This is a genomic window from Streptomyces botrytidirepellens (assembly GCF_003721215.1).
Classification (GTDB): Bacteria; Actinomycetota; Actinomycetes; order Streptomycetales; family Streptomycetaceae; genus Streptomyces; species Streptomyces himastatinicus.
On record NZ_RIBZ01000239.1, the window covers coordinates 1 to 57545 of the forward strand.

The window sequence follows — 57545 nt, forward strand, 5'->3', positions numbered from 1 at the left end:
ACGCGGCTACGTCTTCCTCGGCACTGCCACCACAGCCGCCCTGGTCATTTGGCTTCGCACATGATCGGCCGGACAAGTCCTAGGCGGATGACGGTGCCCTCGATGATCGGTAGCGGCCCGTCGTGGTCGATCCAGGCCGCCCGTCGGGTCAGCCGCGGATGCAACCGATCCCACGCTTGCGCGGTCGCCTTGCCGTAGAGGCGGGTGTCGGTGACCGTCATGGCCTGCTCGGCGCCCCAGGTGTCCGGCCACCCGAAGACGAACTCGCCGCCGTGCTTGGGCGGTCGGCCGCCCTTGGGGTCGTAGACGCGTGGTGGCGTGGGCCGGCGCATCACCCGGTCAGAGCGGAGACGGCTGAGGATCTCGACGGGAAGCCCAGACAACAGGTAGGCGATGCGCGGGGCGTCGTATCCGGAGTCCAGCACCACCAGGATCTCCGGGTCGCCCTCGTGCCACTGGCCTGCGACGATGAGACGTTCGACGACCTCGCGCAGCTGGGCGGTCGTGACAGCCGCGAGGTCAGCGCCGGGCTCCAGGCGGATCGCGTCGAGCACCGCGGTCCAGGAGGTGCGGCCAGTCTCCAGCGCGGCCACGACCGAGTACGGCCAGCCCGGGATCATCTGGTGCTTGGCATCGCCACGGCCGTAGGTGTGGCAGAAGGAGCGGTCCGGGCACGTCGCGGCGTCCGGCCGTAGCCACGGTGAGACGTCGACCGCCAGTACCAGGCGGCCGTCCGCCGCTTTCGGCAGCGGCAGCCCGGCGATCGTCCGCCGAAGTCGGGCTATGTCCATGCACCCCTTGTTCAAGCCGCCGTACAAGGCACCGTGGCCACGGCGGTGTTCCGGTGCGAGCGCCAGGTCGACCAGCGTCTTGACCGGCCCATCCGTACACAGCAGAGCATCGGCGAGCTCGAACAGGGCATCCCCACGCCCGTTCAGGCAGTCGTAGAAGTTGCCGCGGAAGCGTGACAGCGTCGCGAACGCCTCTTGCTGGTCTCCCTGTTGCAGCACACTCTTCTCCACGGCCTCGGTTTGATCAGGTGTGTCCTTGGTCGGAGCACATGATCAGGCCGAGGCCACCCGTGCGTCCGGCGAATGCCCAGGTGAGCGACCCAGTTCGAGGAACGTTTCGACCTCGTCAGATAAACGACAAGCTCACTACGTGTCGTGGATGCGGTGTCCGTGGAGGCGGTAGCCCATCTCGTCCGGATGGCGCATGACCCGGGCAAGGCGCCAGGCGGCGTCATGGGACAGACGGCCACGCTCTCGTAAACGCAGCCACAGAGCCAACGCGCTGGTGACAGGGTCAAGCACCCAGCGCAGCACAGCGCTCTTCGAGCCTCGTCCTCTCGGCCGGGACCCTGGCCGGAGCCCCCGGCGGATACGGGGCCCGGGTCGCCACCAGGGTTCGCCCCTGGGGCGACGGGTCGGCAGCCCCGGGATCGTTGTCAGCGGGTGCCGATCGACATCTGCTGCGGCGAAGGAGCTGGCAATGGTGGATTTCAAGATTGAGGCCGTGGTCGTCCCGGTCTCGGACGTGGACCGGGCAAAGGACTTCTATACGCGGATCGGCTTCCGCGAGGACGTCGACTTCTCCGGCCCGGGCGGCTTCCGGGCCGTGCACCTGACCCGCCCGGGCAGCGGCGTGACCGACGCCGCACCGGGGTCCGAGCGCGGCGTGCACCTCATCGTGGACGACGTCGTCACAGCCCGCGCCGAGCTGGCGGCCTGCGGCGTCGACGTCAGCGAGGTGTTCCACGACGCCGGCGGCGTCTTCCACCACGTCGGCAGCACCGGCCGGGTCCCCGGCCTGCACTCGGCCCGGCAGTCCTACGGATCGTTCGCGTCGTCCGCTGACCCGGACGGCAACAGCTTCGTCCTGCAGGAGGTCACGACACGGCGGCCCGGCCAGATCAGCCACGTGGTCCACCGCTCGGCCGCCGAGCTCGAGCAGGCGCCTCGCGACGCGGCGCTCGCCCATGGCGGGTACGAAGGGAAGCTCGGCCACAACGATCCGGACTGGCCGTCGTGGTACGCCGTCCACATGGCCCGCGCCGCCAGCCTTGGCAGCTGACACCCGGTGACGGAGCCTGATCATGAACGTCGAAGAGATATGACGAGTCACCCGTCATCGTCATCGCTGCGTGGGCGCGCTCGAGAGCAGAAGATGCTCGATCGGCTGCTGCTTGATGTGCGGGACGGGCACAGCCGCGCGCTGGTCCTGCACGGGGAGTCCGGTGTCGGCAAGACCGCCCTGCTGACCTACCTGGCCGGTCGCGCTCCGGCGGGCCGCGTCGTCCGCACCGTCGCGGTGGAAACGGGATCCGAGATCGCGTATTCGGCCCTTCAGCAGGTGTGCGCACCACTGCTGAGTCATCTGAATCCGCTGCCGGCAGCACAACGGTCCGCCCTGTCGACGGCGTTGGGGCTCAGCGGCGGCGAGTCGCCCGGACATCTGCTGATCGGGCTGGCCGTGCTGGGCCTTCTCGCCCAGGCCGCCGCTGCCGAGCCGCTGGTCTGCATCGTGGACGACGTGCAATGGCTCGACAGCGTGTCCGTGGCCATCCTCGCGTTCGTCGCCCGCCGACTGGACGCCGAGTCGGTGGCCCTGGTCTTCGCTGTGTCGACCTCCGCCCCCGGACTCGCGCCGGCCAACGTCCGGCTCCTCGTAGGTCTGCCGGAACTGCGCGTGGAGAGGCTCGGCGACCAGGACGCCCGGGCGTTGCTGGACGCGGCGCTTCCCGGGCCGGTGGATCCTTCCCTGCGGGACCTGATCGTCGCAGAGTCGCGCGGTAACCCGCTGGCGCTGCTGGAACTGGCACGAGAGATCTGATCGGTATCGGAAAAGAAGTGGGACGGGCATGGAATCCATTAACACGCCGATGGTGGGGCGGGAAGGCGAGCAGGCCGAGCTTGCGGCGTTCGTGACAACCGCCGCAGGCCAGGCCCTCGTGCTACGAGGGGAGACGGGAGTCGGCAAGACGTCTCTGTTAGGCCACGCCGTCGCTCTGGCGGAGCAGGAAGGCCATACCATCATCCGCGCCGCCGGTGTCGAGGCGGAGTCCGAGCTGCCCTACGCCGGGCTGCATCAGTTCCTTCATCCGCTGCTCAGCGAGGTCGCGCAGTTGGATGGTGGGACCCGGGCAGTGTTCGACGCCGTCTTCGGCTGGGCCGAGGGGGACCCGCCGTCGGTCATGAGGCTCGGCATCGCGGTTCTCAGCCTGCTGTCACTGGCGGCGGCGCAGCAGCCGCTGCTGGTGGTCCTGGACGACGGGCAGTGGCTGGACGACTCCAGCGCCGACGTGTGCGGCTTCGTGGGTCGGCGCCTGGCCGGCAGCCCGGTGAAGCTGCTGATCGCGGTCCGCACCGACATGGCGTCGCGCTTCGACACCGCTGCACTTCCTGAGCGGTCCGTCGCCGCCCTCGCCGACGAGGACGCGGCACTTCTGCTGGACCGGCGGTACCCACGGTTGGGCAAGCAGATCCGCCGGACGGTGCTGGAGCAGGCCCGGGGAAACCCGCTGGCGTTGCTGGAACTGCCCGCCCACCTCGGTGGCCGGGCGGGCGACCAGGCGGTGGACGATCTCATCGATCAGCACGGCGTGTCGCTGCCCCGGCGTCTGCAACAGCTGTACGGCGCTCGGATCGCAGCCCTCAGCGACGGTGTGCGTGCCGAGCTGCTGATGGGCGCTCTCGACGGTGTCGGAACCGAGCCCGGCGGCGGCCCACCCGGGGTGCGTTACCGCATGCACGACGCCGACGAGGCCGTGGCCGCCGGGCTGCTCGACATCAAGCCGACCACCGGCGACCTCACCTTCCGGCATCCGCTCGTGCGCTCCGCCGTCGTGCAGATGGCCACCCCCAACCAGCGCCGCGCCGCTCACCAGGCGCTGTCGCAGGTCCATCGGGAGAACCTCGAACGCCGGGCGACGCACCTGGCCGCGGCCACCCTCGACCCCGACGAGGATGTGGCCGACATCCTGGAGGCAGCGGCCGAGTCGGCGACCCGGCGTGGCGGCGCGCTGACGGCCGTGACCTGGCTGACCCGCGCCGCGGAGCTGAGCGAGAACCACACCGACCGGTCCCGGCGCCTGGCAGACGCGGCGTTCGTCGCGGGCCACGCCGCCCGCCTCGGCCAGGCGCACCGGCTCGTCGTGTCCGGCCTCACCCCCGGCCAAGCGTCGTCGCCGACTTCGGTCCTGGCCTCCGCCTACCAGGCGCTCTACCAGGACGGAGACGTCCGTTCCACCCAGCGGCAGGTCATGGCCGCGATCGAGCAGCTGCGGGACGGCAGGAGCACGGAGCCCGAGGAGGTCCTCACCCGGCTGGTGATCCTCTTGCTGGCGATCAGTCAGTACGCCGGGGAACACCCGACGTGGCAGCGCACCCACGAGCTCCTTGTCTCCCTGGGCGATGTCGTCACCGGACGCACGCGGATCTACAGCGCTGCCTGGAGCGACGTGATCCGGTACGGCGCCGAATGTGCCGGGGTGGTGGAACAGGCCACCGCGAACCTGCCGGCCCTGGAACCGTGGGAGGTATCGCGCCTGGCCGTGTCCGCGTACCATCTCGACATTCTGAGCCAGTACCGCCCCTATCTGCAGCGCGTCGTGGACCGCGAGCTGGAGACCGGGGCCGCGGCCAGCGGCGTGGTCATGCTGCACCTGATCATGCTCGACCAGATGGCGGTCGGCGAGTGGGACGAGGCCGAGGGCACCGGTCAGCGGTCCTTGGACCTGGCGGCTGAGTACGGACACGCATTGTTCGCAGTTCAAAGCCGCGCATACCTGGCCCAGCTCGCGGCGATGCGCGGGCAGGTCGGTCGAGCGCGGGACCTGCAAGCCGAAGTGGACGCCTGGGCACGGCCGCGCGGAGTGGGGTTCCTCACCCAGCTCGCCGACTCCGCCGGCGCGACCGCCGCATTGAGCGCCGGTGACTACGAGGCCGCGTACCTGTACGCCATCGGCATCACGCCGCCGGGCACCTTCCTGCCTTACACGTATCAGGCTTCGCGTACCCTGCTCGACCTTGTCGAGGCCGCCCGGCACACCGGCCGAGTCGAGCAGGCCAGGGTTCACGCCCTCGCCGCGCGCGACGCCGGACTGCCGGAGCTGTCACCCCGCCTGGCGCTGATCACCCATGGCGCGCTGGCGATGACCGCCGACAGCGAGCCGGAGGCCGCCGAGATGTTCGCGCGGGCCGAATCGCACCCGGACGTCGCCCGCTTCCCGTTCGAGCTGGCCCGGATCCGATTGGCGCACGGCATACGGGTGCGTCACGTTCAAGGCCGGGTGACGGCACGGCAGTACCTCGTCCCGGCGGCCGAGGCGTTCGAGCGGCTTGGCGCTGTCGGCTGGGCCGAGCGGGCCCGGGCCGAATTGCGGGCCGCCGGGACCCCGCCTCGCGCTTCGACCCTGGATCTCGCCTCGCTGACCTGGCAGGAGCGCCGGATCGCGGACTTGGCGGCCGGCGGGCTGACCAACAAGGAGATCGGCGAGCGGATGCACCTGTCGCCGCGCACCGTCGGCTCGCACCTGTACCGCGTCTTCCCGAAGCTGGGCATCACCACCCGGGCGGCGTTGCGCGACGCCCTGAGCCGGACCGAAGAGGTCTCGCAGGTATGACGCCCTCGCCCTCAGCCCTCCGCGTCCTGTGCGGCCAAGGGCTCGACGCCGTTGGCGGCCAGCCAGGCGAGCACGTGAGCGGCGACCGTGGGCCAGCCGCTGTCGACCACGAGCGAGTGGCCCCGGTCTGCGTACTGCTTGAGGCCGGTCACGGCCGTGGAGTCGCCATAGAGCTTGTAGACGGAGCGAGTGCTGACGTCGGCGACCATGCGATCCTCCTGGCCGGATACGAGCAGGAGAGGCCCGCGCGTGGCCTTGTCCGTGTCGACGGTGACGGCGACGGCGCGGCGATCGGGGTGGGGACCGCGGTCGAGTCCGAGGTCTGCGAGGAGTCGACGCGGGGCCGGAACGACGTGTCGCTCGAAGAGCTTCGCGGCTTCCTCGTCCCCGACCGTGTTGGCGACCGTGTGCCGGAACTGGGACGGAGGCAGCGATACGAAGCCCTGATGCCTGTCCGATCCAGCCGGGACGGGCGACCACGGCCGGGTTCGGACCTCGGCCGGTACCACCCCGTTGACCGGCACAGGCGCGAGGGCCACCGCCGCCCGGCCGAGGCCGGCGCCGATGAGCTGCTGGACGACGAGGCCGCCGGCCGAGTGGCCGATGAGGACCGGAGGAGTGCCGAGGGAGCGCACGATCTCCGCGTAGTGGGCGGTGAGCGCGTCGAGCCCAAGGTCCCGCAGCGGTCCGGGGTCTCGTCGCACCTGCGCCACAGTGGGCGCCTCTCCGGGCCAGCCCGGGACACACACCGCGAAGCCGTGCGCCGCGAACCGTTCCGCCCAACCCTCCCAGCACGACATGTGAAACCACGCACCGTGGATGAAGACTGCGGGGGTTCGGTTCACGGCCATGCCTTCCGATCGCGTACGACGATGCGCCGCGGGTCCTGGCGCAGCCCTTCCAGGGTCGTCGACGGTCGGCGCGGCGGAAACAGTCGGATGACTGAATGCGACGGCCCGGCTGACGTGCGGCGTGTCTCGGCGTCATGTGACTGATGTGCTCCGGCCCGGGCCGGAACGACAGTGGAGCGTCAGCGGGCTTCCAGGAAGGATCAGACATGATCAACAGGCGTACGTTCACCGAGGCGGTCGGTCTGGGATTGGGTGCCACGGCCGTGTCGGTCGGGGCCGCGGCCGACGCGCTCGCGGCCTTCGGCGCCGCCCCCGGCCGGCCCGGCCGCCCTGCCCCGGTCATCCCGGCCATCGCCTCGGGGACGCACACGGCGTTCGCCGAGCTGAAGCAGGTCCGGGCCGGCGTGCTCGACATCGGCTACGCCGAAGCCGGCCCCGGGCACGGCCCCGTGGTCATCTGCCTGCACGGCTGGCCCTACGACATCCACAGCTTCGTCGACGTGGCCCCGCTGCTGGCCGACGTCGGCTACCGGGTGATCGTGCCGTACCTGCGCGGCCACGGCGCCACCACCTTCCTGTCGCCGACGACGGTCCGCAACGCGCAGCAGTCCGCGATCGCGCTCGACATCGTCACCCTCATGGACGCCCTGAAGATCCACAAGGCGGTCCTGGCGGGCTTCGACTGGGGCTCGCGCACCGCCGACATCATCGCGGCACTGTGGCCGGAGCGGGTCAAGGCCCTGGTGTCGGTGAGCGGATACCTCATCACCAACGTCCAGGCGCAGCAGAACCCGCTGCCGCCGAAGGCCGAGCACACGTGGTGGTACCAGTACTACTTCGCCACCGAGCGCGGCCGCAGGACCATGGAGAACCAGCGGTACCGGCACGACCTGTGCCGGCTGGTCTGGGACGAGGTCTCCCCGACGTGGAATGTCGACGACGCCACGTTCGAGCGCACGGCCGCGGCCTTCGAGAACCCCGACCACGCCGCGATCGTGATCCACAACTACCGCTGGCGCCTCGGCCTGGCCGACGGCGAACGCCGTTACGACCGCTACGAGCGGCTGCTCGCGGGCCGGCCGACCATCGGTGTCCCGACCATCACCCTGGACCCCGCCCTCGATCCCTTCCTGGCCTCGACCAACGGCCTGGAGTACCGGAAGTTCTTCACCGGCAAGTACGAGCACCGGGTGCTCACCGGTATCGGGCATGACGCACCCCAGGAGGCCCCGACGGCGTTCGCCCAGGCCGTGGTGGACGCCGATCACCTGTGACAGGCCGGCATGTTCGGCCAGAAGGAGGCCCGAGAATGAGCAGTCCCCGTACGGACGAGAACGCGGCGGTCGTGCGCAAGGCCCGGTTCGGTGCCCTTCCGGAACGCGTCGCCTACGAGGACCTCGTCGAAGAGAGACCCGCGCTGCCCGGGAAGTCGGTGGACGTCCACGACACCGACAGCCTGGCGGTCCGGTTCTCCTGCCTGGCGGCGGACCTGGGCGTCTGACCGCTTTGCGGTTTCCCGTGACTCGGCGTCGACCACGAGGCCCCGCCGCCGGTGGGTGGACGAGGTGCTCAGGTGATCGGTACTCAGGTCCGGCCGGGTCGGCTGGGACCGGCCGGCACGCAGCCGAAGCCGCTCGCGGCCGGCGGGTCGCCGCGGCCGACGCAGCGCGAGATCATCGAGTGGCGGCATACGTCACGGGCGGCCGTCTGGCCGTTGGCGGCGGTCGGCACGGCCGGCGCCCGGCGGTTCCCGACCCGGGCGGTCAGCGCCGCGAGGTCGTCGACCTTCCTGGCGCCGCCAATCAGGGCGGCCACGCGCCGGCGGCAGCCGACCGTGCCCCCGGTGGGGATCAGCCGGTCGGCGTCGCCCTGCCGGGGGATCAGCTTGCCGCCGGCGGCGTGGAACGCCGACAGGTCCGGGTCGGAGGTGCCGGTGCGTGGCCACCAGCGTTCCGCGGATTCTCCGGCGTCCGCGGTCATCGGCCGGGCAGAGCGCCGTCGAGCTCGCGACGGGATGTGATCCCCAGCCTGGCGAAGACCTTGCGCAGGTGCCACTCGACCGTACGAGGGCTGAGGAACAGCTGTGCGCCGATCTCCGCATTCGAGTGTCCGGCGACCGCGAGCCGGGCGATCTGCGTCTCCTGCGGCGTCAGGACCGGTGCGCCGACGGTTCGCCTGCGGACGGTCTCGCCGGTGGCAAGCAGTTCCCGCCGGGCCCGCTCCGCGAACGCCTCCGTACCCATCGTCACGAACGCCTCGTGCGCCGTCCGCAGCTCGGTGCGTGCTTGGGTCCGCCGGTTCCGGCGGCGCAGCCATTCTCCGTACAGCAGCCGAGCACGAGCCTCGAACACGCCGAGTCCGCCCCGGCTGAAGTGGCCGATCGCGTCGTGGTAGCGGTCTTCGGCCTGCTCGTGTGCTCCGGCCAGGGCGTCAGCGACCGCCTGCGCACCCAGCGCCCAGGGCGTGCCGGCCTGGCTCCAGTCGGCCAGCCGCTTGCGCGCCTGTGCCGCCACGGCCGGGTCGCCGACCCGGGTCGCCGCCTCGACCAGCTCGTTGCACGTCCAGTGATGCACAACGAGGTCCTGGTATTCCAAACCCCGGAGCGCCGCTTCCATCGCGAGCGGATAGTTGCCCAGGCCGTTGTGGAGCACCGCCCGCGCACACGCCGCCATGCCGATCAACCGCCCCAGACCGCGCTGCTCGCCATCCCGCTCCGCGGCCTCGACCAGTTCCAGGGCCGACCGCTCCCGCCCCCGGTACGCGCTCAGCAGGGCCGTCGTGGCCATGCGCGTCGCCGTGCCTGTGGCTTCCTCGGCGTTCGCGGCCTCGGCCAGCAGATCCCAGGCCTCGGAGAAACGCCCCGTATAGCCCAGCGAGGCCGCCCGGTAGGGCAGCGCTGTCGAGAGGATCGACAGGGCGCCTGTCGTCCGGGCGAACCGGACCGCCCGGTCCGTGATGTCCAGCCACGCCGCCAGGTCACCCAGCTCCACGGCCGCGTTCGCGGCCGGCCACAGAACAGCCAGGTTCTCGTCGTTGGTGACGGAGTGCAGCGCCCGCGCCAGCAGCGGGAAAGCCGCGACGGGCCCGTCGACGGTCCATGCGACCAGAGCGCGCAGGAAGACTCCAGCCGTCGCGTCGCCAGCCGGCAGGTCGCGGGCGGCCTCGGCAGCTCGCCGCAGCCCGCCTTCGTCGAGTCGGCCGGCCCATATCGCCGCGCCGAAAGCCGAGAGGTAGGTCTCTCGCGCGGCGGCCGGGTCGAGTTCCCTGAGCTTGCTCGCCGCCGCGAGCAGGGGCTGTATCGCGCCGAGCCCGGGGTTGGTCATGGACGACGCCTTGGCCCGCAGCCTGCTGGCGTTGGCCTGCTGCAACTGGTCCAACGGCCCCAGTTCGGCGGCGGCGAGCAGGTCGGGCACCCGGGCCGGTGCGCCCGCGTCGAGATGGGCCCCCGCCGCAGCCAGCGCTCGCCGTGCCCGCTCCCTGGGGCCGGGACTGAGAGCTGCGGCACGTTCCAGGAAGGAGGCGGCCGCCGCACGGCCACCGCGTGCCAGGGCCCGGTCGGCCGAACGCTCCAGCGCGGCGGCGACCTGCTCGTTCGGTCCGACCGTGGCGTGTGCCAGATGCCAGGCGCGCCGGTCGGGATCGCGCTCGGCGTCGGTGGCGTCGGCGAGCGCGCTGTGCACCGCCCGCAGGACGTCGGCGTCGGCGCCGCGCCAGGCCGCCGAGCGCACCAGCGGGTGCCGGAACCGCACGGGGGCGCCCAGCTTGAGCAGTCCGGCGGTCTCGGCCGGCGCCGCCGCGTCGGGCCCGATGCTCAGCAGGCGGAGGGCTCGCCACAGCAGCAGTTCGTCGCCGACCGGCTCGACGGCCGCGAGCAGCAACAGGGCGCGGGTGTCGTCGGGCAGCACGTCGATGCGCCGGCGGAAGCCCTCCTCGACCCGGGTCGCCAGCGGGGCAACGCCGTGTCCGCCGAAGCCGAAGGCCAGCTCCGCCGACGACAGACCCTGGGGCAGTTCGAGCAGAGCGAGTGGGTTCCCGCCGGTCTCGGCGACGATCCGGTCCCGCACGCGCGGGTCGACCGGCCCGGGCAGCGCCGAGTCGAGCAGGACCCGGGCATCCGCGTCGGCCAGCCCCCGGAGAGGAAGGTCCGGCAGACCGGAGAGGCCCTCCTCGTCGGTGACCCGCTCGGCGAAGACCAACGCCACCGATTCGGCATCCAGCCGACGGCCGACGAACCCCAGGATCCGAAGGGACATCAGGTCCAGCCACTGCGCGTCGTCGATCAGGCACACCAGCGGGGTCTCGGCCGCCGCCTCGGCGAACAAGCCGAGGACCGCCATCCCGACCAGCAGCAGCTCGGGCGCGGCCCCGGTGCTCAGGCCGAAAGCGACCCGCAGCGCGCCCTGCTGCACCTGCGGCAACCGGTCGAGATGCGACAGCAGCGGGGCGCACAGGCGTTGCAGGCCCGAGTACGCGAAGTCGGACTCGGCTTCGATGCCGTCTGTGCGAACGGTCTGCATCTGCGCCGCCTGCGCGGCCACGTAGTCGAGCAACGCGGATTTTCCGATGCCCGCTTCGCCGCGCAGCACCAGCACCCGGCTCCGGCCATCGCGAACCTCACGCAGCAAACGGTCCAGGGCCTCCAACTCGCGGTATCGCCCGAGGAGTTGGTGTTTCGCGTCCTGCCGCATGTGCTTCCTCCCGCGCGTAACCCCTGACAGGGTCCCCCTTCACGGGGGGAGCTCGCCTCCATCCTACGAACATCGCGCGAGGACCAAGATCCATCCGGTGCCGACACGCTTTCCTCGACTCAGCGTCAGATGACCGATGTGGGACGGGCCCGGCACGCACGACAGTGGCAATCGAGAGAACTCGGAGCGAAGCGAAAAGGACTTGGCATGACTCGCACATGGTTGATCACCGGCGCGTCCCGGGGCTTCGGTCGGCGCTTGGCGGAGGCGGTTCTGGAGAGCGGGGACCAACTGGTGGCCACGGCGCGCCGGCCGGAGCAGCTCGATGACCTGGTGCCCCGCTATGGGCAGCGGGTCCGGGTCGCGGCCCTCGACGTGACCGACGCGGACGCGGCCCGGGCCGCGGTGCGTACCGCGGTCGACGGCTTCGGGCGCCTGGACGTGGTGGTCAACAACGCCGGATACGCCAACAGCGGCCCGATCGAGGAGATGCCGGAGCAGGACTTCCGCGACCAGTTCGAAACGAACTTCTTCGGGGTCGTCAACGTCACCCGGGCCGCTCTGCCGGTGCTACGTGAGCGGCGGTCGGGCGTGTTCGTGCAGTTCTCGTCCCTGGGCGGCCGGGTCGGCGGCACCCCAGGGATGGGCGCCTACCAAAGCGCGAAGTTCGCCGTCGAGGGGTTCTCCGAGGTACTGGCCGGCGAAGTCGCGCCCTTCGGGGTGAAGGTCGTCATCGTCGAGCCCGGCGCCTTCCGGACGGACTGGCAGGGCACCTCCATGGAACTGCACCCAGTCGGGGCCTACTACGAGCAGACCGTCGGCGCCATGAACCGGTACCGGCAGGAGAACAACGGTATGCAGCCCGGTGATCCGGCCCGTGCTGCCGAGGTCATCATCGACGCCGTCGACCACGACGATCCTCCCCGCCGGCTGCTGCTCGGCGCCCAGGCCGTGACCGCGGCTTTGGAGGCGGGTGAGGCGCGCGCGGAGGAGACGCGAATGTGGGCCGCGGCGAGCCGTTCCGCCGACTTCCCGCCAGAGCAGTGACCGACCAGACCGACTCTGAGCGCGATCTCCAGCTTCTCGTCGAGGGGAACACCTGCCGCTGTCGAGCAAGTGGGCTGGAGCAACCCGCGGGCGGTCTGCATCGCGGCGGACTGCACCCGGTACGACCTGGTGGCGGCATGTCCCACCACCGCATCGACATGATGGTCCACCGGCACTACGGGGACGATCTGGTGACGCTAGGGTTGGCGGCGCCGGTTGCCGGCGGGTGCGGCTCCTCGGTGGTTCGACGTTGGGAGAGCCCCCGCCTGCTCGACCTGGGCGAGGGCCACTCGGTGGAGGTGTAGTGCCCAGGTCGTCGTCCGGGCCGATCCCGATGGCCCACGGCTCGGCGGGTGACGGGGCGGAGGTGGCGATGACGTCCTCGCCGATCGATTCGGTGCCGGCCGCTTCGGGGCCCGGCCCCAGGGTGAGGACGGTTGGCACGTCGACGAGCGGAAGCAACGTGGCGGCCGTCGCGTACCGTTCGGCGTCCACGAGCAGGATGGCGGTGTCGACGCTCGTCGTGATCGAGGCGAGGGGCGGCGCGCTCATGCCGTACAGGCTCACCACCCGCGCCCCCGGGAGCCCCGCAGCGTTACGGGCGCCCCGCGCCTCGGCGGTGTTGCCCGTCAGCAGGGTCACGGTGGTGCCGCGGGCCGCGCCCCGGGCGACGAGTTCGTGGCGAGGCGGTAGGTGGCGGCGGTGAAGTCGCCGGCGATGATCACCGCGCCGTCGGCGGTGGTGATGGCCCGTCGGTCGGGGTCGGAGGCGAGGGATCGGAGGAGCAGGGCCGGGGCGCCGAAGAACGCAGCCGTGGCTGCGGTGGATCTCCACGGTGGTGGGGGTGCCGTCGAGGCGGAACGCGCCGGTCGTTGTGGCGGTGTCGACCCGGCGTCGGTCAACCCGTCACCCAGCTGCGCGGGTGGCTGAGGCGCTGGACTCAGGTTCCAGTGCCCGAAAGGGCGTGCCGGAGCTGCTCGGTGGTGATGAGCCCGGACAGCACGGTCTGCACGCGACCGGCCGCCGGGCTCACCGAGCCGGGTCGGTCACCGGGTGGCCGGTCGGAAGAGCCAGTGGAGCCTGGTGGAGCCGGTTCCGGGGCGGGTGACGGTGACCACGTCGACCGTCGTGCTCCGGCTGAGGTCGAGGTGGTCGTCGGGGTTGGTGTAGTTGGTCAGGAGCGTCCCGTTCGAACCGTCGGGGGTCTTGCACCACAGGTACCCGTCGTCGTTGGAGCGGAAATCGCCCATGGTGACGTAGTCGCCGTTCTGCGGATCCCGTGGGTGGGCCGCCGTCGAGTTGACGTACTGTCGGTCGTAGACCAGATAGAAGCAGTTGTCACTGCCGCTCGGCCCCGCGGAGATCGTGCTGAACTGCTGGCTGTTCCCATGGGAGTCCGGGGCCAGGTACACCGGGTAGGGCGCCGTTTCCAGGTCGTCGACCGAGAGCGCCTGCGAGGAGCCGGCGTCCGTCGTGACGATCTCGGTGAGGTTCGTGCCCTCACGGACGTCCTGGAAGAACCAGCGCTGGGCGGCCGAGCCGTCGTAGTCACGACCCACCACACCCAGGCCCGGGCCGAGGTCCGTGAGGAACTGCCTGGTGTGGTAGTTCCTCAGGGTGTAGGTGCCGTCGCGCTGGTAGGCCGGCACCCAGAGCTGGTCCACCGCCGCGTTCGGCCACAGCACCGTCCGCGCGTCGCGGGATCCGCCCTCCTGGCCCAGGTATCGGCCGGCGAAGGGCGCGTGCGGGTGGAACAGGCGGTAGTAGCCCTGGTGCTCCGGGTCGGCCGTCAGGCTGAACACCTGTGACGAGGGGTCGGTCCGGTTGATCGGCTGGTCGATGACCGCGTGGTCGGTCCTGCTGGTGGGGCCGACCACGTTGGTGGTGGCGGCGTTGCGCAGCAGGAACTGGTTCGGCCTGGCCGGCTCCGCCGTGTCCACGGCCGTCGGCCGGTTCGGCAGGTTGCTCACGGTGTACACGACGGGATAGTGGTCCGACGCGTCGAGGTTGCGCCGTTGGATCCCGGTGACGGCGGGCTGCACCTGGGCGCTGGGAACGACCGCGTAGTCGAGGACCCTCCGCTCGTCGGCTGCGATCCGGTCCACCGGGTGCGTGGGCAGGGTCTGGGCCTGAACGGTGAACGATGCGCCGACCGCGGTCTGCAGGTTGCCCGGGTCACGGTTGTAGTCGCCCAGCGCGATCCAGGGCAGGCCGGTGGGGGCCATCTGCTCCTGGATGTTGAGCAGGAGCTGCGGGTCGTCGCTGCCGTGGCTCCCCGAGCCTCCGTGCACCGAGTAGTAGACGACACCGTCGACGTTGATCCCGAGCGCGGGCCGGGAATCGCTCCGGTCACCGATCCGGCCCTCCCGGGTGGTGTACACGCTGTCCGCGGCGACCCGGGTACGGCTGAAGACGGCCATGTTGACCCGGCCCCACTGGCCGTCGCTGGTGTCCGTGCGCAGCCAGTACAGGTAGCCGGTCGTTCGGGTGGCGCTCCCGAGCCGGTACTCCCGGACCGGAATGGTGAAGCCGAGGTTGTCGACGTACCGGGTGTTGGCGGTGTGGATCTCCTGGATGAACGTGGCGCCGCCGGGCGGGGCGCCGGCCTCTTGCAGGGCGATGATGTCGGCCTGGCCGTCCAGCGCGCTGCGCCCGTACAGCCGGGGCAGGTCGTTGGTGTACCGGCTGCCGTTCGCCTCGGGGGTCAGCGCGCCCTGCATGTTCCAGGTGGCCACCTTGCGCTGGTAGTTGGTGCGCGGATCGAGCCCGCCGGTGTCCTGGAGGAACAGCGATGGCCGCTTGCCGGCGTCCAGGGGCACCACGCCCTCGCCGGTGTAGTCGAGGGTCTCCCGGCCGCCCCAGTCGGGGATGGCCTGGCCGTCCTGGCCCAGCGGCTGGAACCGGCTGGGCGCGCCGTTGGCGGAGCCGAACTGGTAGGCGGTGCCGCTCTGCGTGCCGTACGGCGCGTACGGCTCGTACGCGCCGCCGGGGGTGGTCTGCTTGACCATCGTGTTGTCGTAGAAGACGTTCTGCGGGCCTGAGGAACCCGACCACTTGACCGCCTTGGGGCCGGCCGCCCACCAGATCGGGTACCACGTCCCGTCGTCGACCTCGCCGCCCTCGCCGCCGCAGTTGGTCTGGCAGCTGCCCGATCGGTGGTCGTACGGGACCCGCAGCGTGTTCTGCTCGAACAGGTTGTTGTGCTCCCAGCCGCCGTGCAGGTTGAGGTCCGAGTCCAGGTCATTGCGGAAGGCGACGTTGCCGCTGGCCGACCACTGGAAGGTGAAGTGGCGCAGGTTGCGGCTGAGGTTGTAGGCGTACAGCGAATCCCAGACGCGGCTGCCGCGCAGGTAGCCGTTGCCGCCCTTGCCCTTGTTCCAGGCGCCGTCGAAACTGTTGCGCTCGATCTGGAGGTTGCGGGCGTCCTCGGTGACGATCGGGTGCGAGCCGGTCATCTCGGCCTTCAGCCCGCGCGCCCAGTCGTTGGCGGCCCACTTGAAGACGATGCCGTGCATCGCGTACTCGGGCGCCATGTTGCCGTAGTTGTGCACGGCCTGGGCGGGGGTCAGCTGGTAGGTGCCGCCGCCGAGCTTGGGCAGACCGTTCATGTCCTGGGTGAAGGCGAAGTGCTCGAAGCCGACGCCCTGGACCACCTTCAGCGGGGTGACCTTGCTCGCGTACGGCTTGTCACCGAGCCCGGGGGAGCCGTCCGAGGTGGAGTCGACCGGCAGGTCCCACTCCAGCGGGCGGTCCAGGATGACCGTCTTCGCCGCGGCGTCGATCGCGTTGACTCGGAACATCTGCTGCCGCATGTGGAGGTCGTCCATCTGGCTGCGGTCGGAGACGCCCTGCTGCTCGTAGAACTTGACGCTGTTGGCCGCGCCGACCCAGACGTAGCCGCCCAGGGAGAACTTCTTCATGTCGGCCTTGGCGTCCAACTGCACGACGCTCTGCCCCTGCCGGGCCGCCCAGCCGGGGTCGGCGGCCCGGGCGGCCACCTTGATGCCCGAGGCCCAGTGCTGGTTGACGCTGCCCTCGAAGATGTCCTTGCGGTTCGCCGGAGCGGCCGCCCAGTCGTCCTGGTAGCGCTCGGCGATGTCCCGGGTCTGGACGCGGAACAGCCCGCGGCCCGGCCACATCCAGCCGCCCGTGCCGACGTCGCTGCCGCTGCCCGCCTTCATGCTGTCCTGGTCCCAGCGGCCGTTGACCAGCGTGTCGTAGCGGGTGTTGACGTCGGGGCGGAACACCAGGCGGGTGCCACCGTCACCGGAGCCCTGTCCGCGCAGGACGAGGAAGTCGGCGTCCACGTAGATCTGCCGGGAGACATCGATCGAGCCGGCCGGCAGGGAGATGAGCGAGAGCCGGTCGAAGTTGGCGCCCGGCGAGCAGTTGGCTTTGATGTCGTCGATCGCGCGCTGCAGGCCGGTGGTGTCGTCGGCGCCGTCGTTCGCCCGTACGGAGTACTGGGAGGCGAGCCGGTCCGGGGTGATGCGGCAGGCGGCGTCGTTGGTCAGGTTGCCGTCGTCGGGCAGCGGCAGGCCGCCGCGGTAGCCCACGCGGGACCAGTCCGGCATGCCGGCGGGCGGGCCCGTCCGGTTGGCGTAGCTCAGGTCTGGCCCTTCCGCTCCGGGGCCGGCCGTCACCGCCGCGGGTGCCGCGGCCGAGGCGGGCGCCGCTGAGGCGAGCGCCGGCAAGGAGCTGGCGAGCAGCAGGCCGGACAGGAGCGCGGCCGCTGGCCGAAGACGTTTCATGTGACCTCTTTCCAGGTCATCGTGTGGGTTCCTGGTCTCGGGGCGAGGCGTCGGGAGACCGCACAGGAGCGCCCCCGGATCCTTGACGGGCGCCGGGGGCGGTGTGGTGAACGGGACGGATTCACCGAAGAGCCGCACCCTCGAACCGGACTCGGCTGCTACGGGCAGTAGAAGCGGAGGGAGGAGATCCTGTCGTTGAGGTAGTAGTGATCGGTTCCGGCGGCGTAGTCAGCCGTCCGACCCCAGTTCCACGACGGTGCGAAATCCAGGTCGGAAGGGTGGAGTTCCCCGGAGGGGTCGTCCCAGAACTCGATCTGGCACTGCGAGTTGTTCAGCCAGGACGACACCTGGTTGTCGGCCGGGTCCCCGTTCAGGAACTGGACGTTCGGGAGCCGCACGATTGCCCCATTGCCGCCGGCCGGGGGCGGAGTGACGATCGCCTTCGAGCCGGTGCCGCCACCGTTCTGGTAGAGGCAGAGCGCCCACCCCGGGCAGCCGTCGTACGGAGGGTTCGCTGCGGACGCCGGTGTTGCTGTGACGAGCAGCGTCGCCCCGGCGACCGCACTCGCGACAGCGGCAGTTGCCAGCTTGAACGATTTGAAGGCCACGGTGAAACCCGCTTTCAATGTCGGCCTGTGTCTCCGCTACAGGCTGGGTGACAGTGCTTACGCGCGCCGAGCCCCCGGGGGGCGGTCCGTCGCACAAGGAGACTGCGCCAAAGGGCGATGCGGAGACATCAGTCATATGACTGCGAACTTCCGTCGTGCGGGTCGTTCATGGCGGTCGCGTACGTTGACCGGGCGGTAGGCGGCCGGCACGAACGACAGCCGTGAGGGAAGCGGGGCGGGCCCGGGAAGGCGCTGGTTCCAGATCAATGTCTTGTCCAGGAGTTCGCGGCGACAGGTCTGTATCCACCTTTCCGTGATCGAGTTCATCCTTGGCGTCTGGATGCCTGAAGAGTGTCTTTATTGCCGTACGGTGGTTGACCTGGATCTTTTCGATCGCCCGAGTATGGGCATGATCTCTGATCGTGGGTCTGCGACTGCTCTACCTGATCTTCTGCCGACTCCTGGGCTGCCTCCTTGTGCTGGGTCGATCGACCGCTGCGAACAACGCTGAGATCCTTGCTCTCCGCCGTGAGGTCGCGGTGCTTCGCCGGTAGGTGGAGCGGCCGCGGCTCTCGTGGGCTGACCGTGCCGTGCTCTCTGCTCTCGCCCGGTACCTGCCACCCGTCTTACGTCGCAATCGGCTGGTCCCCCCGGGGCACCCTGCTGACCTGGCACCGTCGTCTGGTGAGCTGGAAATGGCGACAGAGACCAGCGAGGCCCGGTCGACCACCGTTACCGGAAGAGATAGTCATGCTCATCCAGCGCCTGGCGAGAGAGAACCCGACCTGGGCGTACGTCAGGGTCCAGGGCGAACTGCGACGGCTCGGTCATCGGGTCGCCGCCTCGACGGTGTGGGAGATCCTCAACACGGCCGGCGTCGACCCCGCGCCACGTCGCTCAGGCCCCACCTGGCGCGAGTTCCTTACCGCGCAAACCGAGGGCATCATCGCGGCAGACTTCTTTCACATCGACACCGCATTCGGCAGGCGTACGCGCTGGTGTTCCTTGAGCACGGCACCCGGCGGCTGGACATCACTTGGGTTACCGCCCACCCGACCCGGGACTGGGCGGTGCAGCAGGCGCGGAATCTCACCGCCGACCTGGGCATACGCATCGAGACCCTGCGCTTCTTGTTACGCGACCGCGATGGCAAGTACGGGGAGGCCTTCGACGCTGTCTTCCAGGCCGAGGAGATGGAGATCCTCGAAAGTGCGCCACAGGCTCCCTGTATGAACGCGCACTGCGAACGCATCATCGGCAGCATCCGACGCGAAGCCCTCGACCACGTCCTCATCATGAACGAGACCCACGCCCGCCACGTCCTCGCGGCCTACGAGCGGCACTACAACGAACACCGACCCCACCAGGCCCGCAACCAGCTATCACCCGACGCTGACGAACAACCCGCCGCAGCGCATGGCCTCAGCACCGGCAAAGCCCTGCGCACCCGGTCCTCGGCGGCCTCATCAATGAGTACAGCTATGCAGTATGACATGCAGCGATGACGTTTCGAGCGGCACAGGGTCTCCCTCGGGGAGACGTGCTGACTCCCGTGGTGCCTGCGTGGGTGTGAGCGGTCAGTCCGAGAGGAAGGCGCTCACCTGAGCGGCGAACTCCTTGGCGTGCTGGAAGAGGAAGGCGTGCCCGGCGTCGCTGTAGGCGACCAGGATGGCGTCGGTGACGTGCTGGACGGCGGTGTAGGAGGCCAGGGCGGGGATCATCGCGTCCTGCATGCCGGTGGCGTACAGAACGGGCTGCCGGATGGTCGCCAGGTCCGCGCGCACCTGCTCGAAGGGGATCGCCGCGTCCTTCTGGATCGCGGCGATCTGGCCCATGGCCGCCGCCTCGGACACGTCGGGGCGTCCGGTGGCCAGCCGGGTGGCCACCCTGGCGAGGTGCTCGTACCCGGCGGCGCGGCCGGTGTCCGTCTCGGGGAAGAACAGGAACACCAGGTCGTCCCCGGTGACCTCAGGCTTAGTCATGGTGGCCCCGACCGTCGGGTTCGGGTCGGGCGCGCCGGGCACCGTGCCGCCCGGATTGGCGGCAGCCACGATCAGCTTGCGCACCAGGTCGGGCCGTCGGCGGGTGATGTGCTGCGCGACGGTGCCGCCCAGCGTCCAGCCCAGCAGGTCCACCTCCGGCAGGCCGAGGGCCTCGATGAACTCGACGGTGCCGTCGGCCAGTCCCTCGACCGAGTCGCGCGGGGTGCCGGTGGTGTAGCCGGTGCCGACGTTGTCGAAGACGATCACGTCGTGGCCGGCGGCGAGGTGGTCCAGGAACTCGGGGTCCCACCAGTCGAGGGTCCCGCGGACCCGGTTCAGCAGGACCAGCGGGATGCCGCCCCGCGGGCCGATGCGCCGGTAGGTGAACGTCGCGGAGGGGCCGGTCACGGTGAGGTCCTCGGCCGCGTCTGCCAGACAGGTGCTCATGGCGGGCTTCGTTTTCCTGTCGCTGTGTCTCATGGGGGTCTGGTGGGATCGGGTCAGGCGGGCAGGTGGTTGAGCTTGCGCAGCTGCTGGTCGAAGATGCGGGAGGGGACGACGCGGCGCATGGTGCGGACACGTCCGGTCATGGCGCCGGCGGTGTAGTGCAGCTTCGGCTTGGAGTCGGTGGCCGCCGCGACGATCTCCTTGGCGACGACGGCGGGGTCGTCGCCGTCCTTGACCGCTTGGGCCATGTACTCCTCGAAGACGTCCCGCTGCTTGGCGTAGACGTCCAGGGGCCGGTCGGGCCGCACGCTGGCCGCGTCGAACGCGGTGTTGGTCCAGGCGGGTTCGACGAGCAGGGACCGCACGCCGTACTCGCGGACCTCGTGGTCGACGGACTCCGAGTAGCCCTCGACGGCGTGCTTGGATGCGGCGTAGACCGCCATGTAGGGCTGCGGCATGAAGCCGACGATGGACGAGATGTTGATGATCCGTCCGCTGCGCCGGGCACGCATGTGCGGCAGGACAGCGTTCGTCATCCGGATGACGCCGAAGACGTTGATGTCGAAGAGGCCCTGCGTCTGCGCGGCGGAGCTCTCCTCGGCGGCGCCCGCCGAGCCGATGCCGGCGTTGTTGACCAGGACGTCGACCTGCCCGAACCGGTCGATCACTTCGCCGACCGCTGCGGTCACCGACGCGTCGCTGGTCACGTCGAGGTCGAGGAAGGTCACGCCCTTCAGGGGGGGTGACATGCGTGGTGTTGCGGCTGGTGCCGACCACGTCGTAGCCCGCCGCGGCCAGCGCGAGCGCGGCTGCCTTTCCGATGCCGGAGGACGCACCCGTGATGAGGGCTACCGGTCGTGTTGTCGTCGCCATTTTGGACTCCTGACTCATGGGATCGCGTTTGCCTGTGGAGGGGATCGCTTCAGGCGTTCCCTCAATCGGTATCATTAATGTATCGGATTCGCCTGTAATGGCAACAGTAGAGCATCAATTAATCGTCTATCCGTAGCGTCAACGTATCCTCTACGGAGGATCAAGGGGCAGACTGACGCTGCCGGTACGGAGGATCAAGGGGCAGACTGACGCTGCCGGGCAGGGGTCATTCCAAGGTGCGGCCGACTCCATGGGGCAGACCCGCGGACGGCGGGCTGAGCTGCAACGACGTGTTGGGTCGAGCGGACACGCAGGCCGTCGCCGTGGCGGCCAGGACGACGCGCTGGATCTCAACAGCCGGCACACGCGCCGCCTGCCGTGGGGGTACCTCAACCGCCCACTGGACCCATGGCCTCGACGGCGGCGCAGTCGCAGTGATCGCAGGACGCGGCATCTGACATGCGGCGCGAGCCGTCGGTCCGAGTCGTCCGGGGCGCATCCGAAGGTGCGGAGCCGTTCGAAGCGGGCTGCGGCGGAGTTGCCGTGCATGCCGAGCCGAGCGGGAGCGTCGGACGGGGCCGTATCGATGTCCAACAGCGGTGCGAGCGGTATTCCGGCCGGCACGTGCGGAGCTTTTTCCGACAGGACGGCGAGGAGTCGTGCGGCGCCCGTCCGGTCGGCGCGTACCGCTGTGCCGTGGGCCGTCACCCGCGTGGCGGCGCAGATGTGAGCGAGTGGTCTGGGGTGCGCAGTCGTGACGCGGAGGGCTGCGATGCTGAGGGGAACCTCTCCGCGTGGCTCTGCCCCGCCGGGCTGGGCCCCGGCGGGGCAGTCTTGCTGATCGGCCGTCACCATGTTGTGGTGTCGGTGACCGTTTCGTGGTTGATGGGTTGTCAGTCGTCGAGGAAGGCGTTCACTTCGGCGCCGAACTTGGCGGCGTACTGGAAGAGGAACTCGTGGCCGGCGTGCGGGTAGATGCTGAGCTGGGCGTTGGGGAGGTACTTGGCCAGCAGGTGGGAGTTCTTGGGGGCATCAGGATGTCGCTGTCTCCGTCGGCGACCAGGGTGGGCTGGAAGAGGGCGTTTGAGTCGCACCAGCTTGGACTTGTCGGGGATGCCCCACTCGGACATGGCGGTGAGCTGCGCGTCGCGGGTTTGGAGGTTGGCGGGGGCGTCGTGGTCGGTGGTGCGTTGGCTGAGGCGCTGCAGGAACTCGGTTCCCGCGGCCTGGCTGGGTGCGGTGCTCTTGAAGAACGGGAAGAGGAAGTCAGGGCCAGGGTTGTCCGCCAGCGCGCTCGCCAGCACCTTGGGGTCGGACGCCCTCTGGTTGACCCCGCCCTGCGGGCCGGTGCCGGCCAGGACGACGCGACGGACCTGCCAGGGGCGGCGCAGGGCGACCTCCTGAGCCACCTGGCCGCCGAGGGAGAAGTCGAACAGGTCGTAGCGGGGCGGCTTGAGGGCGTCGATGAAGTCGATGGCGTCCAGGCTCACCTGCTGGATGGCGCTGGGTGTACTACCGGTGGAGCCGCCGACGCCGACGTTGTCCACGAGGATGACCTCGCGCTTGGCGGCGATGGTGTCGAGGTCGGAGGTCTTCTCCGGCGGAGGAGGCGGGATGCCGGTCGTAAGCGACGGTCGCGCAGATGTCCGCTCCGTCGGTGCGGCGCGATCCCTCACCCGTATCACTAACGTATCAACTATCTCTAGAATTGCAACGCTGGAGAATCAATTAACGAGATACCCGTAGCGTTCACGTATCCTCTACAAGGGACCGGGCAGCGAACCAGACAGGAGATAGACATGGGCCGAGCACTGCGGGCAGATGCCGAGCGCAGTGTGCGCGCGATTCTGGAGGCGGCCGAGCGGGTCTTCGCCCAGGACGCCGGCGCCTCCATGGAGCAGGTCGCCGAGGCGGCGGGGCTGACCAGGATCACCGTTCACCGCCGGTTCGCGAACCGGCAGGCGCTGCTGGAGGCGCTCGCCGTCTCCGCGAAGCAGCAGCTCGTCGACGCCATCGAGGAAGCCCGGCCGGACGCCGCTCCCGCACTCGTCGCGCTGCATCGTGTGACGGCGAACGTCCTGCGGGTCAAGAACACCTGGCGCTTCACACTCGGTCACGCCACGGCTCACACCCCCGCCGCAGCCGCCCTCTGGGACGAGATCAACACCCACACCGTCGATCTCATGAACCGGGCGCAGCGCGAGGGACTGCTCGCCCCGGACGCTGACATGGAGTGGACGCGGCAGGTGTACTACGCCCTCCTCAGCGAAGCCATCAACAGGCCCGGCGCGGAGCAGGAGCCTGCCGCACAGGACCCGGACGCACTGGCGACGCTCGTCATCGACACCCTCCTGCACGGCGCGGGGTCACGCGGCTGAGTCGCAACGACGTAATGCGGAATCCATCGATCGGCTGTCGGCGCCTCCGAAGCGTGTCAGCGGCGCTCATGCCGGTCCCCGGGTGGAAGACCTCGTGTGCCACGTAGCGTTTGAGGCACCGGGGACGATTTCACGTCGGTTCTTGCTTCCGCTGCGCGCCGTTCGCAGTAGTCCCGGGTACCAGAAGCTCCGGGGCCGCCCTGAGAACACATTCCGCGAAGTGGCAGTGACCTGGGCCTGAGAGTCCTTGCCTGTTCCGGTGAACATGGGCCCCATGGGCCGTCCGCTGCACCTTGACCGCACGCTCGACGAGTTGGACCCACCCCGGTGGGTGCCTCGTGCCGCTGACGCGACCCACTTGGTGCGCACAGTGCATGAGTTGCGGCGGGTGCCCCTGGGCGAACTCATTGAACGCGTGATCGGCAGCATCCGGCGCGAGGCCCTCGACCACATCCTGATCACGAACGAGGTCCACGCCCGACATGGCCTGGCCGCCTACCAGCGGCACTACAACACGCACCGCCCACATCGAAGCCGAAATCAGCTGTCTCCTGACGCCCACCAGCAGCCCACCACCCTGCGCGACCTTGATGCACGCAGACTCCTGCGCACACGCGTCCTCGGCGGCGTCATCAACGAGTACCGCTATGCCGCCTGCTCGGCAGCGATGACCTTTCGAGCCCGACAGGTGACACCGCCGCCGACGATGCGGTTGACGAGCTTGGCGACGATCAGCGGCGTGATGCAGTTGATACCGATGTTGCCCAGAAGTCGGCAGCATCCTGCGACGGCCACCTCGGCGTCCAAGCGCTTTCCAGCCGGTGAGGCGACCTCAATTGCCCGTGAGTGCACGGGGATTGACGTAGAAATCGCTTACCACCTACGGTCCTTCCGGAATTGCGGACATCTTTCGGTATTTCGAACGTCTGGCGTCGGTGCGCGCTACGAGAAGAAGGAGTCGAGGCAGGATGGGCACACAGCGAAGACTCAGCTGGAGGTCGCTTGCCGCGGCAACCACCATGGCACTCGCGGTCGGAGTGATCATCGCCCCCGCCGCCCACACCGCGGACGATCCCGTGGAGGTCGTGGTCGACGGGGGTGACGTTCGCGCCGACAACGTGAACGGTTTGACCTACAAGGGCCTCGGCGTGCTCAGCTGCAACAGCACGAGCAACCTGTTGATCGACTACAAGGCGGAGCATCCCGGCCGGTACTGGCAGCTCATCCGAGTGCTGTTCGGTGGAAGGGCCCCCCTGATCAACCATGTCAAGATCGAGATGGGTTCGGACACGAACACGTCGACCGGTTCCGATCCGGCGACCATGCGCACAGCGGACGAACTCGCCGACGCGTCGCGTTCCCCGGGCTTCCAACTGGCAGCGGACGCCAAGAAGGTCAACCCGAAGCTCAAGGTCTCGATTCTCCGCTGGGTCATGCCCCAATGGGTTCAGAACGAATGGAACAAGGGCACCGGCGCCGACGAGATGTACAAGTGGTACAAGGAGACGATCCTTGACGCCTACGAGAAATACGGGTACATGGTCGACTATGTCGACCCGGACACGAACGAGACGCGGGATCCGGACGAGGCCTTCATCAAGTGGTACAAGAACGCGATTCTGACCGACACGGACTTCGCTGATCCCCGCTACGGCATCCCGGCGGCGAAGCGGGAGAAGGCCGAGAAGGCCTATCACAACATCAAGATCATCGCCGCCGACGAGAACAACACGCTCAATATCGGGCCGTCCATGCTCAGCGATGCGGAACTCTTCGGCATCGTCGACGCGGTCGGCTACCACTACACCACCGAGGACCGGCACGACGGGCCGGTCGGCAGCGACACCAATCTGCCGTACACCAGGCTGGCGACCGGTGAGAACAAGTACGACGAGGACAAGGAAGTCTGGTACAGCGAGGGAACCGCCTCCTTCGGCTACACCGACTACCGCGTCAACAACACCGAGGGCGCGAACGGAGCGAGCACCGGCATCGGCGGCGTCCAAAGCGCCCTCGATCTCGCGAACCGCTCTGTCAAGAGCTACGCCAACTCGAAGCGGACGCACTACATCTTCCAGCCGGCGATCGGCTCCTTCTACGAAGGCGCGCAGTACAGCCACAAGGAACTCGTCAGCGCGCGTGACCCGTGGTCGGGCTATCTCCACTACGACGCGGCCCTCTATGTGATGCAGCACTTCACCCAGTTCGCGAGGACTGGCTGGGAGAACGACACGAACACGGCGGGCATCTGGCGCACCGTGCCGGAGGCCAGTTACAGCGGGGTGAGCGGCACCGTCGACCTCGACGGCTCCAACGGGGCCCCCAGTTATATGACGCTCGCGGATCCCCGTAAGAAGGATTTCTCGACGATCGTCGTCAACGACAGCTACCAGCCCAAGTCCTACCGGATCAAAGCCGAGAACATGCGACTCGGTTCCGACCCGACCATGGAGATCTGGGAAACCCGCGGACCGGACGCGGGCCGGCCCTACGACGCGAACTTCAAGCGCCTCGCAGGCGAGATCCGGCCCGGCGGTGACGGGTATTACACCTACACGGTCAAGCCGCGGTCGATCGTGACCTTGACGACGCTCGACAAGAGCCACGACAAGGCGACGAAGCAACGCCTGCCCGAGTCCCGGGACCGTACGGTGCTGGACACCGACGCGACCGGCAAGAAGCACAACACCCGCGACAACGTCCTGTACGCCGACGACTTCGGGTACGAGGAGGAGGGCAAGGTCCAGGTCGGCACCGGCAACGGCGCGCACAAGGCGTCCCAGCCCTACCTGAGGTCGCGCGGCAATCAGCCTCGCTACATGGTCGACCAGACCGGCGCCTGGGAGGTCGGTGAGGACGCCAGCGGCAACAATGTCCTGTACCAGTACATGGACCAGTCCATGAAGGACACCGGCGCCTGGAACCGCAACACCCCGAACACGACGGTCGGCGACTTCCGCTGGGAGAACTACCGGGCCACGGTCGACGTCTCGTTCCCGGACCCGGACGGCGGACTCGCCGCCCTGGGCGTCCGTCAGCAGAAGGGCATGGCGATCAGCGACGCCGCCTACAACGTGCGCATCGGACCGGCCGGCGCCTGGACGTTCTACGAATACGGCACGGCCGTCGCGTCGGGAACGGTCGCCGCATCCGACAGCTACCGCCTCGCCATCGAGGCGAAGGGCGCGACGATCACGACCTACATCGACGGCAAAGCCGTCTCCACATACCAGGACCCGACTCCGCAGACCGAAGGCCGCGTCAAGCTCGGAACCGGCTTCCACAAGACGGCGTTCGACAACCTGAAGGTCGAGAAGATCGACGGGTACGCGCCCTACGCCCGCGCGCAGCTCGACAACATGGACAGCTCGGTCACATACGACGGGACGTGGAACAGGAACGCCGCCCTCGGCGACGCGATGGACTGGTACCGGTCGACGTCGACCAGCACGACCGCCGGCGCGTCGTTCACCGTCCCGTTCACCGGCACGGGCATCGATGTCATCGGCGGCAACAACGGCACCGCCGTCCTCGACGTCTACGTCGACGGAAAGCTGATCGCACGGGACGCGAAGACGGCCGTGACCGACAAGCGTCTCGCGACGTACGCGCTCCGCGGTCTGCCCGACGGCGCGCACACGGCGAGGTTCGTCCTCAAGTCCGGAAAGATCGTTCTCGACGCGTTCAACGCCATCTCCGGGGACGTGGACAGTACGGTGGACACGACACCGATCCGGGGCGCCCTGGAGAAGATCGGACGTCCGGCGCGAGCGGACTACACGGCCGGCTCCTGGGCCCTGTTCGACTCCGCGTCGTCGGCGGCGAAGGCTGCCGTGGCGGGACAGAAGGGCCTTGACGCCATCGGCGTCGAGCAGATCACGGACAGGCTCGAAGAGGCTCACGACCGGCTGGTGCGCAAGGACGGCACCGCCGCCCAGTAGGCGCCCTGGACCCGCAGGCCCAGGGCGTTCACCGTCAATGATCAAGGGGCCGTATCGGATTCCTCCATACGGCCCCTTGCATGGGCGATCGGCGAGAGGGACGCTGCGCTTGCCGAACACTCGTCTGTGCAGGTCACGCGGCATGTTTGTATTCGTGAAGGATGCCTGAAGGGTGTCAATAGTCCGATCAGGCTGCAAGCCAGAGGTGGCATGTCGAATGCACCCACGCCTGGCAGAAACGCCTTCCGCCGCCTCGCCCGCTGCTACGAGCGGCGCACCACCGTCATCGACGCCCTCTTCGACCTGGCGACACCATCATCACCGTCCGCGCCCTGATCCGGCGGGCATGGACCACCCACCGCTGGGACGAACGCCCGAACCGCCGCCCATGAGCACCCCTATCCGCGCAACTTATGTCTCATCGACGTCAGGGCGCGACGTTCCGGTCCTGCATGCACCAGTGTCTGCTTGAGCGCCACGCTATCGCCGCTGCTATGGAAACCGCTGCGAGCGCCGCCCAGCCGAGCGTTCGAACTCCGGCGATGGCAAGCACAGCGCCACCAGTCAGGGCACCTCCACCGATTCCCAGATTGAAGGCGGCGACGTACCAGGACGAGGCTGTGTCGTGAGCTGTGCCGGCGATGCGCAGAACTGTCGTCTGCAAGCACACCGGTGCGGCTGCGAAGGCCATCCCCCAGACGACGACAGCCGCCACGGTGACGGGCGTCAGCGAAGCTCCGAATGCCAACAGGCCGATCGCCAGCGCCATCGCTCCAGTGGTCCCGAATATGGCGGCAGACGGCGCGCGGTCCACCCAGAGACCCGCAAGCCACGTGCCGCCGAGCCCTGTTACGCCGTACGTCGCCAGGAGCGCGCTCACTCCGGCGCCGTCCGGTATCCCCGTGCTGTGGAGCAGTGGGGTGACATAGCTGTACAGCGTGAAGTGCCCAAGCACGAGCACCATCGTGGTCAGCACCAACGGAAGGAGGCCGGGCAGGCACAGTGCATGAGGGCCTCGGCCGGCTTGTTGTGGATTTCCTGGAACCGCCGGAAGCACCCTCATGGCCACTGTCAGCACCAGCAGCGCGGCGAAGGCCACCAGCCAGAAGGCTGCTCGCCAGCCCACAGTGCCGCCCAGCGCAGCGGTCAGGGGCACGCCGAGGACCAGTGCTCCCGAGTTCCCGGCGAAGACGACGGCCGTTGCTCTGCCCGGTCGCTCCGTAGGGGCGAGGGCTGCGGCGTAACCGGCCACGATGGACCAGAACACGCCGTGCGCGGCACCGCAGACGAGCCGGGCAACAGCCAGCAGCGCGAAGTTCGTCGCCGCACCGGAGAGGACCGCGCCCACGGCGAAGATCCCCACGACCGCGAGAAGGAGGCGCTTCCTCGGCCAGCTCGCGGTCCAAGAGGTCAACGCTGTCGCAGTCATTGCCACCGTGAAGGCATAGGCCGTGAGCAGCGTCCCCGTCTGGGACTCGGACACCTCCAGACTCGTGCTGATCGCGGACAGCAACCCGACAGGGAGCATCTCCGTGGTGACCACGATGAAGGTGGCCAGGGCAAGGACCGCCAGGCCGCCGCGGTGCTCTCCCGTGGGAACACGCGGCGCGACGGGCTGGCCGTGCCGGTTCTTGGTGGTCATGCGGAAATAGGGCCAAGAGACGCCACGAAACGGCGTACGTGGCCGAGCCAGAGCGCCCGGTTGTCCGCGTCGAGAATGTGTCCTGCTCCGGGCAGTTCGATCAGCGTGGCCCCCTGGATTCCCGCAGCGAGGCGGCGGGAACTCTCCGGAAGCACCAGACGGTCTCCCGTCGGCGCGAACACGAGGGCGGGGGCCGTCACGCCGGTGAGGTCGCCGCGGACGTCCACGCGGGAGACAAGGTCGAAGTGGTCGAGCATGCCGGGAGGCATCGACGCCTTCACCTGCGCCACCGCCTCCTCCACCTCGGTCGGCGACAGCCCGTTCAACTGGCTCTCGGACAGGCACGCCAGGAAAGCCAGCCGGGCCACCTCCTCCCACTCACCCGCCTTGCCGAGAAGGGCGATCAGTTGGGAGGCGTGTGCGAGGACCGGATCGGCCACGGGAAACCCTGCCGTGAGCACCAGTCCTGTCACCCGTTCGGGATGGCGGGTCGCGGCGCGCACCGCGATGGCAGTTCCCAGGGACTCCCCGAGGATGACGAACGTCTCGTGCCCGCGCGCCACAGCGGAGGCGACAAGGGCGTCTGCGAGCTCGTCGGGATCGAGCGGTTCCGTTGCGACCGGTGTGCCGCCCGCTCCTGGGTAATGCGGACCGATCAGCGTGTGGTCCCGCGCAAGGTCGTCGAGCACCAGCCCGAAGTTGCCTTCGATACCGCCGCCGGCACCGTGCGCCAGCAGCAGGGCAGGGCCGCTGCCCTGCACGTACACATCAAGATTCCGTTCAAGAACGGCCTGTTCAGCGCTCATGGAGACGACGCTAAACTCCGACACCGGTGTCAGAGTCAAGTCGCCGGGAGAGGCAGCACCCCATGCGTATGAAGGAGATGGTCCAGCGGACTGGAGTGCACGAACGACTCCTGCGCTACTACGAACAGCAGGGGCTGCTCGCCCCGACCCGACTTCCCAGCGGATACCGGGAGTACAGCGATGCAGACGTGGAGGCAGTGCGCCGTATCCGCAGCCTCCTGACGGCCGGTCTGTCCACCACCGTGATCGCTCAAGTCCTGCCCTGTGTCGCCGACGACAGCGACCGCCTGGTCCCTACGTGTCCGGACCTGGTCCGCCGGCTCCAAGGCGAACGGCAGCGGATGACACAGGAGATCGAGGCTCTTCAGGCATCGCGGGCCATGCTGGACACGGTGCTCAACGCAGCTCCGTCAGCCCTCGCGAGCGAACACCTACAGGGGGTGTAGCACCCTCCCCGGCAGCCGCTTGATCTGCTCGGAATAGCCGGTCTGCCGGCCCGGATGAACTCCGCCAGGGCCCCGAAGACGTGGAAGACCAGGCGCCCGCCGGGCGTGGTCGTGTCGAGCGCCTCGTGCAGCGAGGTGAATCCGATGCCGCGCTTGCGCAGGCCGGACACGATCGCGATGAGGTCCTGGATGGAGCGGCCGAGCCGGTCTAGCGACGGGACGACGAGTGTGTCGCCCTCGCGGAGGAAATCGAGAGCCTTCCACAGCTCCTCGCGTTCGCGTTCTTGCCGGACTTCTTGTCGGCGAAGATCCGGATGCACCCTGCTTCCGTGAGTGCGTAGATCTGCCGGTCGAGCAACTGTCCTTTGGCGGACATGCGTGCGTATCCCACGAGGCCGCCGGTCCATACGGCCGGAACGGGGGCGAGGAGATCAGCGGTGTCGTCGTCCTGGGGGCGGCCGCACCCGCCAGACCGTACAGAAGAGGGTGCTGCTCAAGTTCTTGAGCACATCGAGTTTCTGACACCAATTATGCGCATGATCCGCCGTCGATCCGGTCGCGATCCCTCGCTTACCGATCTTGCTCATCAATCGGTTGATAGATCAACATGCGTGCATGCCTTGTGCCCGTGGCATTATTGGATTCGGGGGCGCAGGGTTTGTTCGAGGGTCTCTCTACTCTGGAAGTGGAGGGCGGTCCAGCCTGCGGCGCGTGCTGCGTCGGTGTTGGCTGCGCTGTCATCGATGAAGAGGATGTCGTCCGGGTAGGCGCCCAATTGTCTCGCGGCGGCGCCGAAGGCGGCCAGGGCGGGCTTTAGGTGGCCGAGGCGGTGGCTGAACAACAGGTGGTCGAAGCAGTCGAACATCGTGGAGTACAGCCGAAGCAGTGCCTCCTGCTCCAGCGGGCCGTTGTTGGTGAACAGCGCCAAGGGCCGGGAGCCGCGGTGGCGTTCCAGTGTTTCCAGAACGGCGTAGTCGGGCCGGAAGGCGCTGCACCAGGCAGCGTCGAGGTCATCGTCGCTGCCGGTGAAGCCGGTGGCAGTCCGAATACGGTCCCGGATCTCCGCCGCGTGCGGGTACTTGCCCGAATCGCAGTCGGCGCTGAACCCGGACCGCCACAGCAACACGTCGATTCGATCTGCGGGGAGCGCAAAGACATCGGCCAGGCGTTGCAGGCGATGGGCGTGGTCGAAGTGGAACAGCACGCCGCCGAGGTCGACGACCAGGTGTTGAGGACTCATGTGGTGACCTCCCGCGCCGCGGCTCGGATTTCGTCGAGCAGGACGGTCAGGTCGTCCTTCGTGGTGCCTGGGTGGAGGACACAGGCGCGCAGGGCTGCGGCACCCGAGATCCGCGTGCCGGTGAGGAAGGCGTGCCCACGGCGCTGCACGGCGGCCGGGATCGCCTCGTTCAGTGCTTCCGCGCGGTCTGTGTCGAGGTCCGGTGGGCGGTGGCGGAACGCGGTGATGGAAGTGACTGCCGGGGCGAGCAGCTCGAAGTCGTCGGAAGCTTCGATCAACTCGGCGAGCGTGCGCGCGAGCCTAGTGGTGTGCTGTACCAGGTGAACGATGCCGTCCCGGCCGAGGTGGGCGATCGTGGCCCACACGCGCAGCGCGCGGAACGGGCGGGTCTGTTCGGGGCCGTACTCGGAGAACCAGCCCAGCTCCCCGGCGTCCTCGTCGCGCAGGTAGGGGGGAACCAGGCTGAAGGCGTCGCGCGGGCCGGCCGGTTCACGGAAGAGGATGCAGCCGGCATCGATGGGGACGCCGAGCCACTTGTGCGGGTCCAGAGCCAGAGAGTCCGCCTGTTCCAGTCCGGTATAGCCAGGGGCGGCGTCGTCGGCGAGGATGCCGAGCGCGCCGTAGGCGCCGTCGATGTGGAACCACAGTCCGTGCTCGCGGGCGATCGCGGCGATGCCATCCAGGGGGTCGACGGCTCCGGTGTTGACCGTTCCCGCGCTGGCGGCAACGAAGAACGGCCGCACGCCAGCTCGCTGGTCAGCCGCGATCAGACGGCGCAGCTCGCCGGTGTCCATGCGGAAAGCCGAGTCGACCGGGACGGTGCGGAGGTACCGGGTGCCCAGGCCAAGGAGTTCTGCCGCTTTGCGCAGGCAGCTGTGCGCCTCGGCGGACACGTAGAGCGCCATCGGGCGATGCCCGTACAGGCCCGTCTCGCGCACGTCGTGGCCCTGGTCGCGGAACGCCTGGTGGCGGGCCGTGGCTAGTGCCGCGATGGTGGCCAGGGAGGCTCCGCTGGTCAGCAGCCCGGCCCCCGGGGGGTGGGGGAATCCCACCAGCTCCGCCAGCCACCGCACGGCGGTGCGCTCCAGCAGAACGCCAGTGTGGTCTCCGCCCGCGCAGCTGGGGTTCATGGCCGCGGCCAGGGGGGCCACCAGGACGCCGGCGGGGGACGGCGGGGAGTTGACCCAGCCGAAGAACCGGGGATGCCCGTTGCCCATGGGATACGGCAGGATCCGGTCGCGCACCTCGTCCAGTAGGCCCGCCAGCGGGCGGCCGTCGGCGGGCAGTGGCTGGCGGGTAAGCCACGTGCGGTCCGCCTCGGACACCGGCCGCCACACCGGCCCCCCGGCCACGCCCGTCAGGTGATCGGCTGCGAGGTCCGCCACCGAACGGGCTGCTCTCCGCAGGTCATGCATCGTGCCCTCCCGACACGCGGTGGAGCTGGGAGTCGACTGCCGGGGCCAGTGCCATAGCCAGGTAGTACACGCACGAGTCGGCAAAATCGTTGGCGAAGGCGTGCCGGCGGTTGCCGGGGAAATAGGCAGCGTCCCCGGCCTCAAGCCGGTGGGTCACACCGTCGATGGTCAGGCGCAGACACCCTTGTTCCACTGCCACGTACTCGTGCGATCCCGGCGCGTGCGGGGAGAACTCTCCTGCGTCCACACCCGGTTCCAAGGTGGTGCGCATGAACTCGAATTCGATGTCCGGCAAGACCGGGGAAAGGATCCGCCGTTCCCACCCGGCGGGGTCCCGTACCACCTGCTGCCGGTCACCGGCCAGAACCACAACGTCCAGGCGCAACGGTTCGTCCAGGAGTCGAGCGATCGAGGTGCCCAGTGCGGTCGCCAGGCGGTCGAGAACCAGCACGCTTGGCGTCTTCGTGCCGCGTTCCACCTCGGACACCATGCTCTGGCTCACGCCGCTCAGCTTGGCGAGCCGCTCCAGGCTGATGCTTCGAGCCCGTCGCTCGCCTCGGATCCTGGCCCCCAGCTCGGCAATGGACAGACCGCTGGAGAAAGTGCTGCCGTCGCTCATAGTTCGCCACTATAGCGGAGGCTATCCACTATTGAGTGGATCGGGCGCCGCGGTGACACCGCCCGGGTGGGACGGTTGACCGTCACACACGTCGGGCGTTTCCTTCCCGCACCAGGCAGAACTTCCTCGAGGCCTCGGGAACGTCCAAAGTCGGCAACTGAGAGCGCTGAACCCCACCTTCCCGAGGGTGCACACGAACGGAACACACCGACTCAGTCAGGTGAGCACTGAAGGAATGCGCGATGACCTGAAGGTCCTCGACGTCAGCGGGCACGACTGGATGGCGGATCCTTGCTCCCAGGAGATCTGGCTGATCCAGCAGCCGGGCCAGCTGACCCGGTACCACCCGGCTCAGCAGGAGATCACCAGAGTCCTGTACCTCCAGCAGGACTGCGCCAACGTGTGGGTCGGCTTCATCGACAGTGCGGTCGAGAGCGGGGGTTGCGTGGCCCGCCGGATCCGCGGTGCCTTGGAGGCGACCCCCGCCAACGGCTGAGCCTGCCCGTCCACGTGGAACGCGAGATGCCCGTGCAGCCGGGTCACCGGCTGCACGGGCATCTCGTGTGACCCGGACGCGGCTCATCTCAGAGGTGGTGCTCGGTGGCCATGGTCACCCGCGCCCTGCATCGCAAAGGTGTCGACGTGGCCCGCTGCACCGCCGAGCGCCTGATGGCCGAGCTCTGCATCGAGGGCGTCATCCGCAGTCAACAGCGCCGCACGACCATCCCGGAGCCGTCCGCACCGCGGCCGCCGGACCTGGTCGACCGCGACTTCACCGCTGAGGGCCCCGATCAGTTCTGGGTCGCCGACATGACCTACGTCAGAACCTGGTCCGGGCCGGGCTTAGGTCGCCTTCGTCCTGGACGTGTTCTCCCGCATGACCGTCGGACATGACGCCGTTCTGGTGGGTGAGGCAGTCGGCGCGCCTGCCCATTGCCACTACCGACTCATTTCGTTCTCAGCTTGCGGTTTCCGGCTCGGTTCTTCGCGATGTTTCGTGTCTTCTTGGTGCTGCCCGACTCGGCGAGCAGGGCGAGTACCGCCAGCGGCGTCGACTCCTCGGCGAGGACGCGTTGCATAATCCGTGACCTTCGCCAACTCGGCCGGTGTCGGCACGTGACCGTCCTCGATGGACAGGTAGAACAGCCAGTCGTTGATGCGGCGGCGAATGAACTCGCGGTAACCCTCCGTCTTGAGCTGGTCGATCTCTGGCAGTAGTTCGACCGACCACTGCCGGAACTCGGCAGGACCGGTCACTTTCATCGCGATCCTGTCCACGAGGGCGACCACCGCCGTCTTGGACACCATCTCGATGGGGTCCCGCAGGATCGTGGCCGCAATCGCGCGGTCTCGGTCGCGGCTCCGCGAGGAAGCGGTTACCGAGACGACGCGTTGGTACGCGGACGATCGGACGTGCTCGTCCGCGACGGCATCGTCGACGTCCACGTCGAGGATGCCGGCTCCCGCTAGCAACTCGGCCACATCGGAATCGCAGGGTTGGTTCTTGGCGGCCTCGCGCCGCTCCCATTCAGCCCGCGGCCTGCGGCGGGGTCGGCCTGCGGACAAGCGGGGCCCCTCGTCGGCGGCGAACAGACGCAGCACCCGTGGCGACGAGTCACCCGTAACCTACCCCCGCACGCCCCGTGGAGGGGCAGACTTGGCTCATGTCGCAGCGAGATGAGCAGGTACGCGAGATTCGTGAGCTCTCCGACGCGGAGGCCGTGCGGGCGTTGACGGTGCTGGTGGAGGACAGGGGGTTGCTGTCCTCGGCCATGAAAATCGCGTTATCCGACGAGGAGTTGGGGGACGCTCTCAAGACTGCGGGGGTCGATCCGGGCGGCGGTGAAGGAGAAGGCGACGTCGCGCGGGCTGCGTTGGAGTATGTCGCCCTGAGCGGGGACAGCGTCGTCGGTGAGGCCGTGGAGTATGTGCGGTCGCCGATGGAGCGGTTCGACCCGGTGTCCGTGTCCGTGGGGGTGCTGGCCGTCACGTTGTTGCAGACCGAGGTCGTGATCAAGCGGGACGCTCGGGGGCGGTGGAGTGTGACCGTGCACAAGCGGGCCCTGAAGGACGCGGCTCTCGCGAGGGTGCTGACGGCTTTGCTCTCCCATCTCACCGACGGCAAGTAGGCCGGCGGTGACGGTCTCCACTAGGGCGCCGTACGAGTGGTGTTGTGATCAGTGCGGCCGGCAGTGTCAGGCGCCGGTGTGGCGCATCGTCGACAGCCGTGAGCGTGCCGATGTCCTCGAAAGTCGCGATGGGCCGGACGGGTTCGGGCCCGGGCTGCACTGGGCGGGTTGCCCCGGCTGCGGGACCCGGGCGCATGTCGAGGCGCCGGTGCTGGTGCTGCGGGCTGGGGCGCTCGTACCGTCGTTGTTCGCCACCTCCGTCGCGGAGCTCCAGCACGATGCCACCGCGAGCGCGACCGCGCTGGTGGAGGAGGCGCGGCTCGCTGGGGCCTTCGCCAGTGGGCGGTTCGGCGGGAACGTGGTCGTGCTACCGCGCAGGTTGCTGCCGTTCGTGCTGAGCCGGGACACAGAACGGGATCTGGCGGATCCCGAGGCGGCATGCGCGGAGTTGACGTCGTATGGGGCTCCGACGGTGGACAACTACCGGATCTTCCTGGACAGTGTGGCGGCGGAGTCGGCGGGATCCGGTGTCCGGAAGCTGCTGTACGCCGTCACCGTGACCATGCCGGACCGGCTCGCCGAACTGATCCGGGCGCACCCCCGGCTCACCGAAGACACCATGGTGCGCGACGCCGGGGCGCGGGAGTTGCGCGAGGTCGCCGGCACCCCGCTGGAGGCACCGCTGCGGCTGCGGCAGCGGCTACTGGAGGATCTGTGCGGGGGTCGTACGCCCGTGAGTACGGCGATCGAGCGCTACGCGGCGGCGCTGGCCGCCTTCGGGCAGAGGCTGCGGGCCCGGCTGTACGAGATGTACGAGCAGGTTCGGGGCGCGGATAGCCCGGAGATCATCCCGCTCGCGCGTGAAGCGCTCGAACTCGCAAGGCAGACGGGTGACATGGTAGTGGAGGGCGAACTCGCAGCGCGGCTGGGTGGGTTGTTGGTGTCTTCTTTGTATACGGCCCATCCTGCCGACCCCGCCGAAGCGGTGCACGTGCTTCAACTCGCCCTCACCCGACTGCCGGAGGGCACCGTCCAGTGGGCCGAGGTGGCCACCAATCTCGCCTCCGCCCAGTACTTCCGTGACGACGGCGACCACATCGAGCGCTGGGAGTCCGCCCGCGATCTGCTCGCCCGCGCCGCCGCCACGGTGGACCGCCACGCCCACGGCGAGTTCTGGGCCCGGGTGCAGACCAACTGCGGGCTGGTGCTCGGTCAGCGTCCGGGTGGCGGTCCCACCGATCTGACCCTTGGTATCGAACATATCCAGGCTGGCCTGGGCGAACGCTCCCCCGAACGCAACCGCGTCGACTGGGCCTACTCCCTGATCAACCTCGGGCTGCTCCTGTTCCGGCGCGGCGAGCCGGGCGACCTCGAGCGGGCTGAGCGGTGCTACCGGGACGCCCTCGGCCAGCTGCGCCCGGAGGACGACCCCGTGCTGTGGTCGCAGCTCCAGTGCAACTTGGCCGACCTGCTGCTCGCCCCCGAGCGCGATGCCGCCGACCCGCGCGGCGCCCATGCCGCGGCGACCGCCGTCGTCGCCTTCGACGCCGCGCACCCGGGGCTCCTCGACATCAGCCGCGCCACCTGGCTCCTGGCCCGGACCGCCGATCTGCTCGACGGTCCGGGGAGCGCCGAGGGCCTACGGCTGCGGCGCGCGGCGCTGGCCGCCGTACCGCCGCGTGTCTTTCCGTTCCTGCATCTGTCCATCGCCAGGGAGGCGGTCGACGCGCTCGCCGCGGCCGAGGGCTGGGGCGGCGCGGCCGATGTGGCGTCGGGCATGCTGACTGCCGTCCACGCACTCTACGACGCCCAGATCACCGCCGCCGGCCGCCGGGGCGTGCTCCTGCTGACGCGCGGAACCGCCCGCCAGGCCGCGTTCCTGCTGGCCCGCGCGGGGCGCCCGGAGCGTGCGGTGGAGGCGATCGAGCGGGGGCTCGCCCGTGAGTTGTCGGCGGTGGCCGGGCGGGACACGGTGGATCTGGCGGCGCTGGAGGGGGTCGATCCGCTGCTGGCCCGCCGGTACCGGGAGGCACGGGAGCGGTACCGGGTGGTGGTCGCCGGGGTCGAGGGGGCGGGCGCCGAGCCGACCAGAGGGTTTGCCGCCTCGGAGGGGGGCGTCACCCCGGACGGGGGGTCCGCCGCCCCGGCCGGTGGATTCGTCCCCTCGACCGGTGGATTCGTCCCTGCGGCTGGAGGGTTCGTCGCCTCCGTGGGCGCGCAGGCTGCAGCCGAGCGCGGTGTGCGCACCGTGGTCGAGGAGATCCGGGCGATCCCCGGCTTCGAGGGGTTTCTGCGGACGACCGAGGTAGCGGATGTCGTCCGGGCGGCGGGCGGGATGCCGCTCGCCTATCTGGTGAACTCGGTCTGGGGCAGCTGTGTCCTCGTGGTGCCGCGGGACGCGCGGGCCGGGGTGCGCGCCGTGTTCGTCCCCGAGGTGACCAGCTCCTCGATCGTCCGGCTCCTGACGCTGGACCTAGAGGCCCCGGAGGCAGGGCTGTTCCTGGTTCAGCAGGCCGGTGCGCTCAAGCGGCGGCGCGAACTGCCGGGCGCGCTGGAGCGGTTGCGGGCGCTCGCCCCGTTGCTGTGGCCCCTCGCCGGGCTGCTGGCGGAGGATCCGCGGCACGATGTGGTCGTCGTACCGACCGGGCTGCTGGGGCAGGTGCCTTTGCAGGCCGTTCCGGTGGGGGAGGGTGGTGAATTGCTCGATGATCTGGGGACGTTGACGCTCGCTCCGTCGGCCGGGGTGTACGCCGCCTCCCGGGTCGCCGCCGGTCGGCCGCCGTCGCTCGTGCCGCGGCTGGTCGCCGTCTCGGATCCCGACGGCTCGCTGCCGGGCGCGCGCAGTGAACTGGCCGAGATCCGGGGGCTGTTCGAGGCGGGCGGGGAGACCGTGTCCGCCGTGGGGGACGATGCCACGGTCGAGTGGCTGCTCGGGCATCTCACGGAGGCGTCCTATCTGCATCTGAGCTGCCACGGGAGCGCGGAACTCATGGGACAGGGCGGCACGTTGGCGCTCGCGGACGGCATCCTGGATCTGGACGCGCTCATACGACGCCAACTCCCGCACTGCCGAGTGGTGGTGGCGGGAGCCTGTCACTCCGGGCGGTACGAGGTCATCGACGCGCCCGACGAGTTCACCGGGCTGCCGGGCGGCTTCCTCCAGGCCGGGGCCGCCTGTGTGATCACCAGCCTGTGGCAGGTGAACGACCTGGCGACGGCGCTGCTGATGACCCGCCTGTACGAGCTGCTCGCCCCCGTCGGCGGTGCGCACGGTGAGCCTCCGGTGTCCGCGCTGCGCGCGGCGCGGACCTGGCTGCGGCGGCTGACCTGGTCCGGCCTCGCGCGGTACACCGACGCCCACCCCCACCTCGCGGCCCTGGCCGGACGGTACGCCCGGCCCGAGCGCGACGCCGACGAACGTCCTTTCGCCTCCCCCGTGCACTGGGCGGCGTTCACGGCGTGGGGGGTGTGAGCGGGGTCAGCCCCGGTAGGTCGGGCCGAGCCGGTCGAGCGTGTATTGGGCGTCGGGGCCGGTGGGCGACTGCGGGGCCCTGATCTCCATGAGGGTGTAGCGGCCGCCGGTAAGGCCGGTGACGACGACCGTGGCGGCCGAGGTGACCTCCCGGCCGTCAGCACAGCTCGGCTGGCAGACCACCTCCGAGACGACGCCCTGCGCGGTGGCCGTGGCGCTGCCCCAGTCGGTCCAGATCAGGTCGTGCAGCATGGCCTTGCCGTCCCCGCAGAACAGCAGGAGCGAGACGGGCTCGGTCAGGGGCTTGCCCGAGCAGTCGTTGATCGCCCCGGTCTGCCGGGTCCGCTGGGGGGTCGGGGCGGGCGGTGCCTGGCTGGTGTGCGTGGCGGGCTGGGTGGCAGGATCGGTGGAGGGGGTCTGCTCCTCGCTCGGCTCCTGCTGCGGGGTCGTCCGCTGTTGCGGTGTGTCGTCCTCGGTCGGCTGGAGCCGGGTCGGTCTGCTCGTCACCGGGGCGTCGGCAGTGCGGGTGCCGCCGTCGCGGCCCGGCACCAGGAGCAGTAGCGCCGTGACGACCACGCCGACGAGGACCGCGGCCACGACCACGAGGGCGAGCCGAGCCCCGGACAGACCGTGTGGCTCCGGGCGCGGCGGCGCCTCGACCGGGGTGTCCGAGGGCGGGGCGGCGTCGACGGGGCCGTCGGCGGGAGTGATCAGGTCGTCGACCTCCACCGTCCAGACGGGAGCCTCGGGCTCCAACCCCCTTATTACGGCCAGCAGTTGGGCGGGCGTCGCCCGCTCCTCCGGATCCTCGGCCAGGCATACGGCGACGACCTGCCGCAGCCGCACCGGCAGATTGTCGAGGTTGGGCCGTCGGTTGCTGACGCCGGTGTACGCGGCGACCAACAGCATCCCCAGCGCGACCATGTCGGCCGCGGGCACGGACGCCCCGCCGCCCCGCCCCGGCGCGTCACCGGTCAGTCGCGGCCCGCCTCGCGTCAGCAGCACGTTCCCGGCCCGCACGTCCCCGTGCGCCCGCCCGGCCCGGTGCAGCACGGCCAGCGCCCCGGCTAGCCCCGCCGCGATCCACAGCACCGCGTCCTCCGACAGCCCTCTGGTGGTCCCGACGACCTCCGCGAGCGAGGGCGCGGGCCCGGCGCCGACGGCATCCTTCCGCGCCAACTCCCCACCGGACCACGCCCCCACATGCCCCGACCCGCCCCCTGCCGGATCACTGCCTGCCGAACGCCTCATCCCGCCCCCCTGGCTAGAAGAAGTTCCAGGACGAGTCTGGCCAAAACCGGCCTGGCCGACAAGAACTTGGACACCGGGGCCCAGCCCTTCACCACACCAACACGCACCGAGAGATGCCTGCTGCTGATGCACCTTCTTGACCGGGACGGCCGGTCCCAGTCCGAGCTGCTCGAATGCCTCGGCGTGGACCAGTCCACCATCTCCAAGGCGCTACGCCGCATGCAGGACGCCGGCCTGGTCATCCGCGAGCCGGCTGCACATGACCGGCGTGTCATGGTGGTTGCCCGCCTACGCCACACCACACATGACGAGGGGCACGCGGCCTGGGGAGCACACCGTCCCGCATGCGGCGCGACCACCTTCAGGTCGATAGGTGCTGCGGCGACCACCTCGCCCCCGGGCCGCAGCATGGCGAATGGCGATCCTGCGGGCCGTACACGATAAGCAAGGAACTGGCATGGACAAGCGTGCAGTATCCTCCGCAGGCGCCGCCCCTGCGACGATGCGAGCCGCCGTCGTCACTCAGCCCGGCGGCCTGGATGCCCTTCAGGCCACCACGGTGCCGATGCCCGAGCCGCAGCCCGGATGGGTGCGCATCGAGGTGAAGGCGTTCGGCGTCAACGAGTCCGAGGTCACCACACGAAAGGGCGAGTCGGACCCGGAGGCCACCTACCCGCGGATCCCCGGCATCGAGGGCGTCGGTGTGGTCGACCAGGCCGACGAGGACAGCGGGCTGCGCCCGGGGCAACAGGTGGCGACCATGATGGGCGGCATGGGCCGGTCCTTCGACGGCTCGTACGCGCAGTACGTGACCGTCCCCGCAGGGCAGGTCATCCCGTTCGAGACCGGCCTCCCGTGGGAAGTGGCCGGCGCGCTGCCGGAGATGTTCCAGACCGCCTACGGCTCCCTCGCCACGGGCCTCACTCTGCAGGCGGGGCAGACGCTGCTGATCCGCTGCGGCACCTCCACGGTCGGGCTGAGCGCGGCCACGATCGCGAAGGACCTCGGAGCACCGTGCTGTCCACCACTCGCAGCCCGGACCGGGCCGGGGAACTGCGGGCCGTGGGTGTCGACCATCCTCTGGTCGATGGTGGCACCATCGCCGACCAAGTGCGCGAGTTGATGCCGTACGGCGTCGACGCCGTACTGGAACTGGTGGGCTGCTCGGTCCTCGCCGACACCTTCCGCATCGTCCGCCGCCACGGCACCGTCTGCTTCACCGGAGCCCTGGCGGGCCAGTGGACGATCTCTGACTTCACCCCGTTCATGATCCCCAGCGGGGTGCGGCTGACCAGCTACGCGGGCGGGCCACCGACCTGCCGGCGCAGGTGTTCCAGCAGCAACTGCAACCCATCGCCGCCGGGCGGCCCAAGGCCCCGGTCGCGAAGGTCTACCACGGCCTGGAGCAGGCGCGCGATGCCCAGGCCGACGTCGAGGCCGGCACGACGCCGGGCAAGCACGTGGTGCTGCTCGACGACTGAGAAACACACACATCCGCCGCCGCCCTCGGAGCCGACCGTCGGCATGCACGAAAAGGAGACTGTCATGGGTGCCAGCAAGGAAGAAATCAGCAAGACCATCCTGGAACTGGAGAAATCCTTCAACGAGCGGTGGAGCGTCGGCGACAACCGCGGCTACCTCGACAACTACGCCGAGGAGATCAGCTACTTCGACCCGATCGAAAAAGACCTGGTCGTCGGNAGCGCGGTAGACGTGGGGGTTGTGCACGTCGAAGGCGTGGAACTCTTCGAAACGGGCCAAATTGCCTTGCACCTCGGTCCTCGCTGCCCTGACCGGGACCAACATCGACAACGCAACGCGCTGGGCGAAGTTCGTCAAGCGGAACTGGACCGACTACGTCGCAAGCCGCCAGACCGACAGCCAAGGCGCCTGACCCACGGCTTCAAGGAGGCTCCGCAGATCACGGATGCGCCTCCGGGCGTACGGCCCGCGGACAGTGTCAGCGGAGTGTCACCGCCCGCTGGCTCTGCGCGGGACGCTCGATGGGCCGGATTTAGGTAGTGCCGCGACCGCCAGTGCGCCGCGTGATCTGGGTGCTCGCGCCACTGCCTGGCGACCCAGACCAACAGGTTGAAGCCATCCCTGAGGTTCCGCCGCAGGGTCTGGATGAGTCCTGGCTCTTCGCTGCGCCCCTCCGCGACGGCACTCCGCCACGCCCTGATCTCCTCGGTGAGCCTCATAGCCGTGGACAGCATCGCATTGAGCAGGGCGTGGGCAGCGAAGTGCTCTTCGCTGCCCACAGGCTGTCGCGCTTTGAGCTCGCGGAGTCGGGCTCGCAGGAAGTCCTGCAGCGGGACGACTTCATCCGCGATGAGGTCATCGGAGTACGCCGGCGGCGGCAACGGCGCGGTCCGCGAACTCCAGGGCGCGACGGATGTCGTCCTCGGTCAGTTCGCTGCGCACGGTCTCTCCCCCTACCCTGGCTCCGTAACTGACAAGCGACACCGTTTATCACCTAGTTTGGGCAGCGCTTGTTGATCACAGAGCCAGAAAATGTCGATGAGAACTGACACCGGTCAGAGGCAGACAAGTGCCTCGGCGCTGTGACGACGGTCGGCACCAGGAGGGCGCGCAGCCCTGTCCGTCCGCACCCCGTCTGGCTCTTCTTGTGGGAATCGCGGCGCCCGGTGGCCGTACCCGCTCCGCTGGCTGCGGCTCGCACTGACCTCACCCGACCTTCTGCAGGGCGCGTTCGCGGCGCGCGGCGATGCTGGAGCCGGACTCCCTGCGCGCCATCCTGCGCAGTACGACCGGTGCCACGAGCAGGCCGAACAGCGCCCAGGCGCCCAGTACTCCGACCGTCTCCAGGTGCCGCCACGACTCCCCGATCTCGACGGCCACAGCGTCGGACGGCAGCAGTGCGGAGCGCATGCCCAGGCCAAGCCAGTAGACCGGGAATACCTGGGCGATCCATTGCAGCCACTCCGGCAGCGCGGTGACGGGGTAGAAGATGCCCGAGATTGCGATCATCCCGAGGAGGGGCAGCTGAATCAGCCCCTGGGAGCGTGCACTGGTGAACAGAGAGCCGAGTATGGCGCCGATCGGCAAGGTGGCCACCATGCCGAGCACCACGACCCAGGCAAGACCCAGCCACGCGTCCACACCGAGGTCGAGCCCGTCGATGAGGAACAGCCCGGGGATCAGGAAGATCGTCAGGTCGGCCAGTAGCCCGCCGGAGACCGAGAGGACCTTGCCGACGAGGTAGTCGGCCATGCCGTGGGGGGTGGCCTTGGCCCGAAGGAGAGTGCCGTCCTCGCGTTCCGCGGTGAGCAGCTGGCTCATGCTGACCATGCCGAAGGAGGCGTTCATGCCCAGGATGCTCGGCAGCGCGAGGGTGCCGAGCAGCAGCCCCGTGCTCCCGAACTCCGCGTCGCGCATAAACCATAAGGCGCCCAGCATCAGCAGTGGCCAGAGCAGGTGGCTGGACAGCTCCGCTCCGTTGGTGAACGACTGTCGCAGCTCGATCAGGCCGCGCGTCAGGCCGACGCGTATCGCACAGGTCATCGTGAAGCCTCCGCCTCGTGCACAAGTGCCAGATAAGTCTGTTCAAGCGAGGCGCGGTGGACTTCGAGTTCGCTGATCTCCTCGCCGTGCTGCTGGAAGAGCTTGCGTACAAAGTCGGTCGACTGCGGCATCGACTGGGTGAAACGCTGCTCGTCGCGCCGCCACCGCACGCGGTCCTCGCCGGCGATCTGCCGGCCCAGTTCGTGCGGCGTGCCGTCGGCGACAACCGCGGCTACCTCGACAACTACGCCGAGGAGATCAGCTACTTCGACCCGATCGAAAAAGACCTGGTCGTCGGCCGTGACGCGGCTGTCGCCCACATCGAGGCGATCTACNGCCGTGACGCGGCTGTCGCCCACATCGAGGCGATCTACTCCAACCCGCACATCGTGCGCAACGAGTACCGCAATCCCGTCGTGCACGTCAGCGACGGCGGTGACTTCGCCGTCCTGGCCTACAACCTGAACACCTACGTGCTCGACGACAACGGCAACGAGCGGCAGCTTCGCGCCTGGAACGCCACCGAGGCGTACCGGCTGATTGACGGCGACTGGCGCATCGTGCACTCCAACTGGGCGTTCACCCAAACCGCGACAGGCGCCATCGCGTCCTGACCGGGGATCAAAGGGGCCCGTGAGCAGCGATCGAAGGAGACGGCCGGCCCCGGTCCGGCCCCCGCTCCGGACGCGATCAAGGTTCACGGGGCACGCATGCGCAACCTCAAGGACATCGACGTCACGGTGCCGCTGGGCAAGCTCGTCGCGATCGCCTGGCGGCCGTGGGCTTGTGCCGCGCCCGCCTCACATGCCGGTCCTGGTTTCGCGGGCCGCGAAGGCGGCCGGGGTGAGACCGGTGTGGCCACGGAAGAAGCGGCCGAAGTTCGCGGGATCGGTGAATCCGAGATGGACGGCCACAGCCCGGGCGTCCCAACCGGCACCTCCCAGCAGGCGCCGGGCCTCGAGCAGCCGCCGCTCGTCGATGACCTCACGCACCCCCTTGCCGGTGGCGTCCCGGGCCGCGCGGCTGAGGGTACGAACCGAACAGCCGAGCAGCCCGGCATAGTCCGCAGCCCGGTGCAGTTCCCGGAAGTGCAGCTCCAGGGCGTCCACGAACCGTGCGTACGTGTCCCTGCGGCCCGTGCCGCCCGCCAACGCGCCGGTGGAGGTGACTTCCGGGGAGTTGGCAAGGCGCAGCAGCAGTGATTCGAGCAGGCTGCGCCGCAGGGCGTGGTGGACATCGAGCCGGCGGCGCCCCAGTGCACGGTGCTCGTCCAGGAGTTGGAGCGCCGTCTGCCGCAGCCAGGCCGCGTCATCGGGGTGCGGGCTCAGTACGGCAGGGGCCTCGTGCGCGGTGAGCGGGGCCAGCAGGCGGGCGGCGTCGGACGTCAGCACCTCCGGCTCGAACAGGATGAACAAGCCACGGGCGGCACCCGGCGGATGCCAGCACTGCGCGTGCCCGGGACGCACCCACAGCCACTGCCCGCAGGCCACGGTCCGCGTTACGTGGTCGACATCGTGGAGCAGCTCACCCTCGGTGACGAGGATCAGGTAGTGGAAGGTGGCGCGGCCCGGACGGGGCGGATTCCACGGCCAGTCATCGTGCTTGGCGAAGAAGTCCTCGACGGTGCTCACCTCAAGGCCGTACGGAGTGCCGACCGGGGGATGGAAACCGTACAGCGGAACCGCGGCCTGCCCGCTGCGTCCGACGCGTGGAGAACGCCTGGAGTGTCGCTTGTCGACCATCACGTGTCCGCAGCGTACCGCCCGATTGCCCGCTTCAGGGAAAAGGATGGGGCATGCCGTCCGCGTCCCTTGGCCGACGCTCCTGCCTGCCACCACCAGAGGAAGGAAACACTCATGAACGGATCGACCCTGCAGACGTTCGCCGCCGAGTGCGCGGAGGAACTGCCCGGAGCCCAGCTAGAGCATCCCTTCGGCCCGGACTGGGAGGTCTTCAAGGTGCGAGGCAAGGTGTTCATGCTGATGACCGAGGTCCCCGGGCGCCCTGTCGTGATCCTCAAGGCGGACCCCGACGAGGCCCATGCTCTCCGGGAAAACAACAGCCACATCACCCCCGGCTACCACATGAACAAGAAGCACTGGATCACTCTGGAGGGCGGGAAAGACGTCGACAAGAAGCTCGTCAGGGAACTCGTTACCGACTCCTACCTGCTCGTCGTCGCCCACCTGTCCAAGGTCGAGCAGCCCGTCGACCCGCATACCTATGGCACCAGCACGCGGGCGGCCCGGTGAGCACGGCCGGTGACCGCCTCCAGGACACCGCCCGCAAGGCGGCCCTCGCCCTCCCCGACGGCCGCTCCTTCACCCGCGACTCGACGTGTACAAGGTCGCGGACAAGGTGTTCCTGATCGTCACCGACGACCCGGACGAACAGATCATCACGGTCAAGTGCGAGCCCCAGGACGCGCGGGCACTGGAGCGCGGCTACGCCTCGATCACCCCGGGCCGCTATCTCGACAAGCGGCACTGGATCTCGCTGGGGGCCGGGCGGGGCATCACGAAGCAGCTGGTCAACGATGTGGTCGAGCACTCCTACGACCTGGTCGTCGACGGTCTGACACAGAGCGAGCGCCCGCCGCGAGCCCCTGGCCCGGACGCGGCCGACAGGTGAACGTTGGCCGCGCCCCCCTTGGACACTGGCTGGCCTCAAGTCAGCCAGGCAGCTCTGGGAGCTGGTCGATGACGCCGCCTCGCTTCCAAGTCCTTGTGCACGAACTGCCCGGTATGGGTCGACTTCTGACAAGGCTGCAACTGACAGCGAGTGAGGTCGACAGTGAGATCAGAGTCCTTATGGAAATTCCACCCCCTGGGATGGCGCCATCGCCCGATTCAGCGATGGCGCCACAGCTGTGGCACCCGATACGGTTAACTGCACCGGCGCTGAGCTGCATCAAGTCCTCAAAGCCTGCCTCGCGCTACGTCTTCAACCCCAGAGAAGGTCTGCCCGTCGGGCAGCGTCAGCGTAATTGCGGCCGGGATGGCACCGGTCGGCTGCTGATCACCACCCGTACTGCGCATCTACCCGACTCCGGACTCCAGCTCGCGCGCTCGCATGCGCAAGGCCACCCGGTGACCCGGCCCGGCCGTGCGCCAGTAGGGGTGCCATCACACTCGCGCAGACAGCTCCAGCAGCCGTCGTCGCAGCGCAGTCCTCCGTTCATGCTGAGCGGGATCGGCGAGCACCCGATAGGTGCGATCCCAGGCACTCTGCGCGGCGATCAGGTCCTCGGGAAAAGTGGGGCATCGCATGGACATATTGCATCAAGTGTTTGATTTTCCCGCCCCGCGGCACGCCGGACCCGGCCGCCCGTCGAGTGTGACTGAGCGCCGTAGTTGGCGAGTGAGCGTTCTAGTTGGCGAGTCCTGAGCGTTGTACTTGGCGGGTGCTCAGTGGCGGCTCCGTCTCGGCCGGAAGCCGCTGACCTTCCTGTGCCCCTGCGGGCAGGATCGCCACCGTGCGCCGCGTCTGCGGCCGAGGCTGGCCCTGGCACGGAACAGCCATCAGCGCCAAGGGGTGATCTTGGTAGGGCGTGGACTCCTCCTGCTCAACGCGACGACCCCGGATGGAGTGGGTCCGGGGTCGTGTGATCTGCCCGCGCACGGAGGTTACGTGGCGAACGGGCCGGTGCCGACGGGGATGGTGGTGGTGACGGCGTTGGTGGCGGTGTCGATCACTGAACCGGTCAGGTGTCGGGTTCGGGGACGTAGGTGAACGTTGTGGTGGGGGTGCCGCCGGGGCCGGTGATGGTGACAGGAACGGTGCCTTCGGTGGCGCTGGGCGGGGTGGTGGCGGTCAGGGTGGTGTCGGAGACGACGGCGAAGGGTGCCGGGGTGCCGTTGAAGGTGACCTGGTCGGTGCCGGCCAGGCCGGTGCCGGTGATGGTCACTTCGGTGCCGCCGGTGGCCGGTCCGGTGTTGGGGCTGATGCCGGTGACGGTGGACGGGGCGAGGTAGGTGTAGGACAGGCCGTCGGCGGTCCCGCCGGGGGTGGTCACGGTGACGGCGTTGCCGCCCGGGGCCGGGGCACCGGCGGCCCTGACGGTGATCTGGGTGTCGGAGACGGTTTGGATGACGGCGCGGGTGGGGCCGAAGTACACGTCGATGGCTCCGGCGAGGTTGCGGCCGGTGATGACGATCTCCTGGTCGCTGCCTGCGACGGGGCCCGCGGCGGGGCTGATGCCGGTCAGGGCGGGGAAGGGGCTGTAGTAGAAGTATCCGAGGGTGCCGGTGCCGCCCGGGGTGGTGACCGTCACGGGGACGGCACCGGATCCGGCGGGGGTGATGACGGTCAGCGAGGTCGCTGTGACGCGTGGCGTGGGTTCAGCGCGCAGCAGGTCGGGGTGGGTATCGGCGATCGCGGAGGCCCGCCTGAGCTCAGGTCCGCGGATGCAGCCGCGAGGCGCGTGCGTATGACGAAACCCCCTCGGCGACAGTGTGGCCGAGGGGGTTCAGGCATCGAGGATGCTCAGCCGTTACGGCTGATCAGGCGGCGGTGACGTTGAGGCCTGCCTGGCCGCTCTGCAGGTTCGCCGCACCGTCCACGATGACGCTGTGGCCGGCCAGCTCGGCGCCGCCGATGCCTTCCAGGTGGCCCGGGTAGCCGCCCTGCAGGGCCAGACCGGCCGCGCCGGCGGCAACGCCGTCCAGGTCGGCGTCGGATATCTCGCGGGTCTCGATCTGGGCGTTGTAGCTCATGAAGCACGCTTCCTTCGTCAGTGGTCTCTTGTGTGAGGCGACCGGGACCACAACCGCGGTCCGGGACCGGCGCGGACTCCGGTACGGGCAGAGCTCTCCGCCCGTACCGGAGAAAGAGATCCGCAGACACGGAGAACCTGCGGATCCGACTCGCCGATCACCAGCCGCCCCACTCCGACTGCGCCACGCGTCCCCCACACGTCACACCCGCACGAACCCGGTGACGTATGCCACGTCACGTACGGCCGTAGACGTGACAGAACAAGCGGTCCGCAATCGCAGAAGCCGTCCCCGAAGTGTGACGCCACCGCGAACGCTTCCCGCCGGACCTCGTGATGCAGCAGACCCATCCCCCCGGCGCTGCCCCGGCTCGCCGGGGGCGTACGGAGATGCTGGCGGCCGGGCCGGATTCCGCGAGCTGCTGGTACGTGCGGTACCAGTCGGTCTGAGCCTCCAAGAGGTCCGGAGGGACGTCGTCGTTCCGGGTCCTGAGGGCAACGGCAAAGGGCCGCGATCAGCACCGCCGCGGCGTTCACGCGCCGGTACGGTCACGTGCAGGGGGCCGGAGCCACTGGCATTGGCTCCGGCCCCCTCACCTGCCCGACGGGGCGGTGTCAGTCGGTGCCTTCATGCGGTTCGAGCAGCGCGAAGTAGGTCTGGCGCTGCTGCTCGGTCAGCGTGCCGTCGAGCGAGAGTGCTGAGCGCAGTGCGCTCAGCGTGTCCGCGGCCGGCGCGTTCCACGTGGTGTGGGCCTGGCGCTGGATTTCCCCGATGGTGGAGTACGCGTCGCTGGGGAAGTGGCGGACGTACCAGTCGAGCATCTTGGCCACCGACGGGGTCAGGTTGAAATGCCACCAGGACCGCTTCCCTGGCTTCTTGGCCTCGTCGGCGAACATCTCGACGGACTCGGCGAAGTCGTGCATCACCGCGCCCTGGACGACCCGTCCCAGATGCTGGGTGGGGATGATCCGGTCGAGGCTGGCGGCGACGGACCAGGCCAGTTCGTTGGCGATCTCGGCCACGGATTCGGTGTTGCGCTGGCGCAGCACCCACCGCTTGCGCACGTCGGGCCGGTCCCAGAGCGTGCGATGGAAGTCGGTGACGAACCGGTCGCGGACATCGGCCGCGCCGGGGGAGAGGTTGTCGCGGTCGCCGGCGGACATGGCGGCGTCGATGCCCTGGTAGGAGCGTTGGCGGGCCTCCACCCAGTCCTCGGCCACCGCGCGCGCCCACTGGTCGCGGCCGCCGATGGTGGCCTGCGGCAGGGGCACCTCGCTGTTGCCGCGCGAGATGTAGGCGCGCAGCGTGGAGGCGGTGATGCCGCCGAGCTCGGCCATCTCCGGGGCCCCGATCAGCTGCGCCGCGGTCAGCTCGGGGCTGGAGAGGTCGACCACGCACCGCTCCAGCGGCAGCGCGTTCTCCTGCTCCTGGTGGTGCTGGGCCCACAGCGCCAGGTGGTCGGGCCAGTGGTCCGGCCGCGGGGCGTCGGGGTCGAAGGTGGTGACCTTGCCGACGTACGCCCTGGCCGGGTCGGCCCGGCCGTCGAGCATGTCGGCGGCGGTGACGGTGACCGCCAGGCGGGCCTTGCGCCGTTCGTAGTCCTGCTCGATGGGGTCCCAGACCTGGCCGGGCCGGTACCAGGTGTCGCCGTTCCACCAGTAGCCGCCGGCGCGGAACAGCAGCTCGTCCGCCGACCACTGGGTGTGCCAGGAGGAGGTGTCGCCGTCGCGCATGAGCAGCACGGTCCGGCCGTGTTCAGGGTGGTAGCGCACCGACCAGCCCAGCGTGTGCTGCTTGGGGTCGGTGGTGAAGGCGTGCCAGCCGTCGTCGACGCGGTTCTTGTCGTAGCGGCCCCACCTGCCGTCGCCCTTGTTGCGGCCGACGGCCTCGATGGCCTCCGGGCCCTCGTCGAGGGGGAGGTGGGAGTCGTCGACGAAGGGCAGGCCCGGCACCGGGTGGTCGGTGCGCAGGCCGTTGGCGAGCGGATGAACGTGGCTCAACGCTGATTCCTCGTTTCACTCCGAATGCTGCATCTCTTATGCAGCACTGAACATCTCCCCTTATGCATGCACACCAATCCTCCTTGCACAGCCATTTTCGGCCAACCTTCCGCAGCGGCCGTGGGGCCTGGCACCATCCGGCCGTGCCCCTCAGCCGGGAGCACGCACGCCGCGCATCTTTGCCGGGCCAAGACAGGTGAAGCCGTCGACGGCTGCACCTGCACATCTACGATGCGGCCGTGCGAAACACCAAGGCCCTCAAGGAAGCCGTTGCCCAGACGCTCGCTGAGCCGGCTCACCGTGGGGTGACGCTCGCCCCCTCGACCGTTGAGGACACCATCGAGAAGAACATCAGCACCGTGGCTGAGCGGCTCGGGATCCACGTGCGTTCCGCCTGGCGGTACTTCGACGCCTCAGTACTCGCTGACCGTCTCGCCCACAACGCGCGCGCCTTCGAAGAGAGCAGCGCGACCGAGGGTGCCGGGCACACGCCGATGCCGCCGGTCGGCAACCCCGAGCCGGCGCTGGCCTCGCCGGCGTCCCGGACGCCCTGGCACAGACCGGCTGCGACCTGTACGGCGTCATCGTCAACGTGGCGGTCAACGCCTGGATGGCCGGCCACATCAACGGCGAGGACGGCTGCACCGGTTGTGATGGCAGCCGTGGTCCGGCCGGCCACGACTGCAAGGCCCGGATGCGCACCATCACCGAGATGCAGCCGGACATCGCCACGTGGTTCGACCGTGACGCGTGGACTCGCGCGGTCAACGATGCCGGCTACACCGTCACCCGCCACTGACCAGCGCATGACGGGGAAAGCCCCTATCGGGGCTTCTCGTCATCGGACTTGGATCAGCACGGGCCACCGCAGAGGCGAGCTGCCCGAAGGGGCTACGGGAGGCGGGGCCTGAGTACCTGTACTCAGGTTTCCACCACTGTTTCGTGAAACGGTGGGGATGTGACGAAGAGCAGGACTGCCCGCGGGGTGAAGGGCACACTCGTGTCGGCCGTGGCGGCAACCGCCTGCTACTGGATGTGGGCCTCCCTGCTGGAGCGGGCAGACGAAGTAGCTGAGGCCAATGGGCGCGTGATGGGCGCGGGGTGGTTCGAGAGCCTGCTAGCGATGATTGCGGGCCTGCTGTCGATGCCGGTGCTGTTGTGGGTGGGGATGCGCCTGCTGGGCGCGCGGGGCAACCATCTTCTCGTCCTGTTCGGGACGGTGGCGTGGTTGTTCATCGGCGGCTACGTGGTCGACGGCTTCGTCAGCGACACGGCCACTGCCGCGTTCCTTGCCCTCTTTGTGGTGCTCGGCGCTCTGCTGTCTCTGGTCGAACTTCCGGGGGAGTGAGCAGGCCCTCCGGAAGAGCGCGGGCCACTGGGGCCTCGCCTCATACTTCTCCACCGTGCGGCTTGGAACCAAGGCCACCCTGCGGGACGGGCAGTCCGGCCGCCGCGCTCGCGCATCGCGTACGTCGAGGCGTAGGGGCTTCCCGAACACCCGTGCAGCGCCCCGGACAGCTGGTTGCTCCGGGGCGCTGTGGTGTCTGCTGCACGGTTGCTCAGTGGGGTGGTGGGTGATGCTGCTCGGTGATCGGGGGTGCTGAAGCGTTGCGGGATCAGCCGTCAGTGCTACTACCGGTAGCAGCGATGCTATGAGGCCGAGGGCACCGGCCCGAGCGTGGGGAGCGCTGGCACCCGGAGACCGTCCGCCGGATGCTCGCCAACACCAACGACCGGCCGCCGACCCTGCGCTGACGCACCGCGTAGTCGGACGGGACCAAGAGCGGAAACGGCGGGTGTTTAACCTGGCACTAAAATATATGACAGAAAAGTAATGATGATATTCGCCAAGAACAAAAACATCGTCACATAAGTCACACGGCGGTAAAGGTTCACCTTTTCTCGGTCCCATGGAACGCTCGGAGTTCCCTTTTTGACGTCGGTGCTTCGTAGCTCGTGCCGCATCGCCAACTTCGGCTTTTCATCGGTCAATAGTACGTAGGTGACCGTCTGCTTCTTGGCAATAAGGCCAGGTCCGACTTCCAGTACGGTGCCCTGGTAGGAAGCGGGGGGTGCGGTGCCGCTCGGGGGAGTTGAGGAAGCGTCGAGAAACCCGAGGATCGGTACCGTGATGTCCACTTTGATCGGCCTTGCTCCTTCGAAGTCGCTGCCGTTGATGTCGTCACGCCCGGCATTCGCCAGATGTAGACGCACGACGTGAGGGTCTGTCAGAGGTGGCGTACTGCTAGGGCCAGCAGGAGGAACCAGAGTGACCTGCAATGTCCCTGCGAGGTTGCTATGCGAACCAAGGAGCTGGTCTGTCTCCATCAAGTATGTGAGACGGTGGCGCTTTGTGCCCAAGATCCGCGGGACCACTAGGGAACCGATGCCTACGCCGAGTGTCACGAATACGCCAGCGGCGGTCCAGAACGTACCCCACGGATATCCTGCGACTGTCCCATGCATACGGCAGATTTAATCATGGGCAGTTCGTGAATGGACGCCCTCTGTTGTTGAACACTTCTGGTGGCCACTGGATGCCGACTCCTGCCTGGCCGTCGACGGCCAGGCGCCGTTGCGTACGGCGAGTTCACCGCGCAGCAGGTCGGGGCCGGCATCGGCGATCGCGAAGGCCCGCTTGACCCCTTCCACGAGCCCCTGGTCGATGTGGTAGAGCCGCGCCCGCTCGTCGCGCTGGAGCAGTCGGGCCGAGCCGGCCGGGCCGACGCGGCGCTGTACCGCCTGGACGGCTGGTGAGGGTTCCGCCGATCTTCGCCTTCGTGATCGGGGTGGTCGGGGGGTCGGTGAAGTACTGCTGCACTTCGTCGAACGAGGCGGTGCCTCCCAGGTCGATGATCCGGCGCAGCACCGCGCGAGCCCCGGGCATCAGGGAGGCGATCACCCGGAAGAGCGCCTGCTCGCTCCAGCCGTCCCCGATGTCATCGCTGTCCAGGTCCTGCGGGCCGGGGCGTGGGTCGAGGGCTGGTGGTTCCGGCCAGTCGTCAGGAGGGGACGGGGCGCAGCCCGTAGGCGGCCTGAACGGCGGCTATCTCCTGCCCGTAGGTGTCGATCGTCAGCTGCACGACGTCCCCTCCGCGGTGGCTGCCGACCTTCTCCGGATCACCGCCCCGGGGCTGCTGACACGGCCCGGTCCAGCCGCACCCTCACAATCTCCTGGCTGAGGGCTGGGCCCGTCGCCCGGCGTCATGCTGGGCGACGGACGACGGGGTCAGTCAGCGATGGCGACGGTGACCGGGGCGTTCGGGCAGTTGGCGGCGAGGTTGGTCAGGGTCTGCTGTTCGGCCGGGTGGACGGTGAGGTTCCAGCGGAGTTTGATCGCCGTCCAGTCGGCCACGTACCGGCACACCACCGCGTCGTCAGGCAGCCACTCGGACACGTCCTGATCGCTTTTTTGGCGGTTGGACGGGCGGTCACCGCTACCAGGGCTCGGCTGTCTGCGAGGTCGTTGGCGTACCTGTATCGCCGCTTGCCGGTCCAGGTGGAGTCGCCCGAATCCCAAGCCTCGGCGAGCGGGATGAGGTGTTATCCGCACCTTGTGTTCGCAGCCGCTGACGTCTGTGACGAGTGCGGTGTGCACCGTGTCCTTTCTGTGAGCGGTGCGTTATCCGGTACAGCGGCGAGGTGCCGCTGACAGCGATGACAGACGGGGCACGGTGGCATGTACGCAGCGGGTGGTCACGGGGGAAGGTGTGACGTGGACGGTCCTCGACGATGACTACCGCGTCGCGGAGCCGGTCGAGCAATACCTGGAGTACCTGAGGTTGAGAGACTGCTCGCCTGTCACTTACCTGCATAGTTGCCGCACTGGTGGATCTGTGACCTAGGGTGTGGCAGTTTCATCGACAGGATTTAACTAGCCTTGTGACCTGCGACTATGTGACTAGCTCCGATTTGATCATGCTGCTGAACTGGGGTGCGGCACTTCAGATGGGAGATGTTGCAACTCCACTGGTAAGACCTTTGAGTTCAGAGGACTTAGTCGAGGTTCATCCATTGTCATGGACGTGAAAATCGGCTAGGAGTCGGGTCCGCGGCGGCCTGGTTGCCCGGCGAGTCGATTCGACAACCGGCCTGGCCTGCGGTGAGGGTGAAGGCCAGAGGTCGTGCCCGGCCGTCGGCGGCCAGATGAACCTTCGTGCTCAGCCCACCGCGGGAACGCCCGAGGGCGTGATCAGCGGGTTCGGCTCGGTCGGCTGCCCCTTTTTGAGTGCGCCGGCGGCGTGCTGGTGGGCTCGGACGATGGTCGAGTCGACCGACACGGTCCAGTCGATGTCGTCCTCGGCATCGGCTGCGGCCAGGAGAGCGGCGAGGATGCGTTCCCATGTGCCGTCGACGGCCCATCTGATCAGGCGCTTGTGAGCTGTCTGGAACGGGCCGAGCTCGTCCGGCAGGTCTCGCCACGGCGAGCTGGTGCGGTACTTCCACGCGATGGCCTCAAGTGTGCGGCGGTGGTCGGCCCACCGCCGCCCGCGAACCGGATCGGCCGGCATCAGTGGCGCGATCCTGTCCCACATCGCATCAGTGATCACTAATCGGACAGAACATCCAGTCAACCGAGTAACCAGCCAGGCGGACACGTGTCAGGACTGCCCATCCCAAGCCGGAAGTTCGGCTGCGGTGACAATGCTGCGGACGCCCAGGTCCGCCCGCCGGGCCGGGGCTGTCTGGTCAACAATGACGGAGCAGCCGGCCCACTGCCCGCCGCATTCCTCGACCATCGACCGCACAGCCGACGCCTGGCTACCCGTTTCGATCCAGTCATCGACCAGCAGCACCCGGTCTTCGGGGCCCACCGCCATCCGCTGCAGACGCAGCTCCTGGCGAGTACCCCGGTAGTCGGGGTCGCTGCACCTGGTGACCTTCTTCCCGGGGAAGATCCCCTCGCCCTTGCGTACCGCGGCGAAGCCGACGCCGAGCTCGACGGCAGCTGCCGCGCCCAGCAGGAACCCCCGCGACTCAATGCCGCAGACGGCCGTGACGCCGTCTTCCCGGAACGGCCCGGCCAGTCCACGGACCACCGCAGCAAGAGCCTCGGGGTCACGGAAGACCTGCCAGACGTCAGCGTGGCCGCCGATCCAGCGGAAGCGTTCAAGGACCAGGCCGCGCGCGTGAGACATCATGATCGCGAATCTGTGGACGAACTGGCAGCCCAGGCAACCGGATTCTCCGCTCGGGGAATACAGGCGGGCAGGTGGCACTCCACGTTCGCCGTGATCCTCATCTGGGCCCGACGCTGGCCAAAGAGACAGAACCTAGGCCGGAGCAGGGCAGCCGGAGGTACTCTGCACGGGACCTGCCGTGCGTCTCCTCAGGCGCTGGTGTGCTGGTCCAGGGCCGTGCTGACACCGCACCGGGGCAACCTCGGTAGAGGTAAGGAGCTGCACCCTGACGTCGAGCGAGTGCTGATCCCGCCCAGCTGCGGCGGCCTTGGCTGACCCGCTCCACGCAGCGCCCGCGAGGGCGTGCTGGCCGCAGCGGCTGCTCGATCGACTCTGTCCGTTCACGCGAGCCATGGCGGCAGGATCAGCAGTCTGCGTACTGCCGGAGTATGGAGATGACCCCGCGGACTTTGGCCTCGGCATTGTGCGGCAGCGGGTCGGGGTTGAAGTGCATCAGGTCGTTGCGGATTTTACGGACCTCATCAAGGCGCTTGGTGAAGGCCACACGATCCAGTGGCCAGCCCAGCTCCTCCCACCGCTGGCGGTTGCCCAGGACGCTCAGGTAGTCGCCGAAGGTGAGCTGGTCGAACGAGGTCAGGCGGCGAGAGCCGTCGCGGTCGCACACGGCCGTGACATCGACCAGGTCGAAGCGGTCGGTGATGACGGCACGCAGGCGTCGGTCAAGTTCTCCGATGAGCAGGAACGGGGTGGCTTGCGTGCCGTAGGCGAGCGCGACATCGGCCACGGTCAGAATGCCGATCTCGCCTCGGGCACCGCGCACGAGGAGGAAATCGGTGTCCGCCAGGACAGGCAGCACATCGACGAGATCGTGGTCGAAGCGGACCTCCCGGGCATCGACCACCGCGTCGATCAGCGTGCAGTCAGCCTTACGGTGGCGGGCTTGGGCGATCGACTTCCATGTCACCGCCCCCTTCAGCTGGCGGCCGGCTATGACAGGCAGCTGGGAGAAGTCGTTCAACAGCAGCAGGGTCACTGCGTTTTCGAGCGTTGCCTGTGGGCTGACGCTCACCACCTCACCCATGGCGGAGACGATCGTGCCCACGGTCGGCCCCGGCTCCCTCACCGGCCGCTCCTCGTCACCGTCCAGATCATCCCGGGCCGGGGCGCCATCGCCGGGCGCCTCCTCGACGGGCGCGCGCTGCAACTGCACAGCGGTATCAAGACTGACCTGCGTGAAAGGCGGCACGGTGACGAGACTGTGGTTGGCCAGGGCGGTCTCGATCTTCTCCGTCACCACGCCGCGGCCGTACTCGCCCCACCATCCCAGCAGCTCACGCACGAGCAGTGTCTGCGGTCGGTTTTCGGCTGCTGCCTGCCGAGCGGCCCGCAGGCGCAGGTGCCGCTCCTTCTCGCTCAGAGCTGCTGTGGTGGGCTCATCACCGGCGTCCTCGTCCTCGGACGGCGTTTGCGCACTCTCCTCCACAGCCTGGTCAAGGAGCTGCTGGCGTACGGAGTCGAGGTCCCGTCCGCCGTCGAGCTGCCACGCGGTCCAGCCGTCGAAGCTGCCGTACCCGACGGCAACGTGCGCGGCTGTGGAGGGGGAGCGGTAGATCCGCCCGCTCGGCAGGAGCCGGATTGCGCCACCCTGTTCGTGTGTCACCTCTGCCTGGTGCCGCTCGCCCTTCTTCTTCCGCGCGAACGTCAGAGGTTGCCGATCAGTGAGCAGCCCGGCAGCCAGCAGGTCCGCGATCCGCACCCGCCGCCCGTCCAGCAGGTACGGATGCGCGGAAGGCCGGGGGCCTTCTGCCGCCTCATTCATGACCTGCCCCGTCCCGTTCCTCGCGCGTGCACGCAACTGCTGCTCCTGATACCACCTGGGACGATCCTAATTGCGGGCGAGGCGCGGTAGGCGGCACACCAACCGCGGCCGGCGTCCTCGGGGATACAGGACAAGC

46 protein-coding genes and 8 pseudogenes are annotated in these 57545 nt (G+C 69.0%); 24 read left to right on the plus strand and 30 right to left on the minus strand.

Going from position 1 to position 57545, the window contains the following annotated elements; genetic code table 11:
* Positions 1–68: 68 nt before the first annotated feature.
* Positions 69–1007: pseudogene (locus tag EEJ42_RS18275) on the minus strand (transposase); the annotation flags it as partial.
* A 484-nt stretch (positions 1008–1491) separates the two neighbouring features.
* Between EEJ42_RS18275 and EEJ42_RS18280 the strand changes: the two are divergent.
* The 3 genes from EEJ42_RS18280 to EEJ42_RS18290 are packed head-to-tail and all read left to right on the plus strand — an operon-like array spanning position 1492 to position 5623.
* Entirely contained in the window at positions 1492–2073 is a 582-nt protein-coding gene (locus EEJ42_RS18280) for a VOC family protein (protein WP_123100991.1), read from the plus strand.
* A 39-nt stretch (positions 2074–2112) separates the two neighbouring features.
* Positions 2113–2832 (plus strand): AAA family ATPase, encoded by a 720-nt coding sequence (locus EEJ42_RS18285; RefSeq protein ID WP_123100992.1) that lies wholly within the window; start codon positions 2113–2115, stop codon positions 2830–2832.
* 28 nt (positions 2833–2860) lie between these two features.
* Complete coding sequence (locus EEJ42_RS18290; protein ID WP_123100993.1) at positions 2861–5623, plus strand: helix-turn-helix transcriptional regulator; 2763 nt, start codon at positions 2861–2863, stop codon at positions 5621–5623.
* An 11-nt stretch (positions 5624–5634) separates the two neighbouring features.
* On the opposite strand, the gene EEJ42_RS18295 is transcribed toward EEJ42_RS18290, so the two are convergent.
* Positions 5635–6474 (minus strand): alpha/beta hydrolase, encoded by an 840-nt coding sequence (locus EEJ42_RS18295; RefSeq protein ID WP_246096879.1) that lies wholly within the window; start codon positions 6472–6474, stop codon positions 5635–5637.
* 206 nt (positions 6475–6680) lie between these two features.
* Here EEJ42_RS18295 and EEJ42_RS18300 point away from each other — a divergent pair, with 206 nt between their 5' ends.
* Positions 6681–7748: an alpha/beta fold hydrolase gene (locus EEJ42_RS18300; protein ID WP_123100994.1), complete on the plus strand. Its 1068-nt coding sequence runs from the start codon at positions 6681–6683 to the stop codon at positions 7746–7748.
* A 35-nt stretch (positions 7749–7783) separates the two neighbouring features.
* Complete coding sequence (locus tag EEJ42_RS18305; RefSeq protein WP_123100995.1) at positions 7784–7975, plus strand: hypothetical protein; 192 nt, start codon at positions 7784–7786, stop codon at positions 7973–7975.
* 83 nt (positions 7976–8058) lie between these two features.
* On the opposite strand, the gene EEJ42_RS18310 is transcribed toward EEJ42_RS18305, so the two are convergent.
* Together EEJ42_RS18310 and EEJ42_RS18315 are read right to left on the minus strand one after the other, a co-directional pair.
* Positions 8059–8454, minus strand: a complete 396-nt coding sequence (locus EEJ42_RS18310; RefSeq protein WP_123100996.1) for an alpha/beta hydrolase family protein — start codon at positions 8452–8454, stop codon at positions 8059–8061.
* Complete coding sequence (locus EEJ42_RS18315; RefSeq protein WP_123100997.1) at positions 8451–11162, minus strand: ATP-binding protein; 2712 nt, start codon at positions 11160–11162, stop codon at positions 8451–8453. The genes EEJ42_RS18310 and EEJ42_RS18315 overlap by 4 nt, the downstream gene beginning before the upstream one ends.
* Positions 11163–11369: 207 nt before the next feature.
* On the opposite strand from EEJ42_RS18315, the gene EEJ42_RS18320 reads away from it, so the two are divergent.
* A complete protein-coding gene (locus tag EEJ42_RS18320) occupies positions 11370–12209 on the plus strand; it encodes an oxidoreductase (RefSeq protein ID WP_123100998.1) in 840 nt (279 codons plus the stop codon).
* 638 nt (positions 12210–12847) lie between these two features.
* Here EEJ42_RS18320 and EEJ42_RS50300 read toward each other — a convergent pair.
* From EEJ42_RS50300 to EEJ42_RS18335, 3 genes are all read right to left on the minus strand, one after another.
* A complete protein-coding gene (locus EEJ42_RS50300) occupies positions 12848–13111 on the minus strand; it encodes a hypothetical protein (protein WP_148081987.1) in 264 nt (87 codons plus the stop codon).
* A 144-nt stretch (positions 13112–13255) separates the two neighbouring features.
* Positions 13256–16960 carry an RICIN domain-containing protein gene (locus EEJ42_RS18330; RefSeq protein ID WP_123101000.1) on the minus strand — a complete coding sequence of 1235 codons (3705 nt, stop codon included), beginning with the start codon at positions 16958–16960 and terminating at the stop codon, positions 13256–13258.
* A gap of 158 nt (positions 16961–17118) precedes the next feature.
* Positions 17119–17568, minus strand: a complete 450-nt coding sequence (locus tag EEJ42_RS18335; protein WP_184503150.1) for a peptidase inhibitor family I36 protein — start codon at positions 17566–17568, stop codon at positions 17119–17121.
* Between the two features lie 998 nt (positions 17569–18566).
* Between EEJ42_RS18335 and EEJ42_RS54225 the strand changes: the two genes are divergently transcribed.
* A complete protein-coding gene (locus tag EEJ42_RS54225; protein ID WP_342778297.1) occupies positions 18567–19073 on the plus strand; it encodes an integrase core domain-containing protein in 507 nt (168 codons plus the stop codon).
* A 72-nt stretch (positions 19074–19145) separates the two neighbouring features.
* Here EEJ42_RS54225 and EEJ42_RS18355 read toward each other — a convergent pair whose 3' ends face one another.
* The 3 genes and pseudogenes from EEJ42_RS18355 to EEJ42_RS18365 all read right to left on the minus strand — a co-directional run bounded on the left by EEJ42_RS18355 (position 19146) and on the right by EEJ42_RS18365 (position 22546).
* A complete protein-coding gene (locus EEJ42_RS18355) occupies positions 19146–19997 on the minus strand; it encodes an alpha/beta fold hydrolase (protein WP_123101003.1) in 852 nt (283 codons plus the stop codon).
* A 53-nt stretch (positions 19998–20050) separates the two neighbouring features.
* A pseudogene (locus EEJ42_RS18360) lies at positions 20051–20870 on the minus strand (oxidoreductase).
* Positions 20871–21763: 893 nt separating this feature from the next.
* Complete coding sequence (locus EEJ42_RS18365) at positions 21764–22546, minus strand: alpha/beta fold hydrolase (protein ID WP_246096882.1); 783 nt, start codon at positions 22544–22546, stop codon at positions 21764–21766.
* 123 nt (positions 22547–22669) lie between these two features.
* Between EEJ42_RS18365 and EEJ42_RS18370 the strand changes: the two genes are divergently transcribed.
* Together EEJ42_RS18370 and EEJ42_RS54230 are read left to right on the plus strand one after the other, a co-directional pair.
* The gene (locus EEJ42_RS18370) at positions 22670–23248 is read left to right on the plus strand and encodes a TetR/AcrR family transcriptional regulator (RefSeq protein WP_123101005.1); all 579 of its coding nucleotides are present in this window, start codon (positions 22670–22672) and stop codon (positions 23246–23248) included.
* Positions 23249–23522: 274 nt separating this feature from the next.
* Positions 23523–23789, plus strand: a pseudogene (locus EEJ42_RS54230) (integrase core domain-containing protein); the annotation flags it as partial.
* A gap of 104 nt (positions 23790–23893) precedes the next feature.
* On the opposite strand, the gene EEJ42_RS50945 reads toward EEJ42_RS54230, so the two are convergent.
* Positions 23894–24055, minus strand: coding sequence for a hypothetical protein (locus EEJ42_RS50945; RefSeq protein ID WP_184503159.1), 162 nt, complete (start codon positions 24053–24055; stop codon positions 23894–23896).
* Between the two features lie 161 nt (positions 24056–24216).
* Here EEJ42_RS50945 and EEJ42_RS18385 point away from each other — a divergent pair, with 161 nt between their 5' ends.
* Together EEJ42_RS18385 and EEJ42_RS18390 are read left to right on the plus strand one after the other, a co-directional pair.
* Positions 24217–27189, plus strand: a complete 2973-nt coding sequence (locus EEJ42_RS18385; protein ID WP_123101006.1) for a GH59 galactosidase — start codon at positions 24217–24219, stop codon at positions 27187–27189.
* A gap of 194 nt (positions 27190–27383) precedes the next feature.
* A pseudogene (locus tag EEJ42_RS18390) lies at positions 27384–27581 on the plus strand (IS5/IS1182 family transposase); the annotation flags it as partial.
* 35 nt (positions 27582–27616) lie between these two features.
* Here EEJ42_RS18390 and EEJ42_RS18395 read toward each other — a convergent pair.
* Together EEJ42_RS18395 and EEJ42_RS18400 are read right to left on the minus strand one after the other, a co-directional pair.
* Positions 27617–28831: an MFS transporter gene (locus EEJ42_RS18395; protein WP_123101007.1), complete on the minus strand. Its 1215-nt coding sequence runs from the start codon at positions 28829–28831 to the stop codon at positions 27617–27619.
* A complete protein-coding gene (locus EEJ42_RS18400; RefSeq protein WP_123101038.1) occupies positions 28828–29637 on the minus strand; it encodes an alpha/beta fold hydrolase in 810 nt (269 codons plus the stop codon). The genes EEJ42_RS18395 and EEJ42_RS18400 overlap by 4 nt, the downstream gene beginning before the upstream one ends.
* Before the next feature lie 62 nt (positions 29638–29699).
* Here EEJ42_RS18400 and EEJ42_RS18405 point away from each other — a divergent pair, with 62 nt between their 5' ends.
* A complete protein-coding gene (locus EEJ42_RS18405; RefSeq protein WP_123101008.1) occupies positions 29700–30083 on the plus strand; it encodes a MerR family transcriptional regulator in 384 nt (127 codons plus the stop codon).
* Here the strand turns inward: EEJ42_RS18405 and EEJ42_RS18410 are convergent.
* From EEJ42_RS18410 to EEJ42_RS18425, 4 genes and pseudogenes are all read right to left on the minus strand, one after another.
* A pseudogene (locus EEJ42_RS18410) lies at positions 30002–30459 on the minus strand (recombinase family protein). The gene EEJ42_RS18405 and the pseudogene EEJ42_RS18410 sit on opposite strands and share 82 nt — an antisense overlap.
* Positions 30460–30717: 258 nt before the next feature.
* The gene (locus tag EEJ42_RS18415; protein ID WP_123101009.1) at positions 30718–31323 is read right to left on the minus strand and encodes an HAD-IA family hydrolase; all 606 of its coding nucleotides are present in this window, start codon (positions 31321–31323) and stop codon (positions 30718–30720) included.
* Positions 31320–32738, minus strand: a complete 1419-nt coding sequence (locus EEJ42_RS18420; protein WP_123101010.1) for a pyridoxal phosphate-dependent decarboxylase family protein — start codon at positions 32736–32738, stop codon at positions 31320–31322. The genes EEJ42_RS18415 and EEJ42_RS18420 overlap by 4 nt, the downstream gene beginning before the upstream one ends.
* On the minus strand, positions 32731–33357 hold the full coding sequence (locus tag EEJ42_RS18425; RefSeq protein ID WP_123101011.1) for a helix-turn-helix domain-containing protein: 627 nt from the start codon (positions 33355–33357) through the stop codon (positions 32731–32733). The genes EEJ42_RS18420 and EEJ42_RS18425 overlap by 8 nt, the downstream gene beginning before the upstream one ends.
* 220 nt (positions 33358–33577) lie before the next feature.
* On the opposite strand from EEJ42_RS18425, the gene EEJ42_RS18430 reads away from it, so the two are divergent.
* A complete protein-coding gene (locus tag EEJ42_RS18430; RefSeq protein WP_148081988.1) occupies positions 33578–33853 on the plus strand; it encodes an FAD-dependent oxidoreductase in 276 nt (91 codons plus the stop codon).
* A 104-nt stretch (positions 33854–33957) separates the two neighbouring features.
* A complete protein-coding gene (locus tag EEJ42_RS18435) occupies positions 33958–34251 on the plus strand; it encodes a hypothetical protein (protein WP_123101013.1) in 294 nt (97 codons plus the stop codon).
* A 45-nt stretch (positions 34252–34296) separates the two neighbouring features.
* Here the strand turns inward: EEJ42_RS18435 and EEJ42_RS18440 are convergent, their stop codons facing one another.
* A complete protein-coding gene (locus EEJ42_RS18440) occupies positions 34297–34959 on the minus strand; it encodes a hypothetical protein (RefSeq protein ID WP_221179385.1) in 663 nt (220 codons plus the stop codon).
* Positions 34960–35021: 62 nt separating this feature from the next.
* On the opposite strand from EEJ42_RS18440, the gene EEJ42_RS18445 reads away from it, so the two are divergent.
* Together EEJ42_RS18445 and EEJ42_RS18450 are read left to right on the plus strand one after the other, a co-directional pair.
* Positions 35022–35486 (plus strand): hypothetical protein, encoded by a 465-nt coding sequence (locus EEJ42_RS18445; RefSeq protein WP_123101039.1) that lies wholly within the window; start codon positions 35022–35024, stop codon positions 35484–35486.
* Between the two features lie 76 nt (positions 35487–35562).
* Positions 35563–38958, plus strand: coding sequence for a CHAT domain-containing protein (locus EEJ42_RS18450; RefSeq protein ID WP_246096887.1), 3396 nt, complete (start codon positions 35563–35565; stop codon positions 38956–38958).
* Between the two features lie 6 nt (positions 38959–38964).
* On the opposite strand, the gene EEJ42_RS18455 is transcribed toward EEJ42_RS18450, so the two are convergent.
* The gene (locus tag EEJ42_RS18455; RefSeq protein ID WP_246096891.1) at positions 38965–40137 is read right to left on the minus strand and encodes a serine/threonine-protein kinase; all 1173 of its coding nucleotides are present in this window, start codon (positions 40135–40137) and stop codon (positions 38965–38967) included.
* Positions 40138–40326: 189 nt separating this feature from the next.
* Here EEJ42_RS18455 and EEJ42_RS18460 point away from each other — a divergent pair.
* Together EEJ42_RS18460 and EEJ42_RS54235 are read left to right on the plus strand one after the other, a co-directional pair.
* Positions 40327–40494, plus strand: a pseudogene (locus EEJ42_RS18460) (MarR family transcriptional regulator); the annotation flags it as partial.
* Between the two features lie 217 nt (positions 40495–40711).
* Positions 40712–41690 (plus strand): annotated as a pseudogene (locus tag EEJ42_RS54235) (alcohol dehydrogenase catalytic domain-containing protein).
* A 1207-nt stretch (positions 41691–42897) separates the two neighbouring features.
* Here EEJ42_RS54235 and EEJ42_RS18475 read toward each other — a convergent pair.
* Entirely contained in the window at positions 42898–43734 is an 837-nt protein-coding gene (locus tag EEJ42_RS18475) for an ABC transporter permease (protein WP_123101016.1), read from the minus strand.
* Between the two features lie 203 nt (positions 43735–43937).
* Here EEJ42_RS18475 and EEJ42_RS18480 point away from each other — a divergent pair, with 203 nt between their 5' ends.
* A complete protein-coding gene (locus EEJ42_RS18480) occupies positions 43938–44348 on the plus strand; it encodes a nuclear transport factor 2 family protein (RefSeq protein ID WP_425472924.1) in 411 nt (136 codons plus the stop codon).
* Positions 44349–44534: 186 nt separating this feature from the next.
* Here EEJ42_RS18480 and EEJ42_RS18485 read toward each other — a convergent pair whose 3' ends face one another.
* Complete coding sequence (locus tag EEJ42_RS18485) at positions 44535–45365, minus strand: helix-turn-helix domain-containing protein (RefSeq protein ID WP_246096904.1); 831 nt, start codon at positions 45363–45365, stop codon at positions 44535–44537.
* Positions 45366–45590: 225 nt separating this feature from the next.
* Between EEJ42_RS18485 and EEJ42_RS18490 the strand changes: the two genes are divergently transcribed.
* Together EEJ42_RS18490 and EEJ42_RS18495 are read left to right on the plus strand one after the other, a co-directional pair.
* The gene (locus EEJ42_RS18490; protein WP_123101018.1) at positions 45591–45986 is read left to right on the plus strand and encodes an MmcQ/YjbR family DNA-binding protein; all 396 of its coding nucleotides are present in this window, start codon (positions 45591–45593) and stop codon (positions 45984–45986) included.
* 85 nt (positions 45987–46071) lie between these two features.
* Complete coding sequence (locus tag EEJ42_RS18495; RefSeq protein ID WP_184503152.1) at positions 46072–46365, plus strand: MmcQ/YjbR family DNA-binding protein; 294 nt, start codon at positions 46072–46074, stop codon at positions 46363–46365.
* Between the two features lie 995 nt (positions 46366–47360).
* On the opposite strand, the gene EEJ42_RS54670 is transcribed toward EEJ42_RS18495, so the two are convergent.
* From EEJ42_RS54670 to EEJ42_RS18520, 4 genes are all read right to left on the minus strand, one after another.
* Entirely contained in the window at positions 47361–47429 is a 69-nt protein-coding gene (locus EEJ42_RS54670) for a hypothetical protein (protein WP_425472925.1), read from the minus strand.
* A gap of 8 nt (positions 47430–47437) precedes the next feature.
* Positions 47438–48007, minus strand: a complete 570-nt coding sequence (locus EEJ42_RS18505) for an IPT/TIG domain-containing protein (protein ID WP_246096906.1) — start codon at positions 48005–48007, stop codon at positions 47438–47440.
* Between the two features lie 229 nt (positions 48008–48236).
* Positions 48237–48449 (minus strand): type A2 lantipeptide, encoded by a 213-nt coding sequence (locus EEJ42_RS18510; RefSeq protein WP_123101019.1) that lies wholly within the window; start codon positions 48447–48449, stop codon positions 48237–48239.
* A 614-nt stretch (positions 48450–49063) separates the two neighbouring features.
* On the minus strand, positions 49064–50449 hold the full coding sequence (locus EEJ42_RS18520) for a hypothetical protein (protein WP_123101021.1): 1386 nt from the start codon (positions 50447–50449) through the stop codon (positions 49064–49066).
* Positions 50450–51041: 592 nt separating this feature from the next.
* On the opposite strand from EEJ42_RS18520, the gene EEJ42_RS52905 reads away from it, so the two are divergent.
* Both EEJ42_RS52905 and EEJ42_RS18530 read left to right on the plus strand, forming a co-directional pair.
* A complete protein-coding gene (locus EEJ42_RS52905) occupies positions 51042–51248 on the plus strand; it encodes a hypothetical protein (protein ID WP_246096908.1) in 207 nt (68 codons plus the stop codon).
* A gap of 186 nt (positions 51249–51434) precedes the next feature.
* Positions 51435–51797 (plus strand): hypothetical protein, encoded by a 363-nt coding sequence (locus tag EEJ42_RS18530; RefSeq protein ID WP_123101022.1) that lies wholly within the window; start codon positions 51435–51437, stop codon positions 51795–51797.
* Between the two features lie 452 nt (positions 51798–52249).
* On the opposite strand, the gene EEJ42_RS50305 is transcribed toward EEJ42_RS18530, so the two are convergent.
* Complete coding sequence (locus EEJ42_RS50305; RefSeq protein ID WP_148081989.1) at positions 52250–52663, minus strand: hypothetical protein; 414 nt, start codon at positions 52661–52663, stop codon at positions 52250–52252.
* A gap of 312 nt (positions 52664–52975) precedes the next feature.
* On the opposite strand from EEJ42_RS50305, the gene EEJ42_RS50955 reads away from it, so the two are divergent.
* Positions 52976–53206 carry a hypothetical protein gene (locus EEJ42_RS50955; protein WP_184503153.1) on the plus strand — a complete coding sequence of 77 codons (231 nt, stop codon included), beginning with the start codon at positions 52976–52978 and terminating at the stop codon, positions 53204–53206.
* 472 nt (positions 53207–53678) lie between these two features.
* Here EEJ42_RS50955 and EEJ42_RS50960 read toward each other — a convergent pair whose 3' ends face one another.
* The 4 genes and pseudogenes from EEJ42_RS50960 to EEJ42_RS18550 all read right to left on the minus strand — a co-directional run bounded on the left by EEJ42_RS50960 (position 53679) and on the right by EEJ42_RS18550 (position 57409).
* Positions 53679–53846, minus strand: coding sequence for a hypothetical protein (locus tag EEJ42_RS50960; protein WP_184503154.1), 168 nt, complete (start codon positions 53844–53846; stop codon positions 53679–53681).
* A 689-nt stretch (positions 53847–54535) separates the two neighbouring features.
* A pseudogene (locus EEJ42_RS18540) lies at positions 54536–54984 on the minus strand (IS5 family transposase); the annotation flags it as partial.
* 66 nt (positions 54985–55050) lie between these two features.
* Entirely contained in the window at positions 55051–55590 is a 540-nt protein-coding gene (locus tag EEJ42_RS18545; RefSeq protein ID WP_221179386.1) for a phosphoribosyltransferase family protein, read from the minus strand.
* Between the two features lie 403 nt (positions 55591–55993).
* Positions 55994–57409 carry a restriction system modified-DNA reader domain-containing protein gene (locus EEJ42_RS18550; RefSeq protein WP_184503155.1) on the minus strand — a complete coding sequence of 472 codons (1416 nt, stop codon included), beginning with the start codon at positions 57407–57409 and terminating at the stop codon, positions 55994–55996.
* Positions 57410–57545 lie beyond the last annotated feature (136 nt).

Excerpts from the sequence above, each read along its gene's own strand:
- EEJ42_RS18280 (WP_123100991.1), top strand. The coding sequence starts at position 1,492 with ATGGTGGATTTCAAGATTGAGGCCGTGGTCGTCCCGGTCTCGGACGTG.
- EEJ42_RS18285 (WP_123100992.1), top strand. The coding sequence starts at position 2,113 with ATGACGAGTCACCCGTCATCGTCATCGCTGCGTGGGCGCGCTCGAGAG.
- EEJ42_RS18290 (WP_123100993.1), top strand. The coding sequence starts at position 2,861 with ATGGAATCCATTAACACGCCGATGGTGGGGCGGGAAGGCGAGCAGGCC.
- EEJ42_RS18295 (WP_246096879.1), bottom strand. The coding sequence starts at position 6,474 with ATGGCCGTGAACCGAACCCCCGCAGTCTTCATCCACGGTGCGTGGTTT.
- EEJ42_RS18300 (WP_123100994.1), top strand. The coding sequence starts at position 6,681 with ATGATCAACAGGCGTACGTTCACCGAGGCGGTCGGTCTGGGATTGGGT.
- EEJ42_RS18305 (WP_123100995.1), top strand. The coding sequence starts at position 7,784 with ATGAGCAGTCCCCGTACGGACGAGAACGCGGCGGTCGTGCGCAAGGCC.
- EEJ42_RS18310 (WP_123100996.1), bottom strand. The coding sequence starts at position 8,454 with ATGACCGCGGACGCCGGAGAATCCGCGGAACGCTGGTGGCCACGCACC.
- EEJ42_RS18315 (WP_123100997.1), bottom strand. The coding sequence starts at position 11,162 with ATGCGGCAGGACGCGAAACACCAACTCCTCGGGCGATACCGCGAGTTG.
- EEJ42_RS18320 (WP_123100998.1), top strand. The coding sequence starts at position 11,370 with ATGACTCGCACATGGTTGATCACCGGCGCGTCCCGGGGCTTCGGTCGG.
- EEJ42_RS18330 (WP_123101000.1), bottom strand. The coding sequence starts at position 16,960 with ATGAAACGTCTTCGGCCAGCGGCCGCGCTCCTGTCCGGCCTGCTGCTC.
- EEJ42_RS18355 (WP_123101003.1), bottom strand. The coding sequence starts at position 19,997 with ATGAGCACCTGTCTGGCAGACGCGGCCGAGGACCTCACCGTGACCGGC.
- EEJ42_RS18370 (WP_123101005.1), top strand. The coding sequence starts at position 22,670 with ATGGGCCGAGCACTGCGGGCAGATGCCGAGCGCAGTGTGCGCGCGATT.
- EEJ42_RS18385 (WP_123101006.1), top strand. The coding sequence starts at position 24,217 with ATGGGCACACAGCGAAGACTCAGCTGGAGGTCGCTTGCCGCGGCAACC.
- EEJ42_RS18395 (WP_123101007.1), bottom strand. The coding sequence starts at position 28,831 with ATGACCACCAAGAACCGGCACGGCCAGCCCGTCGCGCCGCGTGTTCCC.
- EEJ42_RS18400 (WP_123101038.1), bottom strand. The coding sequence starts at position 29,637 with ATGAGCGCTGAACAGGCCGTTCTTGAACGGAATCTTGATGTGTACGTG.
- EEJ42_RS18405 (WP_123101008.1), top strand. The coding sequence starts at position 29,700 with ATGCGTATGAAGGAGATGGTCCAGCGGACTGGAGTGCACGAACGACTC.
- EEJ42_RS18415 (WP_123101009.1), bottom strand. The coding sequence starts at position 31,323 with ATGAGTCCTCAACACCTGGTCGTCGACCTCGGCGGCGTGCTGTTCCAC.
- EEJ42_RS18420 (WP_123101010.1), bottom strand. The coding sequence starts at position 32,738 with ATGCATGACCTGCGGAGAGCAGCCCGTTCGGTGGCGGACCTCGCAGCC.
- EEJ42_RS18425 (WP_123101011.1), bottom strand. The coding sequence starts at position 33,357 with ATGAGCGACGGCAGCACTTTCTCCAGCGGTCTGTCCATTGCCGAGCTG.
- EEJ42_RS18445 (WP_123101039.1), top strand. The coding sequence starts at position 35,022 with ATGTCGCAGCGAGATGAGCAGGTACGCGAGATTCGTGAGCTCTCCGAC.
- EEJ42_RS18475 (WP_123101016.1), bottom strand. The coding sequence starts at position 43,734 with ATGACCTGTGCGATACGCGTCGGCCTGACGCGCGGCCTGATCGAGCTG.
- EEJ42_RS18490 (WP_123101018.1), top strand. The coding sequence starts at position 45,591 with ATGAACGGATCGACCCTGCAGACGTTCGCCGCCGAGTGCGCGGAGGAA.
- EEJ42_RS18510 (WP_123101019.1), bottom strand. The coding sequence starts at position 48,449 with ATGAGCTACAACGCCCAGATCGAGACCCGCGAGATATCCGACGCCGAC.
- EEJ42_RS18545 (WP_221179386.1), bottom strand. The coding sequence starts at position 55,590 with ATGATGTCTCACGCGCGCGGCCTGGTCCTTGAACGCTTCCGCTGGATC.
- EEJ42_RS18550 (WP_184503155.1), bottom strand. The coding sequence starts at position 57,409 with ATGAATGAGGCGGCAGAAGGCCCCCGGCCTTCCGCGCATCCGTACCTG.